Below are 57,671 nucleotides of genomic sequence, written 5' to 3'. Positions count from 1 at the left end.
TCCGGGCAGCCAGGGAGCGGGCTTGAGCTCTCCGACGGTCTTGCCGAGGATCGCCTGCACGGCGGCGAGCAGCCGGGGTTCGACGATGACCTGCGGATTGTCGCCGAGCCTGTCGTAGCGCCAGTCGTCCAACCCTCTGACCAGCACCGAGAAGTTCGGCAGGTCGACGATGGAGCCGACGCCGGAGGTGAACATCAGGTGGCTGGGACGCACGGCCCCCACCCGGCGCAGGTACGGTGCGGAGTCGGCCATTACTTGCCCTTCCCGTTCAGCTGGGACACGCCCATCTCGTCCCCCTCGGGGACCTCCACGCCCGTGCCGTCAGCGTCCGATGGCTGGAACGTCCAGGCCGGTGCCCCGTACGGCACGGCGAAGATGTCACTGCTGCCCGGCAACAGCAGGTTGAGCTCGTTCTCCGTCTCGCGCATCGAGTTGCCGACGGTCAACGCGTCCCACCGGCCGTTGCCGGCCCGGTTCAGCAGGCCGAGCACGATCTCCTGCTTGGTGCTCTTGCGCTGTTCGTAGCCGAGCCGGGCCGCGCTGCCCTTGGCCTGCTCCCAGGCATCGGTCACCACTTTGATCCGTTCGGCCAGGTAGTCGCGGGCGCGGACGTCACCCGCCGCCTCGGCCCGGGTCAGCAGCCGGTCGACGATCCGGCCGACGAGCGGCCCGGACAGCGGCACCTCCTCGGCGTCCCGGTTGCGCGAGTACGACTCCTCGGCGTTGCGCACCGCGGCGACGAACATGGCCGCGGTGCCCCGGTCCAGCGCCCGGCGGGTGTACGGGGTGACCGACAGCGCCTCGACCTGGCGGTAGAACGTGGCGTGGTAGTGCTCGAAGTCCTCGTAGTGCGCCAGGTCGCGGGGGCGCGACCAGTTGTAGAGCGTGATCACCAGACCAGGACGTTCGGCGTCTCGGCCGACGCGAGAGGACGCCTGGATGTACTCGGCGGTGTTCTTGGGCTGCCCGGTGACCACCATCAGCCCGAACCGGGAGACGTCCACGCCGACCTGGAGCATGGAGGTGGCGAGCACCGCGTCCACCGGCTGGCGGCCCGTGCCACGCCGCCGCTGACGCTCGGCCAGCGGATGGGCGTTCCGGCGTTTCTCCCTGTTCTTCTCCTTCAGCACGTCGGCCCACTCCGCGCGGATCGCGTACCGGCGCCCCGAGGTGTCCGTCTCCTGGTCGAAGCCGACCTCCAGTTGCTTGAGCACCTCACTGATGTCACCCGAGGAGATCCGGGAGGTCAGCTCCACCACGGTGAGCAGGTCCGCCGGGGAGGAGAGCCGGTTGGCGAGCCCCTTGCGCCTGCCGTGCGTCCGGATCCGCGTGGTCACGTCGTCGTCCAAATAGCGGCGCATACCGGCCAGCTCTCGGGTGGCGTTGAAGTAGCTGACGACGGTCATGTACGGGTCGGCGGGCTCGCCGTACCGGTCGAACATGGTCTGCCCGGCCAGGAACAGGATCTCGGCCAACCTGATCTCGGCGGACTTGAGCCGCGTCCCGTGCGCGCAGACCCCGAGGTAGCGACGACCCGGCGTCTTCTCGGTGAGCGGCACCTGCCGGGAGAAGAAGGTGTCGGCAACATCGATGACCTGCGGCGGGAACACCGCGAGCCGGCGGCCGAAGATCCCGAGCACCTGGCGTTCGGCCCGCTTGGTGGTCGCGGTGGAAGCGATGATCTTCGGCCCGGTCAGGTTCCCAGGGCGGGGACTCCACGTGCAGAGCTCGTCCACCGCCGCCTCGAACAGACCGACCGTGGTACCGAGCGCGCCGGAGATCAGGTGCAGCTCGTCCTGGATGATCAGGTCCGGCGGGCGGAGCCGGAGGACCGGGCGGCTGACCACCTTGGGCAGCTTCCCCTTGGCGTGGTGCTTGCCGCCGCAGCCGATCTGCTCGTCCAGGTCGGTGTGGCGGTAGCCGTGCCGGGGGCAGCGCTGGCTGACCCGGCCGAACAGGTGACCGGCGAACCCCCGCCAGGGCAGTTGCGCCAGCTTGTCGACGGTGGCGATGACCAGGCTGGGCACCAGCCGGTAGATCTCCTCGTCGACGGTGAGGATCGGCAGCCCGTCCCGGCGCGCGGCGATCTCCTCCATGTCGTCGAACTGGGCGGCGAGCATCAGATCCTCGCCGATCCGGGAGAACGGGCAGGGGTCGGCCTCGCCCTCGCGACCCCTGCCACAGTAGAGCAGCACCCTCCTGCGGTCCTCGTCGGTGAAGAGGTTGCGATCCCCGGTCAGCTTCTCCCCGCACCACGGGCAGGTCAGCGTCTGCAGCACGTTCGTCTTACGACCGGCCGGTGCCTCCCTGGCCTCGTGGATCTGGTCGGCTGCCTCCTTGAACCAGTTCGGCGAGACCGCGCCGCCCACCCACAGGCCGATCCGGAACGGCTCCTCACCCCAGGTCGCCGGATCCTCCCGGCGCTGCACCTCGGCGGCGCAGACCAGGGCGGCGGCCCGCTGGAACTGCTGCGCGGTGAGCAGCCGCAGGGTGTAACGCATCAGCACCGACACCCCGGACCGACCGTCGCGGGCGTCGGCACCGGAGCCGAGCGTGCCCTGCAGGCGGCGGATCGCGAAGGTGTAGGCGGTCAGGCCGAGGTACGCCTCGGTCTTGCCGCCACCGGTCGGGAAGAACAGCAGGTCGACGGTGGCCGAGGCGTCGGCGGCCCGCTCGGCGTGCTCGGGGTCGGTCAGCGACGGCAGGTTGAGCAGCACGAACGCGAGCTGGAACGGCCGCCACGACGCGGCGTCTTTCCCCTGCTCCGCCACCTTGGCCATGGCCTGCGGGTAGCTCAGCCCCAGCTCGTCGCGGAGCTTGCCGACCGTGGTACGGCGGCGCTGCGCGGCCATCGCGGTGTTGGCGAACCGGAACGCGGCCAGCGCCTGGTGGTGGCGTTTCCGGTCGGGGTCGGTGAGCAGTTCGATGCCGTCGCGGATCCGTTTCGCGGCCTGCTCCGCCTTGTACACCGCGTCCTTGGCGGCCTCGCGGAGCGGCTCGGGCAGATCCGGGATCCGGTTCTTCTGCCCGTCCAGCCAGGTGGCGTATCCGTCGGCGAGCGGGCGCAGCCCGGCCGCGAGCTCCTCGGGCGAGGCCGTGGCCAGGGCGTCCATGGACAGTTCGACCTCGGCCAGCGCCGTCCCCTTGCCGACCGGCGCGACGGTGGCGGGCACGTCGTAGGCGGGCAACCAGGTGGTACGCAACTCCCGCGCGCACCGCTCCCCCTCGGGGACGTCGGCGTGTACGGCGACGTTGCGGCCGGAGGCGTAGCGGCGCTCGTGCCGGTAGAGCAGCCGCAGGTGCCGCTCCTCCAGGTCGTCGCCGACCGCCTCCAGGTCGTCCACCGGGTCGTCGATCGGCAGAAAGACGCAGGCGGCGGTGGGATCAACGTCGTTGGCGCCTGTGGCGGCGGTGCTTGTGGCGGCGAGGACACCGGCGCCGGGGGCGGTCACGGTCAGCTCGACCTGGAACAGCCAGGCGACGTCGGCGGCGCGCTCCGGCTCGATCTGCTGGTTGATCAGCGTCAGTTCGACGACCCGGCGGCCGTCGCCCTGCGGCCGGACCGCCACCGCCAGCAGCACACCCGGATCTTCGGCACGTTCCATGGTGAGCGCGATCCGCTGCGACGGCTCCCCGTCCAGCCGAACCGTTCTGGCGTGGTCGACCTGCTTGCGCGTCCAGGTCGAGGCGGTGCGCTCCCTGCCCTTGGCATCCTCGACCATCGTCTCGGCCTTGGTGTAACGCCCCCAGGAGGCGGTGACGGCGAGCGCGTCGATGTCGTCGGGTACCGCAAAGGACAGTCCCATGGACGAGGCCCAGATGCGGCCAAGGTTCTGCGGGGTGAGCACCTCCGGCAGCTCCCCCTCGGCGCCGTCGCCGCCGACCCCGATCTCGGTCTCCGGCTGCTCCCCGGCGTCCTCCCGGGCCGACCGGTGCGAGGGTTTCGGACCGAGCATGCCGACGAGGTAGCGCTCCCGCGGCCCGGACGTCCCGCGCGGCAGTTCCTCGGTCTCGCCGCCCCACGGCCCGAGTAGGTCCAGCCGGACGAGCTTTTCGAACGCGTCACGCACCTGGAAGGACGTGCCCTGCTCGAACGCCTGCGGGGTGTCCAGACCAGGAGGCACCTGTTCCTTTTGGGCCGGTTTATCCGCGTTTCCGACTGCAAGATCGAGCCCTTGCTGTTTGTCGCCTAAATCCGGAAAAAGGTCTTCCTGGTCGTTTATCACGCCCGCCGACACCTCTCGCAGAGCTCATTCTTTAGCCGTTCATTAGAACAGATTTGACTTGCCCTTTGGCGTGGCTCCCACAAAAAGCAGACAGAAATTGTGATAACGGACAACTAGTGACACTCTCCAGGGGTCGCCGTCACGTGCATATCTCGGTTTCGGCACAGAACTCTGCGTTTCGCCACCACATCCCCACCGCCGAGGGCGGGGTTGACGGGCTCTTCCCCGGTGAAGATCCTGGGTTCGGCGGCTTTCATCGCTCGACCACTACGCGAGAGACGAGGCCTGTGACATGACAGGACGGCACCGTACGCTGACCTGGACGGTGGCTTTCGCAGTCGGCCTGGTCGTTGCCGGGCTCGGCGGCTATTTCGCGGTGGTCGGGCTTGACGAGGCGGACAAGCTGGCCAGCGTGGTGGGCAGCCTGGCCGGCGTCATCGGTGTCGGGCTTTCCGTCTACGCGCTCACACTCGCCCGGCGTGTTCCCGAAACGTCGTCGGAGAACGCCGACTCGGTATCCACTCCGAGCGGTGACACCGTGACGAACAACGTCAGCGGCACCGTGCACGGCCCCGTCTTCCAGGGGCTCGACTTCACCGGACCCATCACCCTTGGCTCCTCGCCGACCGATGCCACGGAAGGGACATACCGGAAACCGGCCGGGGAACCACCAAGCGATCAGACCTGACGAAAGATATACAACCGGCGGAAAAACCGGACAAGCTTAGTCGGTCGCCAGATCAAGGCGGTAGATATCCCAGAACGGCGGCACAACCCCTGGTATCGGACCTTTTCTGCCGATCAGCTGCCAGCCCGAAGCCGCATAGAAAGCGTGCGCCTGGGTCGCGTCCGGCTGCACCGAAAGCACCGCGCGGGATTCCTGTCTGGGGCCGAGCAGCGAGTCGACCAGGCGACGGCCGACGCCTCTCCCCCGCCACCGTTCGCTCACCCCGATGTCGATCAGCGCGAAGGTCCGCCCGTCCCACTCCTGCGTGACCTCGGAGGGCACCGGAGTCGTGAAGCTCTCCCACCACCGGTGATCTGTCGGCAGACGATGTCCGTATGTGAAACCCACGACATCCGCACCGGACAGCGCGATGGAGATCCCGAAGGTGAGGTCTTCCCGGATCGTGGTCAGCATGTCCTCGTGCTCCTGCGACGCCCGCTCCCCGAAGACGAAAGGTGGCCGGAGGAAGATCTCATCATGCAGCCTTCGGATGGAGGCGTGACAGGAAACAGCCAGTTCTCTGCCGCCGGCGCGGAGGGAGACAGCCGGCCCTGTCATGAGCCGGAGTCGTTCAGCGGGCCGATCCTCGCCCAGAGGTCAGCGGCATCCGAATCGCCCAGATTCTCCAGGAGTGCAGCCGCTCTTCTGAAATAAGCTCGGGCCTCTCCCCGCTGCCCCATGCCCTGGTACGCCTCTCCGATACCGATCAGGGCCCGTGACTCGTTGAGCCCGTCCTCGAAGGTGCCGAACGTTGCCAGCGCGAGCTGATAACTGTCCCGCGACTCCTCGTACGAGCCCGACTCCTTCAGGGCCAGCCCGAAAGCACACCTGCCCCAGGCGAGGCTCCATCCGTCCTCGATCTCTGTGAACAGACCGAGCGCCACACGACAGTAGTCGGCCGCTTCGGTATGCATTCCGAGTGACCCGTAACATTTTCCAAGGCTGAGCCAGGCCATCCCCTCCCCTCTTTTCTCCCCGATCGCCTGAAAAACGTTGATCGCCTCCTGGGTCACCTCTATCGCCCGGTCCAGTTGCCGGGTCTCCTGGAGAACGGCCCCTATCTGCCGCAGTGAGAAGCCCTCAACCCAGCCGTCTCCCACCTCACGTCCTGCCTCAGCGCTGTTCTGGTAGCACACGAGTGCTTCATCGAGGCGTCGGAGCAACCAGTTCGCATCACCAAGCCCCAAATAGTTACAGGCCTCTCCATATCGGTCACCGATCGACCTGGCGGCCTCCACCCCGACAGTGTGGATCTCACGCCAGTCCGACCAATACGAACGGAGCTCGAAGAAGCCGTACATCACTGCCGGAAATCTCCACGCTATGTCGAACTGTTCGGTCTTCACGGCCATAGCCAGGGCGTCGAGCAGGTTACCTCTCTCCCGCTCGAACCACTGCATGGCTCTGTCGACGTCATCGAACAGGAGATGGGTGATCGGCACGCCGTCAATATCGATGGGAACGCTGTGAAATCCCGGCAGAATGACCCTGTGCCCGTTGTAGACACTCACGAGATACCAGAGAAGGCATCTTCTTACGGCTGCGATACGCACCGAAACGGTCTCTTCAGCATTCACCCGCTCAACGGCGTAAACCCGTAACAGATCATGTAGAAGATACCTTTCCGGCGCCACGGGTTGCACCAGGTTACTGCTCGTAAGCGCGTCTATCAGCCGTCGCGTGGTCCTCTGGTCCGCTCCGATCAGGGCTGCTGCGGCCGCAACGCTGAATTCGGAACCCGGGTGCAGACCAAGGAACCTGAACATTCGCGCCAGGTCCGGATTGAGCGCCTTGTACGACCACGAGAACACTGCCCGCACATCACTTAGCTCGTCATCCTCGATCCCCAGTGCGTCGAGCCTGGCGTGCTCGTCCGCGAGTTCCATCGCGAATTCCGCCATACTGGTGTATGGATGACTTGTTATGCGTTCGGCTATTATGCGCAACGCCAATGGAAGATAGGCGCACTGTGCTGCCAGCTTCTCCGCGGCACCCCGCTCCGCATCTATCCGTTCTGCTCCCACTATGTTCCTGAGCAGTTCCAGCGATTCAGCCGGCGAGAGAGCATCTATGACCATACGTACCGCACCCTCTCGAACAACAAGTCCTTGTAGCGTGTTGCGACTGGTCACGAGTGTTGTACACGTCGGAGAGCCGGGCAGGAGATTCCTCACCTGCTCGACGGACAACGCGTTGTCGATGACCACCAGAACACGCTTGCCGTTCAACACGGAGCGGTATGTCGCCGCCCGCTCCTCGGAGTCCGCGGGGATCCGGTCCGGAGTGACGTTCAGCGCACGCAGAAAGGAGTCGAGGGCCTGGCCGACGCTCACCGCGGGACCCGGACCGTATCCCCTCATGTTGATGTAGAGGTCTCCGTCCGGGTAGTGGTGGCGCACGCGGTGGGCCCAGTGGACCGCCAGGGCGGTCTTACCGATCCCCGGTGTCCCCGCGATCGCCGAGATGACGGCCGACGCGCCCGCCCGCCGGCCGTTCTCCGGTGAGTCGCATGGCAGGAGGGCGTCCAACCTGGCCATCTGTTCTTCTCGGTTGACGAACTGGGTGACATCCATGGGCAGTTGGCGAGGCCCGGGGAATATCCCCCGCACCGCCGGACCAACATGGATGCCACCGTGTACGGTCCCCGCCTGTACTGCCGCCCCCGACTCACCGCTGATCTCGTTGTGCGTGGTGCCTAGCGCCTGCCCGTCCTTCAACCCGACTCCCACTGTCCGAAGACGACCAGCCACGGATCTCCGGCATACGGTGTGCGCCGCCCGTGGAGTGAAGGAAAAATCATCCCGGTCGAGAGCACTCACATTTCCGTCGCCCGAGCATCAGGTCGTCGTAACCTGCCGCATATTCCAAGAACGGAACGGACAGTCCGACGGCCTGGTCACGCCAGTAGTTCGCCTCCACGATCCTTCGTGGATCCTCGACCAACTCAGCGGAGAGAAAGGTCCCCTCCGGGGTGTAGTTCATGATTAGCAGCCGGACGGAGTCGAAGAGCCAGTAGTCGACTCTGGGCAGGCCCTCCGGCCATTCATGCTCATCGACCGGGATGACCCTGACGTCCTCGCCGGCCGCGACCGTATACCGATAGGACCACGCGCATTCGAAGCGAATGTAATCCGACAGCGGTTCCATCAACACATGAACGCGATGGAATCGCTTTCCTTCCTCGACCCCTGCCCTGACCATGTCAACCCAGTCTTCGATTCCCGAGAACCGGCCACGCGGCCCGCCGACGAGAAAGCGATCGAACGCCTCCTGCTCGTACGAGACGTCATATGCCTGCAGGGTTTCCAGGCGATAGGCAGTGTGGCGAAATTCAACAAAAAGGCTATTGAATCGGGGATCGCTCAGTGATAGAAATTTTGTGGCCGACACGAGTCCGCCGTCACCGGTCGGCCTGGTAGCGCCGAATCGCACCGAGGATGACTTCGGGGTCGATTCGTACAGCGGTCTCACCGGGCAGCAGGTTCGCCAACTCCCCCATTGTTGCCTCGTCCACCTGAACACCCTGAACGACCATCTCGCCGCTGTCCGCCAGGTAGACGCTTGGGCAACCCTGCCCTCCGGAATTAGAATCTTTGCAGAGCATGGTCAGTTTCACGACCACTCCTCTTCTCGCCACTCCCGTGGCAGCTATATGCAAATTGAACATAAAATAACATAGCAATCACGAGAGGTCAATAGTAAAGACAAAGTTCGCGTGGCGCATTTAAACGCAACCCTAACGTATCATTACGGCTATTCGCGCCAGGATCTTCCACTCAACGGAATCGCCGATCGCCAAATTTTGCCCCGGTTACATATTCAATGTCCTGGTTGAGTGCGCCGACAACGCTGGTTGAGTATGCGGTGTCTCCATCCTTGGCGAGCGCTCGGACAACGCCTCCATACAGACCGGAACACACCCGATACTCCATCGAAAATCAATTCGATGGAGGGGGGACACAACTTCACAAAGGCGCGACCCGGGCGATGTCGACTACTGACGGTACGAACGAGCGCAGAACAAGCGCTGCTGACTCACGGTGAGGTAGGAAACCCTGCCGTGCGCTGTTCTGGTCCCGCCCCGGTGACCTCTGTACGGTCCTGGCATCGAGAGCGACCCTCCCCCGGAGCCTGTGGAGAACGAGATCCCTCCAGAACCGACGGGTACCGGCTGGCCATAGACCGACCGCCGACCCGCCAGGGAGGCCGACGCTTCCAGGAATGTGACACGGTCTTCGAACAGCGGCCGCGACCTTCAGGCGGCGTGGCCCAGGAGGATGCGGGTGGTGGTTCTGACCTTGTCAAGGGTGACTCCGAGCTCACCGGCGATCACCTCCGGCTCCTCGCCGGCCTTCGTCATGGACTCGATCACCGATAGCGATTGACGAGAGTGACGACGCAACTACGATAGGTAATACGCGGTCGGGTACGAACCGCGAAGTGAGGCCGGGTTTCCCGCCGCATGACGGGCACCCGGCCATCGCGTTTTAATTGCCCCCTTCGGGCCTGTCGACACTCACCGACCTCAGCACCTCTCCCCGCATCTCCACGTAGACGGAAGTGCGGCCCAATACCTGGGCTGCCGCCGCTCCCATCACGATGTCCGCCGGCCAGAGCAGCGGTTCATCGGCCGAACTCCGATGCTCCAGGGTGAATCGGGGCGGTCGCCCTGCCAGTCCGCCAAGAACCCGCCTGTCCACCGCGTTCTGCGCCTCCTGGCGGCGATCGAGAGTCAGGTGACGGACTCCGGTGTCCAACTCCAGAGCCATCCAGCTGAGCGCCCTGGCACGCGCCGCCTCTTTGCGGCCGGGAGCGTCGAACATGCAGGCGTAAACCCTCGCGCTTACCGGCATCGTAGAGACGGTCTTCACCAGACCGGTACGGGTCAGATCATCCTCGGCATGCCAGTGCACCCGGCGTGCCGCCGGAATCAGCGCCGAGAGCTCACGACCCACCTGCGCGGAGGCATCAGGCTTGGCAAGCACCACCGCCAGAAGGTACAGACCGGGCCGATCATGGATCGACTCATCAACGTAGCCAACGCGGTCGGCAAGCACAGGGGGCACGACACCCCATGATTTCTAACCTTCCGAGTTGGCATGATTACATTTCGTTATTTGATGGGAGTGCGACGATCACTCAATCCGCTCCCCGGGCGGTGGTGGGGGTGCCAGGGTGCACCAGACGATCTTGCCGCCGGGGGTGGGGCGGTAGTAGCCCCAGTCGGCGGCGAGGAGGTCGACGAGGTGGAGGCCGCGGCCGTTCTCGTCGTCGGGGGTGGGGTCGCGGACGACCGGGGTGAGGGGACTGGCGTCCCAGACGCGGAGTACGACGGCCTCGCCCATCCGGTAGAGGTCCATCCAGATCTGGTCCGGGTCGGCGTACGGGATCGCCTTGGCGGCGTCGGGGCACGCGGTGTGCGCGGTGATGGCGTTGGAGACCAGCTCGGAGGCGATGAGCTGGGCGGTCTCGATCAGGTCGTCCCGGTGCCAGCTCTCCAGTACGCGCCGGACGTGGACCCGGGCGTAGTAGGGCGAGGTCGGGAAGACGGAGAGTTTGAGGTACTGCGTGCTGCTGATGGCACCGGTCATTTCACCCGCTCCTGGTCGGTACGTCGGGCATAGGACCGGCACCGTTCGCAGCCGGGGACGCCGCTCACCCCACGGGGGGCGGGGACACGGTGCCGGTCCTATGGGAGTACGGCCGGGGAGCGTCGCAGATGTATCGCCGGTCGTACCGCTGGGGCCGGACGGACACCCGATACAGGGTGGGCCGCCTCGGGAGGAAAGATTGTCCGCCCGGCCGTCTAGGGAAATCATGCGTTTCGCCTTCCACCGGGGATGCCGCCTGGAAGGCTTACGGAGAGAGCATGCACCATCACCATAAGTAAATGCAATGCAGGCTCTTACACTGCCCGCATAGTCCAGAGAGGTGCCAAAGATGCAGGAGAAGGATGAGTTGGGGGCAGTTACACCCCTGCCACGTATCAAGCGCCAACCGCCAACGGTGCGTCTGCGGCGTCTGGCAGCCGAACTGCGCCGCCTCCGCCAGGAGGCCGGACTGTCCCAGGCCGAGGTGACCGAGAAGACCGACGTCAACCTCGCTACGCTCCACCGGATCGAAACGGCCAAGACCAAGCCGCAACTCCGGACACTCAACGCCCTGCTCGACGCCTACGGTGTCACCGGCAGCCAGCGCACCGACCTGGTGACGCTGCAGAAGGAGGCCAAGCAGCGCGGGTGGTTGCATGGCCTCGAAGCAGACCTCCCCGACAAGTACAGCGCCTATATCAGCCTGGAAGCCGAAGCCCAGCAGGCCATCAACTACGAGTCGCTGTTCATCCCCGGTCTGCTGCAGACCGAGGACTATGCGCGGGCGGTGATCCCGGGCGTACTGCCAACCGCCACCGCCGCAGAGGTTGACAGCTTCGTCGCCGCCAGGATGCAGCGCCAGGCTCTCCTGGAGCACGAGACTCCCCTGCGACTGTGGGCAATCATCGACCAAGCCGCTCTACACCGAACGGTCGGCAGCGACGCCATCATGCGCGCCCAGCTCACGCATCTCATTCAGCAGGCTCGACGTCCGCACATCACCGTCCAGGTCATCCCGTTCTCCGCCGGAGCCCATCCTGGGATGCCCGGTAGCTTCATCGTCCTGAAGTTCGCCACGGAGGGCTCCGACGTAATTCACATTGACAGCATGGCTGGCGATCTGTTCTTTGAAAAAGAGGCAGATATTCAGCAGTACAACCACATTTGTGAGCATCTTCGCGCGATAGCGCTCAGTCCTACCGACACGGCCTCGCTACTCGCATCTCTACGCGAAGATCGATAGAGGAAGGAAGCAGGGCATGCAGCAGCCCGATCTGTCCGATGCACACTGGCGCAAGAGCAGCCTCAGCGGCAGCGGCCCAAGCTGCGTCGAGATGGCGTTCGTCGGCAACGACGTCGCCGTCCGCGACACCAAGAACCGCGACGGCGGCACCCTCATCTTCCACCGCACCGAGTGGACCACCTTCATCAACGGCATCAAAAACGGCGACTTCGACCCTCTCCCCTGACCGCCCCGAAGAACTCCAAAACCGACAGGACCGAGTCCCGCGAGGAGAAGATCCAAGACCGCCGGCCTGTCGCAAAAAGCGAGGTCCCGCCCAGTGGGCGGGACCTTCGACCAACGGCGCGTGTCCGATGGCGTGGTCGAGGTCGGCGAACAGGCCCGTTTCCGTGCCCGTCAACTCGCTTGGAGTAACAGGCGTACCCACGCGGCCGTCGACTCGAGGCCGGACAGCGCGAAGGCCGGACGCCCGATTCCATCGGGAGGCCCGGCCTCACTTCCGCACCCCAGAGAGTGCGGCACAGCCCGTCTCACCAAGAATGACCAGGCAAGCATGTTGAGCCATAAAAGGCGCGAGAGCCGGGTGCCCGATTCCATCGGTGGTCCCGGCCTCACTTCCAACGCCCACCGGGGGCGCGGCACTCCCCAGCGTGCCTCGCCAACGGTGATCAGGCAAGCACTTTAAGCCATATTCGGAAGCATGGAGGCCCGGCACCTGCTCTCCGAGAGGAGCGCCGAGGCCCCCTCGCCCTGCCCCGGTCAGAACAGGTCTTCCTGGTCGGTGTTCGCCTTGGCCTTGGGCTTGCCCCGCGGGCTCTTCTTGGCACCCTTGTCGTGCAGGCCCTGGGCGACCTCTTCTGCGTAGCGGGCATGGTTGAGCTCCAGCAGCCGGTCCACCAACTCCCGCTGCGCGAAGGGGCCGACCGTGTAGCGGGTCTCTCGGGCCACGGGGTGGTGACCGTGGTCAAGCTGATCGATCAGGTCGTCCCAGCCGTAGGCGCGGCAGACCGACTCGTCGATGTCCCGGTGGATACGGCGAAGCTCGACGATGTCCTCGTCTTCGCTCTTGGGGTCGTTGACCAGGTTGTAGGTGGCGGTGAGACCGGCTTGGCGGGAGAGCATGAAGTTTCCACGGAAAGCGTCGAGTTGTTTGCCGAGAGTTCGCATCTCTTGGGTGAGTTCAGGAGTGGGAAGAGTTACAAAAACATCCGAAGGAGAATAACTGAGGTCAGCCTTCATTGTTGCGCTGTACCTAATCGCCCACCAGTAATGATGAGCACTCGACAATAGCGAAAGAAATGCCTCATCGCTCGTAGCAAACACCACAAGCTTCTGATCAAACACTTGCCCAGATTTCACCATTACAGGCATTACGGTTCTGCTTACCTGAGCCATAACTAGAACTCGATCTAGTGTAGCGATAGCCCGCAACATTGCAGGCCGCTTTTCTGCATAGTGCCACCAATAGTCGCCGTAGATCTTCCTCTTATTCCGCTCTCGCTCTGGTTTAACTAGGCGAACTATTCGCTTGTAGCACTCTGGATAACCTTTAGCCCTTTCCTCAGGCCAGTCGTGGAAGTTAATCACCCAGCGACTTCCGGAAAAGTCGGGTCGCGAGTTGAGGTCTTGCCCGTTCATATACGGGAACAGCACATCTGCGTTCCTCGGGTCTCTCTCGATCATCGCTCGGGCCGCATCGGGTTCCATGGTGAAACCAAGTCCCAGAACATACGACCCAATAAACGATATGCCGCTACTCGAAACGAGTCGATACGGGTTTCCGCTGACCCGGGATTCGGGGTCGAGTGAAGGGGTGATCGCGGAAACCACGACCCCGTCCGCGTAACGTCTGGCTTCGGCGCCAGGCTGGACCTGGCTGCCCCACACCGCGCAGTACTCCAGCACCGCGCTCCTCGACGGCCACGGCCTGCTCTTCACCGCCTGGCGGATCGTCACGCCGCCCTTCACGAGCTGGTCGAGACCCACCTCTCGCGTGTCGCCCTGCGCCAGGGTGTTCGTCGCGATCAGCCCGGTCTGGCCGCCGCCGTTCAGCAGGTCATGGGCTCGGAGCAGGAAATAGGCAACCAGGTCGGCGCTTCCCCGGGCTCCACAGCCTATTGCCTCGACCAGGTACTCCCGGTAGGCGACACCCATCGCCCCGGTGAGCTTCTTGCCGCCCAGGAACGGCGGGTTCCCGATGATCGCGTCGAAGCCGGGACCGGCCGACCTCGGTCGGACTAGGGTTTCCCCGCTCTCGGGAAGCTCGGTGACCTGGCTCGCGAAGACCTCGGGGAAGGCCAATGGCCAGTGGATCGGATGACGGTCGAAGGAGCCGTCAACCTGGTCGGTGGCCAGCCATCTGCGACGCTGTTCCCAGGCGACCAGCTCGGCCCGCTCCGCTCTCCTGCTCACCGCGTCGGCAAGCTCGGCAGCCCGGAGCGAGGCGACATCGGCGCTTATCTTTCTGCTCTTCTCGGTCGAGCCGGATCGACCGTGGTCGCCCTCCAGGTCCCGATCCGGGCTGTTGACATCATAGATCTCCCGCGCCAGCGCCGCTCCCACCGTCAGGTCCGCGAACAACCGAAGCTGCGCCGAAGCGGCCTCTATTTCCCCTAGCCGTGCCCGCTTCTTAGCCAATGCAGCCAGCGGGTCGTCCCCCAGCTCGATCTCTGCAATCCCCCGGCGGCTCTCGGCCAGCTCCGCGACCCGCGAGCGCACCCCGTCCGTCCAGCCAAAAAGATCCTCGTGGATCTTCCGGCCCTTCTCCACGTTCATGTGCATGACCTCAAGCTGGTCGATCGAGGTGATGCCCAGCAGCGAGTCCCCCGCCACCAACCGGTCGTCCACGAAAGTGAACGGCCGGGCCGGGTCCATCGAGACCAGCCACAGCGACAGCTTCGCCATCTCCACGGCCATCGGGTTGATGTCCGCGCCGTACAGGCAGTGCTCGATGATCTGGCGCCTGGCCTCGATGACCAGCGGGTCCGCCTCGGCGTCGACGGTGCGTACCTGGTCGGCCTCGCGGCCGTCAAGGTAGGCGACCGCGCGCTCGTCGCCCTCGCGGGACCAGGATTCGACCAAAGCCTCGCCCAGGTAGCGGGCCGCGGCGACCAGGAAGGCGGCCGAGCCCATCGCGATGTCGGCGACCTTGAGCTTCAGGATCTCGGCAGACGTCTTCGGCTTCCACTGCGACCGGTCGGCGGTCTGCAGTGGGCCGACCATGTAGATCAGCGGCTCCAGGGCTCCCTCGACGACCTCCTCGGCGAGCTTCCTCGGCGTGTAGTGGGTGCCGGTGTTCTTCCGCAGCGCCGACTCGGTGACGTACAGCGTGCCGGGCAGGATGACCAGCGGCAGGCCGCGCAGGTCGTCGCGGATGACCCCGGCGAACGGCAGCAGCCGCCGGGCCAGCTCGGCGTCCCCGTCGGTGGCCGCGAGCAGTCTCCGGGTCGCCTCCAGCTCACCGGCCGCGTCCAGGGGGGTCAGTTTTCGAGCGACGGCACCGGCCGTGCCGAGCCCGGTGTCCTTGTGCAGCTCGGCCAGCTTGGCGGCGAAGCCCTCGCCCGTCGTACCGCCGAATCCCTCGGCGAGGTTTTCGAGGTGGGTCAGCTCGACCTCGGCCTCCTTGCCGGCCTTGCCGATCAGGCCGACGACGGTGTCCGCCGCGCGGAAGCCCTCGAAGGAGAGCAGTCCCTCGTAGACGTAGCCGATCTGCTCGACGTCCAGGGAGCGGAAGCTGAGCCTGCGGCGCTCGCGGTTCTTCCCGGTGCCGACCTCGACGTACTGCACCGCCTTGAGCATGTGCAGGACGGTCCGGTCGTCGATGTTCAGCGGCATCCAGGAGAAGGTGTCCGGGTCGAAGAGCGAGCCGTCGTGCGGGTGCATGCTGAGCCGGGGGTGGTCGACGCCCCGGTAGACGGCCGCGAAGACGGCGAGCAGCCGGTGCCAGGCGGCGTTGCTGTTCTCCAGCTCGGTCTCGGAGCCGTCGATGGCGAGCTGCTCCAGCTCGGCGCAGAGCCGGCCCGCGGAGTAGGCGGTGGCGTAGACCTCGTTGTCGGCGGGGAGCAGGCCGCGTTCCTCGGCGAAGAGCAGGAAGACGATCCGCATCATCACGGTCACCGAGCCCCGGTAGACCTCGTGCGCCGTGATGTCGTCGCGGACGCCGGCCCGGCCGATCGCGGTGACGAGCAGCTCGACGGCCTGGCGGACCTGGACGCCGAGGGCCTCGGTGATCTCCTCCTGGTTGTCCAGGCTGGCGGCGAGCAGCGCGGGAAGCCGCTCGGCCTGGGGTACCGAGAAGAAGCGGTCCGCGTTGAGCAGCGAGACGAAGGCGCGGAGGACGTCGCGCTCGGCGGCCTCCGGCCAGGGGATCGCGTCGAAGACGGCGGTGGTGGTGACGCCGCCCCGGGGCGCCCAGACCAGGGTCCACCAGCGGCCGTCGGTGACCAGGCCGAGCTCGACGCCGTGGTGGCGGCAGAGCTGGGCCATCCGGTCGACGGGGGTGGCGGCCCAGCTGGAGGTGCGCATCCGGACCATCGGGTGGTCGTTGCTGATCATGCCGAGCAGCCGTACGTCCCCGGCCGCGACCGGGCGCGGCGCGATCCTGGTCGTGTCCGAGACCGGCGCGGTCCCGGCCGCGCCCGAGTCCGGTGCGACCTCGATCACGCCCGAGTCCGGCATGGTCCCGATCGCACCCGGGTTCGGCCCGGCGGAGGACGAGCCCGGGACGGTCAGCGCGAAGTGCGGGGTGAGGGTGGTGTCGTGCTCGGGGACCTGGACGGTCAGCTCGTCGAGGCCGCCGATCCGTACCGCGTCGCCCCAGCCGAGCAGCTCACGCAGCACGTGGCCGATCCAGGCCCGGCGAACGGCGGCCCGGTCCCTGGAGTCGCGGCCGGCCAGCCAGGTGGCGTGCGCGAGACGGAGCCGGTCGAGCTCCGCCCTGTTCAGCGAGTCGAGCTCCGGCCAGGCCGAGCGGAGCACCGGCACGCTGAGGAACGGGCCCGACACCTCGACGAGGCTCAGCCACTCCTGGTGGGTGCGTACCGCGTCCCGCTCCCGGCCGAACGTCCTGCCCCGGCTCATCGGGTGGCCTCCCGCTTCGGCACGACGAAGACCACGGCCACCGGGAACCGGTGCGGCTGCGGGTCGCGGTAGCGGGCCGCGATGGTGGCGAGCTCGCGGTCGCGCTCCTCGGCAAGGCGGGACAAGCGGTCCTCCCAGGATCTGCGGTCTCTGCGGTACTGGTCGAGCTCTTCCTTGTTCCGGCTCGCCTCGATCCGGCTGAACAGCGCGTCCTCGTCGCTGTTCTCGGCGAGCTTGGCGCGGAGCGTGCCCTCGAAGCGGGCCAGGTTGGCGGTCAGCCGGGCCTGCTCGGCCTCCATCCGCTGGACGAGCTTGCGCTCCAGCTGGTCGCGTTTCTGGTCCTTGCCGTTGACCCGCCAGTCGATCGACTGCAGGACGGCCTCGCCGACCTTCGGCCAGAGCGCGGCCACCCGGTGCCGTACCGGGGCGGAGGCGGGGGTGCCATCGGCGAGGGCCCGGCCCAGGAGGGTGCCGAGCGCGGTCACGCTGTCCAGCCGCCGGAACCGGCCGCTCTCCGGGATCCAGCCTCCGGCGTGCAGCACCTCCTCGTGCAGCCGGACACCGTCGCCGCCGACCAGCACGAACCGGAAGAACGCGCCGACCAGCGTGGTCTCCAGCGCGGGATCGTCGCTGACCACCGCGGTCACCCGGTGCAGGTCGATCTCCGGGTTGGAGACGGCGGCGCGGAGCAGCCGGGTGGACATCGCGACGAGTGGGTGGTTCAGGTGGGCGAGGACCACGTCGTCACGTACCCGGCCCTGCGGATCGAAGGTGGCCTGCTCGTCGAAGGTGACCGGGCGCTGCCTGGGCACCTCGTCCTTCCTGCGGAGTTTCTCGGCGAGCCCGGCGGTGGCGCGCTCCCAGGAGCCGGTGAGCGGCGGCACGTCGTACAGCCCCTCGGCGAGGTGCTTGTCGTCGACGTGCCTACGGAGCGGCTGCTGGCGGGCCAGGCCGAGCGCGGTGTCGACCACCCGTTTCACCTTGACCGGGTTGAGGTCCAGCTCGCGTTTCGTGTCGTCGATATTGGCGCGGAGCCTGCGCACCTGCTCGCCGACGTCGGTCTCGGCCTGCACGGTCTGCGACTGCGGTGCCTGTTCCACGTCGTAGTCGGGGATGCCGCCCAGCATCCGCCTCTGTACGGCGTCGGCCAGCACCGCGTTGACCGAGCCGAGGTCCTCCTCCATCCGGGCGACCTTCTGCGCGACCCGGGAGAGGAACTCCAGGTCGGCCTCGAAGGAGTCGACGGCCCGCTCCCAGCCGGTGCCGACGAAGTGGCGGATGTCGGGGTTGTGCTGCTGGCCCCACCGGTCGACCCGGCCGATCCGCTGCTCCAGCTTGTTGGGGTTGAACGGGATGTCGTAGTTGATCAGCCGGTGGCAGTGGTTCTGCAGGTCGATGCCCTCGCTGGCGGCGTCGGTGGCCAGCAGGATCCGTACCGGGTGCTCGGCCGGGTCGGTCTGGAAGGCGACCCTGAGCTGCTCGCGCTCGTCGGCGGCGATGCCGCCGTGCAGGATGGCGAGCCGGTCCCCGGCCAGGTCCTCCTGGCGGAGCAGCTCGGTCAGCCACCGCTGGGTGTCGCGGTACTCGGTGAAGACGACGACCCGCTCGTTGGTCCAGTGCCGGTCCGGGCGGCAGACCGCCTTGAGGTAGGTGATCAGCTCGCGGGCCTTGGCGTCGGGGGCGGCGGCGTAGTCGAGCGCCCAGGTACGCATCCGGTTGAGCAGCTCGACCTCGGCCTCGGTGGCGGCGCCCTGGAGCGGCGCGGCCATGCCGATGGCGTCGTCCTCGGCCTCGGCCAGCGGCTCGTCGTCGAGGACGGCCGTCTCCTCCCAGAAGTCCTGCACCCACTCGGGGGCGTCATCGTCATCGTCCGTCTCGACCGGCCGGGTGGTGACGGTGCTGAGGTAGACGCCGACAGTGTGGGCGAAGGCGGCCGGGCTGGAGAAGAGCCGCTTCTTGAGCAGCAGCGTCACCAGGTCGGCGGCCTTGCGGCCCTTCCGGCTCCGGTTGAGCCGCGACCGGCGGAGTTCCGCGAACACCTTGAGCAGTTCGTGGGCCTCGCGCTCGTCCTCCGGGTAGTGCACCGGGATGGCCTGCGCGGCGCGCTCCAGGAAGCGCTTGCTGCCGTCGCCGTTGACGATGTGCCGCTTGAGGCGGCGTACCACCGTCTCCTTGACCGCGGCCTGGTCGGGGTCGACGCCCCGGGCGAAGCGCTGGTCGTCGAGGATCTCCAGCAGCGCGGTGAAGCTCGCCTGGTAGCCGTTGTGCGGGGTGGCCGAGAGGAAGAGCCGGTGGGTGAAGTGCGGGGCGAGGTGGCGGATCAGCTTGGTCTGCTGGGAGTCGACCGCGTAGACCTGCTTGGGGGCGGCCGGGGCGACGTGGTGTGCCTCGTCCAGGATGAGCAGGTCGAAGCGGCGCTCCAGTCCCGAGGAGTCGAGCACCTCGTTCAGCAGGCGCTGCGCCTTGGGGCCGCGTAGCCAGGGCAGGCTGACGATGGTCAGCGGGTAGACCTTGAACGGGTTGGCGGCGCTGCCGTGGGTGCGGCGGACCGTCGCGCAGCGCTCGGTGTCGACGATGGTGAAGTCCAGGCCGAACTTCTCCGCCATCTCGTCGCGCCACTTGAGGGTCAGCCCCGCCGGGCAGACGATCATGACGCTACGGGCGCGGTTGCGGAGCAGCAGTTCCTGGGCGACGAGCCCGGCCTCAATGGTCTTGCCGAGGCCGACGTCGTCGGCGAGCAGCAGGTTGACCCGGGGCGCGTCCAGGGCGCGGGCCACCGGCTCCAGCTGGTAGTTCTCGATGGCGACACCGGAGCGGAACGGCGCCTGGAGCGTCTTGACGTCGGCACTGGCCACCGCGGACCAGCGGATCGCGTCAAGAAAGGCGGCCAGCCGCTCGGGCGGGTCGAAGCCCTCGGGGGTCACATCGGGCAGCGAGCCGCTGGGCAGCACCCGGCGGCCGGGCTCGATCTCCCAGACGACGTCGAGCCGGTCGCCGTACCGGCCGTCCTCGACGCTCTGCAGGCCGACCAGGGTGCTGGGCTCGCCGGCGTCGACCTCGCTGACCACCCAGCGCTGCCCTCGGATCTCCACCAGGGCTCCGATGCCCGGTCGTTGCTGGGTCGCGCTCAGGGGGGTCGCGCTGGTCACCATTCACTCCTCGCCGACGGCTCCCCGCCGCTCCCGCGCTCGGGCCGTCGTTCCGTGATCGAGGGGATGTGATCATCGGGGGGAAGGTTTACCGGGCGGGGGCCAACGGGGGTAAAGGACCTGCAAAGTCGATCGCCCAGGAGCCGTTCCGTCAAGGGCGCGAACTGGACTGTACGCCATATATGTGTCCTATGTCCACAGAAAAAATATTCGTGCGCTTAGTTCACATATAATCAGGAACGATCTAGTATCTCTCAGTGTGACGCGGCACACCCCCGATCGGGTTACCCGCTTCCCGCCCCCAAGCCCAGGCCGTACGAGCACAGGCGTGTGGCTGCCCCCGGAGAGTTCGATGACGCCACATCAACGGCGAACCCGACCAGGGCCACCGGACGACAGAGGTGACCCGCCCCCACGACAGGGCGACCGTCACCGGGCGGATCGACCTGGCCATCGACTCGTCAGACAGGCGTCCTGGTTCCGTCCGCCGGTCGCGGGCCACGCGCACACCGAATCACGTTCCGCCCCTTACGATCCAACCCTCTCTCCCAGATGACCGCATTTTATTGCTAAACACGGAATTCAACGGCACACGACCATACGATATGGGCCAGCAATACGGAAGGTGGGGGTGCCGACAGTGCAGCACTGCACCAAGAAAGGTCCACATAACCACCACACCGCACCTCTAGGTTATGGCGGGGAACAAAAAGCGTTTACGGATATCGATCTGGTCGTAGCGGAGGTGGCGGCCAGGGTCACCGTGGATGACCTCCTGTCCAGCGTCGCCGGGTACCCCCCGAGTTTACGCAAGGAAATACTGCGACATGTGGGGCTGTCTGATATGCGGTCGATCAGCAAATCAGCGGCGACCAATCTTGTGCACACGCTCCGGGGAAGCGACAGGAAGCGGAGTTCGTCGCTCATCAACGTTCTCAGCCTGCCCTTTCTCTCTGGATTCGGAAATCACGACGAGCTCACCACGGACGCCTGCACGAGGTTGCTACGGCCAGGTTCTGCCGCCGAGGTGATGTCCTCGGCGCCCGTCTTCGCCGAGACACTGGCGAACACGAGGCACCTCACCGACAACTTCGCCGATCTCGTCATCGCACACATCTGCCGGTGTGACGTTCCGCTGTCTCCGGTGGCACTCGCCCTGCTCGTCCCCTCCGCCGAGCGCATGGGCTCGAATGCCGCCGAAGAGGTTCGCACCGCCTGGCAGGGGTTGCGCACCCTGCATCCCGATCTCCCGGAAACACCGATCTCGCTGTCCGAACTCCGCGAGGCCCTCTGGTCTCTCCCCTCGGCGACAGCCGAGGATTCGGATCCCGACACGATCGAAGCGCCCGACCACTACGAGCCCGAAGAGTTCGAGTTGACGACAGAGCCAGAAGAATCCGCGACGAGTGAGACGCCCCCTGCCGCCGTGGACTCCATCGAGGCGTTACGAGAAGAGATGAGCCGTCTGCGCCAGACGCTGTTGAAGGCCGCCGAGGCCGCCGGAAACGTGCAGCGAGCATGCGCGGACGCACGCCGGCCCCTTGACCGCGATCTCGAAGTGATCGCGCGGAGCGTCACCGGCTTCGACGGACTGCGGGACCGGCTCGCATCGGCGGCCAACTCCACGATCACCGACGGCACGGTGGCCGCCCTTCAGCAGACTCTCGACCATGTCGTGGCGGCGAGTTCCCAACGTCGCCGGATACTCGCGCTGGCTCACCTTGAGGGTCCACCCGTCCTGGAAACACTGCTGGAAGAGGTCCGTGCCGCCGCCCGCAGGGAGTCTCCGATCCTGGAGACGCTCGCCGAGCTCATCCGCCTCACCGATGACGGCGATGACCAGGACGCCTTCCTCCGAACATCCGAGTTGCAGGAGCAGTTCAGGCGGGAAGCGCCGGACAGCTGGGCCGCCGTGGCCGTAGCCGCGGTGCGAGGTCGGCTGACGGTTCCCGAGCGACCGGACATCGCCTCGCCCACCCCCGCGGACAGCGGATTCTCCGAGGAGGATCAGCCTGGCGAGGACGAGCGAGACGACGGAGGAACGGCCCCCGCGACGGACGAGCCGGAAACGCCGTCACCGGCTCAGGGCTCCGCTCTCCCTCCCCCCACGGAGAATCAGGATGAGCTGGCCGACCTGGACGCCTTCCTGGAGGAAGGGCTGACGCGGCCGGCGGAGACGTCCGTTCGGGAGCCCGCGAAGTCGGAGCGGACTCCCCCGGGCGAACCTGCCATAGCGGTGACCGGCGGTCCCACCTCCCCCGATTTCCCCGCCGACCCCGCGGCCGGGATCACGCCGGTGAACGAGGACTCTGAGGAACCGGCGCGCCCTGAGATAACAGCGATCGACCATGTTTCTCCCTCTCCGTCGTCCACGGACCATCCGGCGAGACTTCCCTCGGAGGCGGCCGAGGCCGAGGCGGAGGCGATCCGTACCGGACAACTGGGTCTGGCCGCCTGGCTTCGCGTGGCAGCGGGCCGCCCCAGCGCCGAGGTCAACGCACGACGGTGTGCTGCCATGGCCGCCGAGATGAGTGAGTTCGCCGGACGGCTGTCAGCCGTGTTCAACGAATCGGCCGCGAACGTGACGTCGAAGGCCCTCGCCGAGGACACGGCCGGGCAGCTGCTCGGCTGGGCCGCGGCGATACGAGCCGGTCTGATCCATCCCACCCCGGAGACCGCCCCGCTGATTGAGGACCTCTCCCCCGTGGTCTCCGACTTCCCGGCGCTGACCGCGTACGGAAAGGCCTTCGCCAAGGTCGCCAAGGACGGCGCCTATCTCGTGCCGGGTCTGTCGGGGAGGTTGCAGAACGCCTCGCAGGCGGAGAACAACCGGAAAGACGCCTCCTTGGCCGCGTTGAGGTTTCTTGAGGAGGCCCCCTCTCAGACGATCAAGTTTCAACGGGCCACCGAGGTATGGAAATTCCTGCTCCAGGAGAACGCCCCTCTGGGTGCTCTGCTCGCAGTCGCGGCTCGCGACGACGAGTCCGAGATGCGGAACGCGAGGGCGAAGCTCAAGGAGCTCCGTGCCGGTCACATGATCGACCGGACGATCGACGCCGCGGCCAAGGAGCGGACGTCGAACCGCGGCAGCAGCCGGATCCACTCCAGCGCGCGGATCAAGCTGGTGGAGAAGGTCAACCGAGCTCTGGACATCGTGGCGACCTGGGTGACGGCCGTCCACGAGGTGGAGGCGCTGCGTACCGACAGCTTCGGCGTTCCCTCGGTTGTCGGGGCGCTGAACGACCTTCGTACGGTAGTCAACAACAACAGGGTTCAGGCGGAGGAGGAGCTCGTACGGCTCGCCGACTCTGCGGAGCCCCTGGCCGCTGCCGCGTTGGCCGCCTCAACGCTGATCCGCGACACCCTCAGGTTGCTGGACGGAGGTCCCCCGCCGGAGTCCGAGCCCCCGATCGCCCATGTGCTCAACGGCGATCTCCTGTTCTCTCCCGCGATCAGAGTCGATGCCGACACCCTGGTCCCGTACGAGACCCCTGTCCTGAGCCTGCTCACGCCCCTGTGTGGTGAAAGTGGCCGAGACTGGCACACCGCCTTTCTCGCACGCGCCGATCTCGGCGATCACGAGGGCACTCGAGCTGTCATCGCCGTCCTGTCCGCTCAGGACCAGGAACTCGCAGCCGAGCTCCGAAGCCGCCGGGAGAAACTCGTCTCCGCCGCGAGGCATGAGCGCGGCGATCGGATCGAGGACATCCGTGACCAGATCGCGGAGTGGCGCCGGGACGGTGTGCTCCCCGAGATCGCCTCGACCCGCTTCTCCGCGACGCTCCAGACACTGGCCGGTGACGAGCGGGATGACTTCGGCATCATTTTCCACGCTTTAGAGGAGTTGAAGCGGGAAGCGGAAAAAATCCGTGATGACAGGATCGCCGTGGAGCATGAGCGGCTGGACGTCCTTAGCGCCGAGAACTCCAACGTCGCCGAGGTTCAGGAGCGGATCAAGGGCTTCATCGACGTAGGCGACCTGACCACGGCTCACGAGTTCATCGCGCAGGCACAGGCTGGCAAGCCGCTTCCCGAACGCTCCGACGCCGTCGACCATCTCAGCAGGTTCTTCCCTCACTTCCCCAGGGCCTTCGAGGGCATGTCCTCCCGCTCATCGAGACGGCAGCGGCCAGAGAGCGACGACTGGCTCCAGAAGCTCAAGGACGCCCTCAAGTTCAAGAACGACGTCACCGATCCCGAGTTGGGCGACGTCCTGACACAGGCGGGGCTGTCGGTCTCCGGTATCCCCAGAGGCCGGTCCGGAGTGTCGGAATACGGTCTGCGCTTCTGGCAGACCATGTCCCAGGGCCCCAAGGCCGCGGGCAACCTGAAAAGCGCCATCGCGGCGGTGTTACAGATGATCGGCCTTGAGGCCGACCAGGAGGCCGGCCACAACGAGGCGCAGAACCGAACCTGGGTCGCCCTCAGCAATGTCAGCACGATAGGCGAGGCCCTGCTGCCGGCGTTCGGATCCAGGATGAGCCCGTCGGGTGGCCGCCTCAAGCTGCTGCTCGTGTGGAAATCCCCGGGACCGCAGCAGGTCGTCGAATGGCTGAAGGAACAGCCGGAGGGCCAGACCGTCCTGGTCTTCTACTTCGGTGTTCTCACCGTGGAGCAGCGGCGCCAGCTGATCGCGGTCAGCCGCAAACGCCCCATTCCGGTGACGGCCGTCATCGACGACGCCGCGGTCAGCTATCTCGCGTTACTGCCCGAGGCCAGTTGGACCTCCACGGTGAGCCTGCTCGCGCCGTTCAGCTCCGCCAACCCGTACGCGCCCACCGGAGATGTGCCGGAGGAGATGTTCTACGGACGTTCGGACCAACTGCAGGAGGTCATGAGCAGGACGGGCTCCTCGTTCGTCTACGGCGGCAGGCAGCTCGGCAAGTCCGCCCTGCTCCGCAAGGCCGAGCGGCAGATCCGGAGGTCCGATCCGGACCGGAAGATCATCTTCGAGATCATTCAGGACATCGGCCGGATGGTCCCCGTGGAGTCGCTCTGGCCCATGCTCGCCGGCAAACTCGCCGCCGCCGAGATCCTTCCGCAGTCGGCGAGGACACTCTCCGACCCGAAGGAGATCTGCCACGGTGTGAAGGGGTGGATCGAGGAGGATCCGGCGCGGCAGTTGCTGATCCTGCTGGACGAGGCCGACGAGTTCCTCAACGAGGACGCTCGGCGCGCGTTCAGCAACGTCATCGCCCTGCGCAACCTGATGAACGAGACCGACCACAGGGTGAAGGTCGTCTTCGCCGGGCTGCACAAGACCGCCCGCTTCGACAGCCTGTCGAACCAGCCACTGGCACATCTCGGAGCACACATCGCCATCGGGCCGCTCGACCCGCAGGACGCGTTCAACCTGCTGACCAGGCCACTGGCCGCGCTCGGCCTGCGCTTCCCCGCCACCCTCGCCTCACGGGTGATCGCGGAGGCCAACAACGCCCCCGCCCTGATCCAGCTCTTCGCGGAGTCCTTGCTGACCCGCCTGCGACGGCTTCCCGCCCCGCAGGCGGCGTTGCCCTACGAGATCACCCGCGAGGATGTGGACGCCGTCTGGCGGGACAACAAACTGGCCCGCGGGTTCCGTGACCGCTTCGAGCTGACGCTCAACCTGGACAAACGGTACAAGGTCATCGCCTACGTGGTGGCGTTCCACTCTCTCGACGCGGGCGCGGACGCCACGATGACGGCCGGCGAGTTGCGGACCTCCTGTCAGGGATGGTGGCCCCAAGGGTTCAAGGACTCCTCCAGTGACGGTTTCCGCGGGCTCCTGGAGGAGTGCGTCAACCTCGGCGTTCTCGCCGCCGATCGGGAACGTTACCGGCTGCGCACCCCACATATCCTCAACCTGCTCGGCGGCGCCGACGAGGTCGAGGCCGTCCTCGAACAGGCCGAGAGTTTCGAGCAGGCCGACTCCTTCGACGCACAGTCCTACCGTGCCGCCTACCTGGGACACCGAGAGCGTTCCCCGCTGACCGGCAGTCAGGTCTCCTGGCTGCTGCGCCGGCAGAACGTGCTTCACCTGATCGCCGGCTCGAAGGCGCTGCAGCTCGACCGGGTGGCGTCCGCGCTTCAGGACGAGGCCAGGAGGCACGGCCAGGCGCAGACATGGCGGGTCGGCGAGAACGGCCTCACCTTCGACGGAGCAATACAGCGGGCCGGCAACAGCTCGGGACACAACCTCGTCATCGTCGATCTTTCCGGCCTCTCGCACATCAAGGGGACCGGCATCATGCGCTCGGCCTCTCGCGCGGTCTCGCTGTCCAGCGGCGGCACTCTCGCCATCGCCGTGATCGCCCCACCGGAACACGCCCTGCAGTGGCTGACGGTCGGCCGTGGGGCGGACATGGCCACAGACGAGATCGACGATCTGACCAGCACGGCCAACCTCGTGGAGCTGCAGCCGTTCAACCGGCCAGGAGTTCGGCAGTGGATGCACGAGGAAGGGCTGGGATTCCAGGACGAGACCAGTCAGGGGGCACTGTTGCGGGTCACCGGCGGGTGGCCGGTTCTGATCAGCAAGGTGATCCAGGACCTGAGCAGGCCCGACATCGACCGCGAACACGCCTTGGAGACCTGCCGGACATATCTCCACCAAAGACCAGATGATTTCGTCAGGTCCACCGGGGTTCTCTCCGGTACGGCTCTGGGGTCCGCCTGGCGTGAGCTTGTGCGGCTGACCGAGATCGCCGACGACTCGGAGACGATCGCGGACCTGCTGGCTCTGGCCGGAGCGGAGGAGGAGGGACATCCGCTTTCCGAATCCCGTCTGCGGGAGGAAGGCTACATCTCCACCGCGGACCTGGTCGAGGTGCTCCGTACGCTGGGCGCGCTCGTACCCCGCACCGACGGAAAGCTCGAACGCGAATCCGTCCTCATGAACGCGACCCGGCGGATGGAGCAGTCTCGGTGACACCGGATCCGCTGCTGCCGATACTCCGCGCGGTGGCCGAGGTGTTCCTGTCCCGGCCCGCCCTGGCCGGACGGGAACACGACGTCGATCAGTTCGTCACCGCCCAGCGGGAAACGCTCATCGAGGCACTGGTCAGGTTCCAAGGACTTCGGGATCTTCTTCGAAGAGATCTCCGGATTCCCGACCAGCCGGAGTCACGGGCCCTCGCGACGCTACTGCTCTCCGCTGACCACGATGTCCGCCAGGCGGGACTCCGGCTGGCGGAACAGCTGAACAGAGTGAATCGCCTCCAGCAGACCCGGCTACGGAGACACCAGAGAAAAGTCGACGACCTACGTGCCCGGTTGGAGCGGGTCATCGGCCGGAACGAGCACACCGCCACGGAGCTTCGAAGTACCAGGGCCGCTCTTGAGGACGCCGAAAAGCGCGCCGAGGAGCTGGGAATCCAGGTGTCGACCCTCCAGCGGCGTCTCGGTGATCCGCATGCGACCGCCGCCGGTCTCCTCAGCACCCTGCGGCATTCACCCGGCACACCCGACGGCGACGCCGAAAGCCTAGATCCACTCAACCGGCCGCCCTCTGCCGTCACTCCGCTTCTCGCGCTCGCGGCGAAGACCGCGGGCATCGAGCCCGAGACGCTCGTCGCGGCGCTCCAGGCGATCGTGTCTCCTCCGGACGTCAGGCCGGAGCCTCGGGTGAGCGTCGCCCGGGAACTCCAGCTACGCGTCCTGCCCCTGGGGGGCGCCACCGAGATCGGCGGCTCCTGCGTACTCGTCGAAGCCGGAGGCACCCGGCTGCTCGTCGATGCCGGACTGCGCCCAGGTGATCCGGCCCAGCCGCCGCGCGATATCGACCAGGCCCTGAGCGGACCGATCGACGCCGTGGTGGTCACCCACGCTCACACGGACCACTGCGGATATGTTCCCGCACTGGTCGAGTGGATTCCGCAACTGCGAGTGATCGCGACCCCGGCGACCGTGCGGTTGATGCCCACCATGTGGGCCGACTCCGCGAAGCTGATGGACCGGCGACAACACACCTACAACAGTTGGGGAGCGAGCGGCGAGACCCTCTACCAGCAATATGCCGTCAAGGCCGCGGCCCAGCGCTGCGAGGAGGTCCCATACGGCGTGCGGCGCCGGATCGGGGACATCACGCTCGAACTCTTCCCCGCAGGCCACATCCTCGGAGCCGCCGGAGTCGTCGTCCAGGCCGGTGACCAGCGCGTCGTCATCACCGGCGATATTTCCGGATTCCGCCAGGAGACCGTGGACGGCTACCGGATCCCGGACGTGGCACACGAGGCGGACCTGCTCGTGATGGAGTCCACCTGCTGCGGCGAAATCCACGATGCGCGGGAGACTCGCGTCAACGACCTGATCCAAGCCGTCGAAGACGTCCACTCGGCCGGTGGGCGTGTTCTCATTCCCGCCTTCGCGCTCGGTCGCGCTCAAGAACTCGCGCTGATCATGCGAGGCAGGCTGCCCCACGTACCGGTGCTGCTCGACGGAATGGCCGCGGACATCACCGCATCGTTTGAAACCATCACCGCCGACCATGACTCCCCGCTGCGCATCGTCGGCGGGAATGTGACACGGGCCAACCGCCCCGACGATCTCGACCGGTTCACCTCCGGAGTGGTGATCACCACGTCGGGCATGCTCACCGGAGGGCCCGCCGTGCAGTGGGCGGCACGCATCCTGCCGGAGGCGAACAGCGCGCTCTTTCTCTCCGGGTACCAGGACGAGGAGTCCGGCGGCGCCAGGCTGCTCAGACTCTCCGAGGAGGGCGCCTCGTATCTGCCCATCGACGACCACGGCGTGGAGAGAAGGATTCCCCTCAGAGCCCGTATCGAGAAGATGCGACTCTCGGCACACGCCGACAAGCGGGGGCTGCTCGAAATCGCCGACGAGATCTCGGCCCGGCAGGTGATGTTGGTGCACGGTGTCCCGTCGCGCCAGCGGGACTTCGCCAGAATCCTACAAATACGCCACCACCGCGTGGCGCCGACCGGCCCCTGGCACGGAGGGGCATCGGTCTGACCATGGGGTCGTGCTTCTACGGCCGGGTCGACTCCTAGGTGAACTAAGTCAACGGATAGGCTGCCGGGAGACCTCCATAGGGAAGCCACGATGCCTTCCTACCTGGGCAATCGTGCCTTCCCATGGTGGGGATCGTCACTGTCCTGTCCCCTATTCGGAGACACAATGCCTCATTCTGTCGACCCGTCCGTCTCCGTCACCCTGGCGGAGATAGCCAGGATCGCCGGTGTCGGGCGCGCGGCCGTCAGTAACTGGCGCCGTCGCCACGACAGCTTTCCCGCGCCGGTCGGCGGCACGGACACCAGCCCGCAGTTCGCGCTGTCCCAGGTGGAGGAGTGGCTGAGGCGGCAGGGGAAGCTTGATGAGGTCGGCGACAGGGAACGGCTGTGGCCGGAGTTCGAGGCACTCGGGGACCGCGACGCGATGGGAACGGCGATCGCCGTGGCCGGTGCCCGGCTCGTCCGGGAGGAGACGGGCTCCTCAGGCACCGTTTCCCCTACCCGGCCCGGCTCGGCGGAGGAGTTCCCGGACAGCACCGGCCTCTCCGAGGCTCAACGGTCCCTGGTGGAACGCGCGGTCGGCCTGGCGAGGAAACACGGGGCACGGGAGACCTTCGACTTCCTGCTCGGCCGCTGGCTCGACACCCACGTCCGGCAGATCGGCGTCACACCACGCCCGCTGGCGACCCTGATGGCCAAGGTCGCCGAGCTGTCGCGCGACGACGAGGTCGGTGACGTCGGCACCGTGCTCGACCCCGCGTGCGGCACCGGCGGTCTGCTGCTCGCCGCCGCCCGGCAGTGGGCCGGCAAGGGGGGCGCGCACACCCCGGGCATCCCGCTGAAACTACTCGGCCAGGACGTCGACCCGACCCAGGCGGCGCTGGCCGCCGTACGAATCCTGCTCGCCGGGCATCCGTCGGGGCATGAGACCGGGCGGGAGGTGGACATCCGAGCCGGGAACACGCTGCGCGCCGACCCCCATCCCGGTGTCCGTGCCCACGTGGTGCTGTGCAACCCACCGTTCAACGAGCGCGACTGGGGATACGAGGAACTCGCCACCGATGCCCGCTGGACGTACGGCCTGCCTCCCCGCACCGAACCGGAGCTGGCCTGGGCACAGCACGCACTTAGCCGCCTGGCGCCCGGCGGGACGGCGGTGCTGCTGTTGCCGCCCGGCGTCGCCTCCCGCAGGGCGGGGCGCCGAATCAGGGCAGGACTGCTCCGTACCGGCGTACTGCGCGCGGTGATCGCCTTGCCACCGGGGGCCGCACCCCCGCACAGCGTCGCGCTGCACCTGTGGGTCCTGCGAGCACCGGCCGAAGACGGAACGAGGCCGGGTGCCGGGGTACTCCTGGTCGATGCGGCCGATATGCAGCCGGAGCTGTCAGGAGGGACTCAGAGGACCGGCAGGGCGGCTATCGACTGGCCTCTCCTGCACAGGCGCGTGGTTTCGGCCATCCGAGCGGAAGACGGGGGTAGGGACCTGCCGGCCGGTCACACCGTGGTTCCGGTGATCGACCTTCTGGACGACGAGGTGGACCTCACCCCGGCGCGGCACATCCCGAAGGCGGTGGCCTCCGCGGACCTGGGCCTGCGGCGCTCGTGGAACCGGTTCGGCACCCTGCTCCACGAACTGCGGGATCTGACCGCGGCCCTGTCCGCGCTCGAACTGAGCGGCGAGGAACCGGCGGGTCAGGGCACGGTGACCGTGGGGGACCTGGTCAGGGCGGGTGCGATGACGCTGCGGGCCGGGCAGCAACCGGCGGACGGCGCGGTGCGCACCGGTGACGCCCCCGATGACGCCGTGCCCTTGCTGACCGTCACCGACGTGCTGGTCGGAGGAAGACCGTCCGGCTGGCTACCTGGGCGCGAGGCCTGGGCGGGTGAGACGGCGGGCACCCTCACCGTGACCGTCCCGGAGGAGGTGGTGGTCGTCGGGGCCTACCGGGCGTTCGGCGCCTGGGTCGACACCGATGCCCCCACGGTGCTGGGCTCGCAACTGTTCGCCCTTCGGGTGGATCCGGCACTGCTCGACCCGTGGTTCCTGGCCGGTTGCCTGCGGGCCCCGGCCAACGCGAGGCAGGCGGGAACCCACGCCTCGACATCCTCCCGCATCGATGTCCGCAGGCTGCAGGTACTACGGCTTCCTCTCGAGGAGCAGCGCCGCTACGGCGAGGCCTTCCGGCGACTCACCGTCTTTGAAAGGTCGTTGCGGGAGGCAGGGACGATCGGCAGGGAACTGGTCAACGGGCTGACCGACGGTATCGCCGCCGGAAGGCTTCCGGGAATCCTGGCATGATCTCCACCGGAAACTTCCCGGAACAGGACGCGAGCGATCGCCCGGCCGGTCTTGGCGTCGCGTGATCGGAGGCGGGTGACACCCGTACCCACGCACTTCCCCGGGTGACCGCTCATCTGACGAGGATCACGCTCCGCGGCGCCTGATCGGCGCGAGGATCTCGTTCACCTCCGTCTCCCGGCGCAGCTCGGACAGCTCGACACCGAGATCCTCGCAGAGGACGACGACCGGCTCGGCGAGTTCGGTGGGCAGCGCGACGACCTCGCCCACCACGTCGCGCAGGCCGTCCAGCGCGGCGTCGATCTCTCCGGACGGGATGCGGCACTCGGCGACCCTGAGCAGGGCGACGAGCCTCTCGGCCCGGGCCGCCGGATCGGACGCCCGGCCGAGGTCGTCGGCCTGCTGCCGGTAGAGGTCACCGGCTCGGCCGCAGTCTCCCGCGATACGCAGGCTGTCGGCGCACGCCCTCCGCGCCCTCCGGACCAGCGGGTCGGCACCGAAATCACGCCGCGCGGCGGGAAGTATCTCGGCGAGGCGCTCGGTGGCGGGTCCGGCCCGCCCCTCGGCCAACTCCTCACCGACCTCGGCCAGGACCTCCTCGACGTTGCGACGACTCACCCAGGTGGCCGCGCGGCGTGAGCGAGCGGCCCGCGGTGTTGCCGGGGGCTGGCGTACGGCAGCGGCGGGAGATCCGTCCGGCGCCCTGAACCCGAGCGTCGGGTCGGGGTCGACCCGGGGGTCGGGAGCCGCCTCTCCCGGGACGGGAAGGTAGGGCTTCAGCACCTTCAGCACGGCATGGATATCAGAGGGCCGGTCGCCGGGGTTCTTGGCCAGAAGCCGCAGGATGATCTCGGCAATGTCGTCCGGTACCCAGGGGGCGAACTCGTGGACCGACGGCGGGGCGCTCTCCAGGTGCTGGCTGACGATGCTCAGCCCTGTCTCGGTCCCGAACGGCTGCCGACCGGTGAACAGCTCGTGGATCACGCACCCATAGGCGTACAGGTCGGTGTGCAGGGTGAGTCTTTCCTCCCTGATCTGCTCGGGCGCCATGTATCCCTTGCTGCCGACCGTCGTTCCCTGTGCCGTGTAGCGGGTGACACCGGGGCGCAAGGGCAGGGCGATCCCGAAGTCGATGAGAACGACGGTGCCGTCGCGGTCGATGACCACGTTGTGCGGCTTGAGATCGCGGTGGACCAACTGGGCGGCGTGCGCGCAGGCGAGGGCGTCGGCGATCTGGTAGGCGATCGCGATCACCACGGACCGCGCGAACGGCCACTGGGTCTCCAGGAACCGGTGGAGCGACTTGCCCTTCACCAGCCGCATCGCGATGTAGGGGCGGTCTCCGTGGGTGCCTCTGCCGTACAACTCCGGGATGCCCCGGTGTCTCAGGCCGGCCAGCACCTCCCCCTCCCGCCGGAATCGACCGTGTAGTTCCGTCCGGCCCTGGTGCATGTTCTCGGTGTCGAACCAGTGGCCAACGAGGTCCCGGACGGGGCGGACGACCTTGACGGCGACCTCGTGGCCGTCCTGCGTGTCGTAGGCCTCCCAGACCTCGGCCATACCGCCCTGGCCAAGAAGCCTCTCCAGCCGATAGCGGCTGTCCAGCATGTCCCCAGGCTCCATGTCCACCTTCCGACCGGCGTTCACACCCGTCTCGCAAATCGCCCATGTCGCCTTCTGTAACGACGGAAGCAGTGTAGCGTGAACTTTAGAGGCGAGAGTTCATCACTTGACTTAGTTCACAGTAGATGCTCTCCTGAGACCACTCACTGCCGCTCCGCCACAGGAGCCCCACTCATATGCCGCGATCGAACAGAGGGGTTCAGATGACCGCCTGGGTTCCCCCCTTGGGCACCGCCGGCGATGGCTCACTCGTGCGCACCGGGCTGCCCTCGGCACGGGAAGACACCCGGGACTGCCCCGTCGCCGTAGCGGTCAAGGCCCGTCCCTGGATCCGGGCCGCTCCCGGGTCGCCACGCCGCTACGAGCGGCTGCAGGGCTTCACCCTGAAACCGCTGATGGACATGCTCGACCTCATTGAACATCAGGGAGTGACGGTCACGCAGGCGATGGAGGACCTTCGCCGAACCCGTGGCACCTTCGACCGGAAAGGCCGCCCTCCCGCCCATCCCGGACTGGTCGAGTGGACCGCCGTCGCGGCGTCCCGCTATCTGGCCGCCCGCGCGGCCGAGGAGGCCGAAGGGGCCGCGCGCACCCACCCCGTCCGGGACGAGTGGGTGACAGGGCAGGTTCTCAGGTCACCCGACCATCGCGGCGCGACGCGCTACGAGCAGACCGCCTGGGGACGCCGGTACGCCTCCTCCGACGGAAGTGTCCGCGAACTGTGGCTGCTGTCCTTCGGCACCGTCAACGAGGAACGTTCCAAGGCGGAGCTGGCGGCCGCGGCCCACACCGTCGCCTTCGGCGTCCCGAGCACGGCGGAATACGGCGAGCCCTACAGACCGACGGAAGGGCTGCCCGCCGCTCGTACGACCCGTCCCCGGCGAGTTCGGGTCGTGGGCGTCGGCTGTGGCGACGGCAGCAGCGCCGTCTTGATCGACTGGGACGTGGAGGAGGTCCGCGAACGCTATGCCGAGCATGCCGTACCCGCCCTGGGCCGGGCGGTGGACGGCGCCGAGCACGTTCCCGGCTCCAGCTGTGTCGGGTGCAAGGCGCTGAACGGATGTACGGCGCTGCACAGGGCTCCCGGCGTGCTGGCCCTCTCTCCCGGCAGACCGCGCCCACGGCGCAGCGTGTCCGCCAGCGACCTGCGAGCCCACCACGAGTGCCCGGCCCGCTTCCATCTCACCCGGCAGCTGAAGCTGAGGTCCCCGCGTCCGGAGAGTGCCGCAATCCTGAGAGGGCGTGCCGTAGACGCCTGGTTGAACGAGCGGCATGCCGCCCTTCCCGCCCAGGGATGCCGGCACGTGACGTGCCCCGAGGACCCGGGCGACTGGTCCGCCGGAGGACACGTCCTCAGCGGCGACGAGGCCAGAGCGGGGGCGCGCATGATCGCCGAGCACGCGGCCCTGTGCCCGCTCGACGGGCTCGGCCCCGGCGAGCAGGTGCGCGTACAGCCGCAGCTGACCTGCTACGACCCCGAACTCGACGTCGTCGTCATCGCCACCCCCGACCTCCTGCACACACGCGGAGGCGGGTGGATCTGGCGGGAGACGAAGACTGCGGGCAACCATCTGTGGGAGGGAAGGCCCCTGATGCGCACCTACCCCCAGCTCGCCCTCGCCGTTCTCATGATGGCCTCCGGGGTGCTCGGCGGGGACATGCGCCGGTCCCGGATCGAACTGGAAATGCTCTACCCGGACGACGGGGGCCTGGAGGAACTGGACCCCGGACTCCCCTCCGTCGTCGACGAGGCTCGCGCGGTTGTCGCTGAGATGGCCGGTCCCTGGCTGCGGGACACCTCCTACCCCCCGAACCCCGGTCGGCACTGCGTCGGCTGCGAGGCCCTCGACTGGTGCCGCCCCGGTCGCGAGCACCTCGGCACGCCGCCTGCTTTCTCCCGCTGAGAACACCGGCCCCAGACAGGCCTTCACCCGATCCGCCGAACGCCCTTCTCCGAGGAACCCCATCAGGAGGCCGTCCCATGCCATCGTCCCAGCCTTCCGCCTCCCTCGCGGACTGGTCCACGCACTCCGGTGTCACGCTTCTGCACACGATCGCGACGGCCGTGGTCCAGCTCGCGGAGATCACCGACCTCGAGGCGTTCGCTCTTCCCTATCCCGCTGAGGCGCAACGCGCCCTGGACCGTACGGTGCTCGCCTGCCTCTTGAAGGAAGCCCGCCCACCCCGGAGCCTGCCGGAACTCCTCGCCTGGTGTCGCACCCGCCCGATCGAGGACTGGCCGCTGGACCTGCCCCAGGACGCCTTCGGCCCTGACGACCTCCTCATCGATCCCGACTCCGCCAAGCCCACCCAGCTGTGCCACGAGTGGTGGATCCGCGCCCGTGACAGCGCGGCGGGGCAGTACGACCGCACGGTGATCCACACCGCGATGCGGCTCTGCCGCGAGAGTGAGGCCCCCGAGTCCTACACCGCCTTCCGCCGACTGCTGGTGGAACGTCCCGTCCTCACCGGCAACGACATGTTCGAGGTCGCCACGGATCTCTACCTGGATCCGGTCAGGGAGCTCGTCGAGCAGATATATCACCGCGTCCCCGACAGTTTCTGCAGCGACGAAGCGTACGTCACGTGTGCCCGCTGCCTGACCCTGCTCGTCCCCCTCACCGACGGCGGCTGGTGGTGCGAGCGCGACCGCTGCCGGCGGCAGGGGCAGCCCCCGCCGGGACGGACACTGCGCGCCGACGAGATCGGCACGCTGTGGCAACTCAGCCGGCCGCTGCGGCAGTTCGTCACCGGCCCCGGCCGGGCGGAGGCCGACCTGGAAAGGGAACTGCGGGCCCTGCGCCTCCCGGTCGAGATGTGGCCCGGTTTCGACGCCTACGACCTGCGGATCACCTTCCCCGACGGCTGGGTCTGGGCGGTCGACGTCAAGGACTGGGCCCACCCGGGCCTTCTCGGGCAGGCCGCGACCGAGGTCCGGCAGCAGCCGCCGTACGACGAGGCGTGCTGGGTGGTCCCCCGGTACCGCGTCGATGCCCGCCCGGACTATCTGGAGGTGTACGCCCGCAACCGCGCGCACGCGGCGGGCGGCCTCCCCCTGCTCACCGATCGGCGGCTGGTCGCGGCCGCGCGTGCCCGGCTGCGCGGCGACACCGGCCCCGCCGCCCGCCTCGTGCAGGAGAACGGCGACACACCCACGAACGGAGCCTTCGATGCGTGACACGGATAGCTGGTACCAACCCCTCGTCTCCGACATCTCGGGATTTCTGCCCCGGGAGCAGGGCGGGATCAAAGCGTCCCTGCTGTTCCAGGTGGAGCTCGGCCTCCGGCTCATGGAACGCCTCGATCCCAAGCGGCCCGCCAACGGCGTATGGGTGCTCCTCGGCGGGTACCCGTTCGCCCGCGCCGGCGGCCTCGCCACCACCGAGGACGAGGAAAGGCTGCTCGTCTCCGCCCGCCACCTGCTGTGGACCCTGCGCCGCCGCCGGATGTGGCTGCAGTCCCTGGAGGCGTATCAGGAAGTGCCGGAGCGGCTGCGCGGTTACCGCCTGCCGTCGGCGGACGCTCCCGCCCGGCGAGTGGAGCCCTCCGTCGCAGCCGGTCGCTTCGCAACGTATGACGCCGTATTGGAGGGTACGCCCGGTTTCGCCCGGCGCAAGCTGACCCTCGCGAGTCCCGGCTCGCACCGTTTCGTCGAGCGCCGTCGGCACACATCCGTCACCCTGCCCGAGTCACCACGCCCGGCGCCCGCTCCGGGCCACGACCTCACCGCGAAGGTGACCTGGGAAGAGCGGCCTCTGCATGTGCCTCTTGCGGAACTCGCGGACACCGCACGCTGGATGGACGACAGCGAACGACAACTCGGCCGACGTCCCGGTGACTGGGAGCGGCGCCTCACCGTCTTGGAGCTGGACACGCGCACCGACGACGGCCTGAGGTTCGCCCCCGCCGAGGTGCTCAGCCTCGACGGGATACTGCACCTGGTCGGCATGGTCGGAGCGGGCAAGAGCACCTTGATGTCGCTGATCGCGGTCTGGGCCGCGAGACAGGGAATGCGGACCACCCTGGTGGTCGGCGACGTCGCCGAGCAGCTCACGCTGACCGCCCTCTTCCGCGATCTCGGCCTGGACGCGGCCCCCGTGCTGGGCACCACCACCCGGGAGACCCACGTGCAGCGGCTGCACCGTCGCCTCGCCGCCCGCACTCCCGGATCCCTGTTGACCCACGACGACCCGGGATTCGACGACCTGAGCACCGTCTGCGTCGTGGACGCTCTGCGCGGCAACGAGGCCGTCGAACCGCTCCGTTACGCAGACGCCCCGTGCACCCGTCTCCATCCCGCCCGCAAGACACCGGAGCCCGCCGCCAGCCGGATACTGCCTGACCTCTACCCGATCGGCGAGCCGATCCGGAGCGAGGAGCCTCCGGACGCGCTCGGCCCGGTACACGGCTGCCCGATCTGGAGTGCCTGCCCCCGGCACAGCGCCGCCCGGGAACTGGTCGACGCGCTGATCTGGGTGGCGAACCCCGCCAGCCTGGTGCAGAGTCCCGTGCCGAACCACCTCAACGAGGAACGGCTGCGTTATCTGGAGCTGGCCTGTCTGCGCAGCGACATCGTGATCGTGGACGAGGCCGACCGGGTGCAGATGCAGTTGGACACCATGTTCGCCCCGTCGGCGACCCTGGTGACCAGGGGGCCGGAGTCCTGGCTCGACAAGTTGCACACCCACAAGATCGACGAGTTGGCCCGGCAAGGGAGACTGCCGCTGTCCGAGCGTGACGTCGAACGCTGGGCCGTCTCGCTCGACGTGGTGAGCGCCGCCACCAACCGGCTGTACGCCATGCTGATGAGTGACGAGGACCTGCGTACCTGGGCCGACATCGAGTACTTCAGCGCCTGGACCCTGCAGGAGAAACTGATCGCCGCCTGGTATCCGACTCCCGGCGAGACCTCCGGAACCACACTCCTCGCCGACGACGTGCCCGACGAGGCGATCCTCTACGAGGACGAAGAAAAACTCGCGCGAGCCGAAGCAGAACAACGGCCGGCCCCGCAGGAAACCTTCCCCTGGGCCGACCGTAGGCAGGAGGTGACCTCCGTCTTCGACACCTTCCGCGACGACCCGCTCGGCGACCGAGGCCCCTACGGAACGGACACCGACCGCCTCATCCAGGCCACCCACGACCTGCTGCACACCTTGAACGAGAAGGGCACGCGGCAGCGGGTGCGCGGGGTCCTGGACCTACTCCTCAAAGGCTCCCCGCTACTCGACGGCTCCGTGCCGCCGCCTGTCCGCCGGCACAACGGCGAACCCGACCCGGCCGACATCCCCGGCAGCCCCCCCTGGTACGACCGCACCACCAAGCGGCTGGAATTCACCCTCCTGCTCGCCGCGCTGCACCAGCGTCTCGACCGGCTCACCTTCCTGTGGCCGCAGGTGGAGGCCGCGCTCAACCTCGACTTGACCGACAACGAACTCTCCAGGCGTCCACCGCTCGACTATGCCCCCATCGTCCCCGAAGCCCCGATGGGCAATGTCATCGGTTTCCAATATCTCCCCGAGGAGCAGGATCACGACCCCGAGGGCCGCCGCAGCGGCACCCTGCGGTTCTTCCGCTGCGCCGGGGTCGGCCGGGAGCTGCTGCTGTCGCTGCCCAGCCTGGGCGCCGTCCCCTCCACCGGGCGCCCGGGGCCCCACGTGCTGCTGATGTCGGGCACCAGTTGGGCGGGCACGTCCACGCGCGCCCACATTCTGGCCCCCGTCAAGGCGGTGCTCAAGCCGGATCCCCGTGCTCTCGATGCCATCCGGGACACCGTCTTTCGCACGCACTTCCTCTACGACGACGACAACACTCCGCTGAGCTTGTCCGGTCAGAACCAGACCGTGCGACCGGCGGTGCTGCGCCGGATGATCGCGTGCCTGGGCCGTCCCGGCCGGGGTGGGGTGCCCAGCCCGCTCGAACAGGAGCTCTCCCTGATCGGCGACGACGGCCGTCGCAGGGCCCTGCTGTTGGTCGGCAGTTACCGGGAGGCGAACGCCGCCGCCGACGCCCTGCAGGAAACGGAGCGCTGGCGCGGCCGGGTCCGGGTGCTCGCCGCCGACGACGCCGACCTGGAACAGGCCGTGCGAGACGGGGGGCTCGGCTCCGACGGTCGCACCCACGCCGCCGCCATACGCCGTGGAGACCTGGCATCCTTCGCCGAGGACCCGGACGCCGAGCTTCTGGTCGCCCCACTGATGGCGATCGAACGCGGCCACAACATCCTCAACGCGCAGCGCACCGCCGCCTTCGGGACCGTGCTGTTCCTCGCCCGTCCGCATCCGCGCCCCGACGACCTGTCCCTGGCCATCTTCGCGATCAACGACTGGGTGACCCGCTTCGTCCGTGACCATCCCGACCTTAAAGGGGCCACCTTCGGCGAGCTGATGGCCAGGGCCGATGGCCTCGACGCGGCAGGCCTCGCGTTCCGCCACGAGGCCCGTCGTGAGTGGCGACGGCTGCTCTCCCGCCGTTACGTCTACTCCCGGCTCGGCCCCGAGGAGAGGCGGTCCTTCGCCTGGGACCAGCTAGTGGCGATCTGGCAGGTCATTGGGCGCCTGGTGCGCGGCGGCGTCCCGGCCAGGGTGGTCTTCGTGGACGCCAGGTTCGCCCCGCGGTACGCGGCGGCGACCGCACCGGGAGTCGGCACGGCGCGAACCGCTCGTCTCAGCGGCCCTGGCGACGGCCTGCTGGCCGAGCTGCGGGCCGTTCTCGCCCCCTATTTCGCCACCGATGCCGACCCCGGCCTCTTCGCCGACCCGGCGGACCCCGCCCTCGTCCAGATGCTCTACCGACCGCTCTACGACGCGCTCCGCGGCATGACCGCCGGGCCGGCACGTCCCTGACAAGCCCTCACCCCCAGGAGCCCCGATGGGATTCACCTACAACGAGATTCGCCGCGCCGCCTACCTCCTCGCCCCCGGCGCCGCCCCGCTGACCGCCCGGTACCGTGCCCTGCCCTTCCCCGAGCAGTGGCGCGACAGCCTGCTCGCGCTGTGCGACGCCGGCCGGGACGCCGAGGCGGAACCGTACCGTACCGTTCCCACCTACCGTATGGACGGCGTGCTGCAGAGCCTCGCCCCCGACCTGGTGGTGCGGGGGCGAGGCTCGGAGAAGCACGGCGAAGAGAAGGATTTCTGGCTGTACGCCCCCGCCGACATCCCCCACCCGCTGCCGGACGCGGCGTTCGAGCGGCTGCTCACCGCCTGGGTGCGTAATCTGCGCCCGGAACCGGAACACCGCGGGCGGGTCGTCGAGACCCTCGCCGAACTACGCGCCGACCCGCCGCGCTGGGGTGAGGTGGATGTGGACCTGCTCGGCTGCGACACCACCGACGGAGGCACCGCGCTCCCGTTCGGCAGGCAGTTCCAGCTCGCCACCGACCATCTGGCGCGCCGCGTCCTCTCCCTGGAGCCCTACGACACGGGAGCCGGCTTGCTGAGGTTCAGGGCCGTTCCGCGCGGCCCTCGGCAGCAGGGTGCGGAGCTGATGTCGCAACCTCTGCCGCACGAGGTCAAGAACCGCACCTGGTGGTTCTCAGTCGTCATCAACATCTCGCTGCACACCGCCCCGTTCTCGCCGCACCTCCGGCTGCACGTCCACACAGGCCTGAGGCGGTGGGCCACCCACCCCGCCGCGAACGGCCGCCTCCACCTGCCCTTCCGCCGCGACACCTCGGTCTACTTGCGCCCGACCGTGCCCTGGCTTCCCGGAACACCCACCAGTGAGCGTTACGCCGTGGCCCGGCTCACCTGGGACCGCACCGAGCGAGCCCATGACTGGCGCGAGACGAGCCCCGCCGGAATCCTGCGGGGCATCGCCCTCGGGCAGCCCTTCCCCGACCCCGCAGAGCTGCTCACCGAACCCGAACGGTGGATCGGCGAGGGGCCCGGCGTGCGCGCCGCCGTGGTGCACAGCAACCACATGGGCCAGCACGGCGTCAAAGCCGGCCTGATGTCCCATCAGCGCTCACAGATCGTCGAGTGGGCCGAACAGGCGCTTCCCGAAGGGCTGACGCGCGCCCCCGACCTGAGGCGCAGCAGGATCTCCCCCAACACGCCCGCCAACCCGCGGCCCAAGCCGCAGGGGAACGCCAAAAAGGCCGAGGAGGTGCGGACCGCCCATGCCCGCCGCGCCGCACTCGCGGTCGCCGTACGAGCCATCTCGGACGAGGAAACGGCGTCCACCGGCGTCCCGGTCATGGAGGCCCGTCTCCTGTGGCAGACCGCCACCATGCGCGACACGGCCATCGCGGCCCTCGCCGAGGTGCTCGCCCTGGACGGGGACGGCGGCGCTCCCGTGGCCGAGGCCTTCGACACGGCCAAGCCCGGAGTCCCGGTTCTCCTCCGCTGGGAAACTCCCGAACTCGCCATCCTGCTGCGGTGCCTGCCGTTGTCGGGAGGTCTCGCCGACTCCCTCGACATCGACCCGACGCCCCGCGGCAGAAGGCGGGCTCTCGCCGCGGCCATCACCGCCCGCCGCGCCGCCGTCACCAACTTCCTGATTGCCGACGGCGCCGACCCGGAAGCCGCCGCCCTCGCCCTGGTCGAGATCGACCGGCGGATCGACTTCCGGACGCCTCTCCACGATCCCAAGTTCGCGCTGCGGCTGGGTTGCGCCGACGCCGGGGTGGTCACCCAGTTCACCGCCGTCCCTCGAAAGGCCAGGGGCTACAACTCCGAGAAGAACGCGGCGTACCGCGCCCGTTCGGCCTGGCTGGACGGACTCCGCCAGCTCGGCGTGCGGGTCGTACCCGAGCACACGCTGGGGGATCGGCTGCCCGCCGACCTCCACTACGCGGCCGTGTGGATGGTGAAGCGCCGTGCCGACGGCCCCACCCGGGTGGCCAGGCACACCCCCGTCACCGTCCTGGTCGGTCCTTCGGATCCGGGATCGGGCCAGACCGTGATCCGCGGCTGGGACCCGGAACAGCGCGTCTGGATCCCCTATCCGAAGTTCCTGCTACGACTGACCAGGATCGCCGAGCTCCCCGACGCGCTGGACGAGATCGACGAGGGCTACGCGCCCGGCATGGAGACACCCCTGTCGCCGCCGTCCACCGACGGGCAACCGTACCCCCGCGTCACCTTTCAGGAGCGACAGCACAAGAGAGAGGAACAGCGCGCGAAGACCGCCCGCTACCTGCAGAAGATGCTCCGCTCCCTGCACGGGCGTCCCACACTGTTGCTCGCCCACTCCCAGAACGGCAGGGCGCACTGGCCCTGGCTCCAGGACGGTCAGGTCATAGCGGACCTGATCAGAACGGGCCACGCGTCGGCTGGCCGGCTCGACCCCGATCTGCGGCTGGTCAGGGTACGTGACGCGAGCGGGCGCGAAACGCCCCAGTGGTGGGGGATCGGCAACCCCTCCGGGGTCAACGGCCTTGCCGCGGGTCTGTGGACCGAGACCTCTAATTCGCGGGTCTTCTACAGCACCACCGACAAGGCCGGAACCTTCCGCGCCTCCGCAGTGGAGGCCGACAAGCTCGCCCCTCGTGCCCTGCGGATGGGAAAGCGCAAGGGTGAGCTGACCATCGACACCGAGATCCCCGCTTGGAACCCCGCTCTCATGGAGGTCGCCGTTCTGGGCTGCCACCCGGCCTCCCTCGGTGAGGAAGGAGACACTCCCGAGGCCCTGGCCATGACCGTCCATCAATTGCGCCAGGCGGCCGACTATCTCGACGCCCTGTCCCTACCGCTTCCTTTGCATCTGGCTGCACTCGCCCAGGAGTACGTGCTTCCCACCATCGCGGAGGAAGATGACGGATCCGACGACCCCGTCACCACTGACGATCTGGGGTAGGGAACGTGTTTCCCGGTCGCGGGCGGCGCGCGCTGGCGCTGCCCGACCGGCGGTCCTGGCCCACGCTTTCGATCCGGCGGCGGCCATGGAGTCGCTCTGGGCCGAACTCGACCGCCGAGGCATCTCACCGGGCCTGACCGTCGACGCCGAGAACGGCGCGTCTCTGTCGTGGAATGCTCTGGCTCTGTCGGAGGACAACGGCTGGGCTGGGCTCGAAGGCGGAGACGCCGGTGAAGTGGACGAATCGCCGGCACCCGCAGGTGGACGACAGGGCGCTGAACGGGCTCAAGTTCAACACCGCGCTACCGCGTGAGCTCGCCGTCGAGACGCTGACCTCCCGCCTGGCCGACTTCTCCGCCGCGGCCTCCCTACTCACCGAACCAACTCGTCTTCCGGTTCGGTGACCAGGGCGGTCGTCCTGGCTGCTTGAACCTGCCTGCACCGGGGTGCGGCAACACACGCGCTCCGGGGTATCTGCCGCGACTTAAGTGCAATCCAATCAGACACGAACGAGATACATCAATTAGTGATGATATGCATATATGCGACAGCCACAAGCTTTAATCTTGTGCATCGTATTCACAATATGATTCACTGGCGTCGCACGATCGCCCCCACCCCCTGGAAAAGCGAGGTCCCGCCATGCACGGAAACCCGCAACCCTCGCAGCACGGCCACCCCCAACCCCCTCCACAGGCGGTGATCGTGCAGCGGAAGCGAGGCGGCTGCCTGCGCGCGACCCTCATCGGCGCCGCCGTACTGATCGGCCTGGTGGTGATCGGCGCCCTCCTCAGCGGAGGCGACAAGGACGGCGGGAACTCAGCGAGCTCGGACGACACCGCGGCCACCGACACCTCCACCCCCGCGAAGAAGACCGAACCCAAGTCGGCGGGAATCGGCGACACCGTCAGGGACGGCAAGTTCGCCTTCAAGGTCACCAAGGTCGAGAAGGGCGTCGCGCGGGTCGGCGACGAGTACGTCGGATCCGATGCCCAGGGGCAGTACGTCCTGGTGCACGTCACCGTGAAGAACATCGGCGACGAGTCCCAGCTGTTCAGCGACTCCTCGCAGAAGCTCATCGACACCAAGGGCAGACAGTACGACCCCGACTCCGGTGCCGCCGCCCTCGGGCTGAAGAATTCCAACGCCTTCCTCAACACCATCAACCCCGGCAACGCGGTCAACGGGATCCTGCTCTTCGACGTCCCGAAGAACTTCAGGATCAAGGCGATCGAACTACACGACTCCCCCTTCTCCGGCGGCGTCACCGTCGCCCTGAACGACTGACCACGCACCCCTTTTCGGACCGAACCACCGGTAAGATCCGGATCCGGCTATCCCCAACGGGCGCCCGATGCCCAACCTCTGACAAGAGGAGTCCCATGTTGGTCGCGCAGCGCTACGAGCTACGGCAGCCGATCGGCCGGGGCGGCATGGGGGAGATCTGGGAGGGCGTCGACACCCACCTGAACCGCAAGGTGGCCGTCAAACGTGTCCGGCGCGACCGGCTCACCGAGGAGACCGTCCGGCGGTTCAGGCGCGAGGCCCGGATCATGGCCTTGCTCCGCCATCCCGGGGTGCCCGCCGTCCACGACTTCGGGCAGGACGACTACGGGTTCTTCCTGGTGATGGAGTTCGTCGACGGCTGGCCCGTAACGCACGTGCTCGACGCGCACGAGAGCCTCCCCGTCTCCTGGGCCGCGCTGATCGGCGCACAACTCTGTGCCGTGCTGTCGGCGGCGCACGCTCGCTCGCTCGTGCATCGGGATCTGAAGCCGGGCAATCTCATGCTCTGCCGCGACGCGACCCTCGTCGTGCTGGATTTCGGAGTCGCGACGGTTCAGGGTTCACCTGACTTCTCAGTGATCACCGGAACGATGGGGGCGCCGGGCACCGAGCTGTACATGGCTCCCGAGCAGTTCCACGAGGGCAGGACCAGCGCGCTGACCGACCTGTACTCGGTGGGCTGCGTCCTCTACGAGATGCTCACCGGCCGGCGTGCCTTCCATCCGACGGGCTTCGTCACCGGGGTGGACGGACATTTCCGCCGCCCCTCGGCGCCGCTGGGAGCCGCAGTGCCCAAGGAGCTCGACGCGCTGGTGACGGCCCTGCTGGAGCGGGAACCCGGCCGACGTCCGCAACGCGCCGACGAGGTCTTTCACCGCCTCCTGCCGTTCGTACGGGACCTGCCTCCGCTGCCCGGCGTGGTCGATCGGGTGATGAGGCCGATCCACCTGTATGCCGGAGCGCTGTCCCGGGTCAGCTGGTGACCCGCATCATCACCTCGGCGGCCGTCGGCCGGCCACCCGGGTCCTTGGCGAGGCAGGCGGCCAGTGGAGCCTGGAGCGCTGCCGGCAGCACGGACAGATCCGGATGATGGGTGACGATCTTCCGGTAGACGAGGGGTGTGGAACCGGCGTCGAAGGCGTGTCTGCCCGTGGCGCCGAAGAGCATGGTCGCGGCCCAGCTGAAGACGTCGGAGGCCGGGCCGACCCGCTCACCGGAGATCTGCTCGGGAGACATGTAGGCCATGGTGCCCTTGAGGACGCCCGAGGTCATCGTGACCTGGTCCAGCGCCCTGGCGATCCCGAAGTCGATCACTCGGGGACCATCTGGACCGAGCAGGACGTTGGCCGGCTTGAAATCCCGGTGCACGATGCCCGCAGCGTGAATGCCCGCCAGCGCCGCCGCCGTCCCGATGGCCAGCCGGGTCAGACTGTCGCCGTCCCTCGGCCCCTCCTCCCTGACCAGCCGTTCCAGTGACGGACCGGGCACGTACTCGCTGATGATGTAGGCCACGTCCCCGACGACGCCGACGTCGATCACCCTGGCCGTGGCGAAGGGACGCACCCGCTGGGCCATGGCGGCCTCCCTGATGAAGCTCTCGCGTTCGGCCACACCGCCGATGATCCGGCTGTGCAGCACCTTGACCGCCACCGACTGCCCGCCAGGACCGTACGCGAGATAGACCGCGCCCTGGCCTCCTTCGCCGATCTTCTGGTCCAGCCGGTACGGCCCGATGCTGTCGAAGGGACGAGAGCCGGACGCGGTGTCCGCCGGGTACCACGGAGACGGGGAGGACGGCGGGGTCGGGGTCGCCTGGTAAGGCTGAGGCGTGGATGCTTGATAAGGCCGGGATGCTGGTGGCGGACCGTCGCCATCTCGGAAGGCCCGAGTTCCAGGGTGAGGCGCGGGTGCGTGGTAAGGCCCGGTCGGGGGCATCGGAGTCCGGTGGTGGTGCGGCGGCACGGGGGTGTACCGCCAGGTCCCCGAAGGGAAGTGAACCGTCGGCCGAGTCCGGAAGACGGATGATCGAAGAATGAACGCGTGCACCGTTGCGCCCAGCCAGTTCACAAGGATGAAGACCCCCACGATCACGTCGACCTCTGGCTCCTTGGTCGTGGGGTCATTGTCGCTATAAATTCCGGAAATGATGACGAACGCAAGCAGGAGAATGCTGTAGATACCGGTCGCGAATCCGGCGATTCGGCTTTTCAGCCGCACCGCTGCGTGTCCGATGATGAGGGGGGTCGCGAATCCGGCGGTGCCCAGTGGGACCAGCGCCCAGATCACGCTGAGCGGGAGGTTCCACCAGGGAGGCTTGCCGGGAACGCGCCCGTCGGCGCCGTAGTGATGGTGGAAGGCAGGGCCACCGGCTGGGAACACAGCGCACATGATACGGACCCACCACTGCCTACGGGGCGGGGCAGACGACGCCCCAGGCGACCGCCGGTGCGATCCGGCGGTCGCGGCGGGTCGTCGCGGCCGGTGACTCCGCGCGGCTCGAACCGGTCGTCACCTTGCCGTTCACCCCGCATTCCACACGTGACCCGATCGACCCGGGATGATTATCCACAGTGCTGAGCCAGATATAGCCGATGACCTGAAACGACCTGGTAAGTATGGAAAACAGGTGAGAGCGGTCAGGCGGAGCCGATGGCCCGAAACCGCAGCGGACGAGCGTTTCGCTCCGAGCCAGGAAATCGGCGTCCGTACCGCGCGGAGCCGCGGAGTCATCTCATTACGGGAACGATCCATTCCTTCACCGCCCGGCGACCACTAAAATCTCGTCCACTCGGAATCGTCCCTCCGAGGAGAAGCCTTGCTCGCGCCCGACCGCTGACATCGCTCCTATTCCCAGGCGCCCATCACCTCGACTCAGACCCCCACGACTCGAAGGAGAAGGGAACCACGTGAGCGTGCAGCAGTCCCGGGCCCGCGATCCCCAGCTGATCGACTCCAGCACGCGCCTGGTGGAGTTTCTCCGCCACCTCGCGTCGGCCCGCCGGGCCCCGATCCGGGATCTCCGCCACCACGATCAGGTGCTCTGGCTGGCAGACCTGCCGAACGAGGTCAAACCGGATCGCGAGGCGGGGCTGGGCGAGGTCTTCCTCTCCATCGATCCCGTCCGAAGCGCGCCACACCCGGCTCCGCCGGACAGGCTCTACGGCTGGCTGCGCCACGAGGAGCTCATCGACGCCGAACTGGACGCTCCGGAGCTGTCCGAGACCGGTCCGCGCCGCATCCAGGAGACGGACGAGAACGGGGAGACGACGTCCCGCTGGGAGACCCGGCAGGACCGGCCCGAGGTGGTCAGGGCCTATGGCGACTGGCTGCCTTCCTGGCAGGCCTGGGCGGAGGCGGAACGGGAGCGGCAACGGCAGCAGCACTGGTACCGCGACCTCTACTCGATCTCCAACCAACTGGACCAGGTCGAGGACCAGTTGGAACTGGTGCTGGCGACCGGCCTGCTCTCCTGGGAGGTGCCTGGCGGCCCGCGCGTCCGTAACCATCTACTCGCCACCCGCCTCCATCTCCAGGTCGACCGGCACACTCAGCGGGTGGACGTCCTGCTGGGCGAGACGGCGACCGTACTCCAGGACCGTGAACTGCTGGCCGACCTGGATGGGTTCGCCCCGCAGCGGACCGACCACCTCCGCCGGCGTGTCCGGGAGGGCGAAGGCGTCGGCCTGCGGGATTCGATGGCAGAGATCCTGGAGTCCTGGTGTGACCGGGGCCTGGACACCAACCCCGGCCCTCGATACCGGCACGACTGGTCTCCGGGCGACATGTCCGCCAGAGACGCCGAGGTACGGCCGGCGCCCGCGCTCGTGCTCCGGAAACGGGACCACGGTTCCCTGATCTCCTACTACGACCAGATGATCTCCACGCTGACCGGACCGGCACCCCAGACGCCCCTTGGGCTGGCGCAACTCGTCAGCCCTCTCGAACCGGCGGAGCGGATGGCCTTTATGCGGGACGGAGGGACCGCCTCAGCGGATACTCTCGGCCAGGATCCGCTCTTCCCGCTGCCCGCCAACCCCGAGCAACGCACGATCATGACTCGGCTGCGCTCGGACAACGGCGTCGTCGTACAGGGTCCACCGGGAACCGGGAAGACCCACAGCATCGCCAACCTGCTGTCGGCGCTGCTCGCGCAGGGACAGCGAGTGCTGGTCACCAGCCAGAAGGCGCAGGCGCTGCGCGTCCTGCGGGATAAACTCCCGCCGGAGATCGCCGCGCTCTGCGTCTCCATGACCGACATCGGCCGTGGCGGCTCCGCGGAACTCGAAGGCGGCATCAAAGCGCTGTCGAGCCGTTTCTCCTCCTTCGACCCTGCCCGGCAGGCCAGGGCCATCACCGAGAAACGGCACCAACTCGACTCCGCTCGTCGTACGACCGTCGAACTGACCGAGAAGATCCGGGCGCTGCGCGAGTCCGAGACTTACCAGCATGCCGAGATCGCGGCCGGCTACTCCGGCACTCTCGCCTCCGTGATCCGGCGCCTGCGGCAGGAGGAGCCGGAGTGTTGCTGGATCCCGACCCCTCTTCCCGCCTCGGCGACGGCCATGCCACCCATCTCAACCGGTGAAGCCGCGGAACTCATCACCCTGCTCGCCGGAGAGACCCCCAGGCGCGGCGCGAGGCTCTCCCAGCGCCTCCCCGACGTGGCCGCACTGCCCGGCACGGAGACGCTCAAGGCCCTGATCGCGGCGGAGAGCAGCGCGCACAGTATGGCCCGGCACGCCCAGACGAGCATCTCCGCACGCCTTGAACACCTTGGCCTCGATCTGCTCTCCCGGCTTGAGGCGGTGGCAACCGATGTCACCCTCCGGCTGCGACAGCTCGGCATGCCCGAGGAGCCGTCGGTTTGGGATCCGGCCGACTGGACGGTCCGTGCGCTGGCCGATGGATTCGGCGGTCGTGAGACGGCCGTATGGAACCAACTGGCGGCGCACACCCACCGTCTTGACGCGGCCCGGGACGCGATCAGCCGCATCGGCTTCCGTGAAATCCGGTACCCGTCGCTGGACGCGCCGGGCGCGGCGGGTTCGTACCTCCAGTCCATTCAGGCATTGCGCGACTACCTCGCCGCGGGCAACCAGCTCAAACGCGGCCTGTTCAAGCCCGCCGTGCAGAAGCAGGCCGAGCCGTGGCTGGCCGGCACGTCGGTCGACGGAATCACACCGTCCAACGCGGAACTGCTGTCACTGGTCATCGCCGAATTCGAAGGCCAGGCCGCCGTCGGAGAACTCCTGCGCGGCTGGCGGCTGGTCGGAGTGGAATTCCCGCAGGACCAGCCCCTGCAGCGTACGGTCGCACAGCTCGCCGATGCCTTCGATCGGCTCGATCAGGTGCGTCAGATCGTGTCGGCGGTGACGGAGACGGCCCGCCTGCTCGCCTCGACTGGCGCGTACGTCGCCCTCGGCACTCCCGCGCAGTGGGCGTCGTACGTGGCGGCTTTGCACGCCGTACGGCTCCAGGTCGAAGCCGAACAGGCCACCTCGGAACTCCAGGGCCTGTACGAGAGGATCCAGCGGGAATCCCAGCTCGGCCCTCCGCCCCCGGAGCTGCTGGAGGCCGGACACGCGGTGAAATCACGTGACGGCATCACCTACCAGCTCTGTCTCGGCGTGCTTGCCGACGCGCACCGCGAGCAGGCCGAACAGCGACGCTGCGACGAGCTCGCCGGCCGGGTACGCGACGCGCACCCGGCGTTACTCGGCCTGCTCGCCGAAGCAGGAACCTGGCAACCACACTTCTCCACTTGGGACCGTGCCTGGGCATGGGCCAAGGCACGGACGTTCTTCACCGAGCAGCGTCGGCCAGGCCTCGAACAGCAGCTGGAGTCCGACCTCGAAGCCGCGACCGCCCGGGAGATGCGCCTAACCGCGGAACTCGCCGCCGAACAGGCCTGGCAGGCGGCGCTGAGCCGGATGAACTCCCGCCAGACGACGGCGCTGCGGGCCTACCAGGATCACATCGGCAAACTGGGCAAGGGCACCGGACGGTACGCCGACAGGTTCCAGTCCCGCGCACGCGAGGCCATGCACGACGCGCGCGACGCCGTCCCCGCCTGGATCATGCCCATCCAGCAGGTGCTGGAGACGATCCCGCCGACCCGCGACTCCTTTGACGTCGTCATCGTCGACGAGGCCAGCCAGGCCGGTATCGAGGCGCTCTTCCTGCTCTGGCTCGCGCCTCGGGTCATCGTCGTCGGCGATGACAAGCAGTGTGCGCCCTCGACCGTGACTCACGGCGAGCTGGAGCCGACCTTCGCGAAACTGGCGACCTATCTCCCGGACATGCCCGCCTACCTCCGGGACGCGTTCACCCCCAAGTCCAGCCTCTTCGACCTGCTGGCGACGAGGTTCGGCACGGTTCTGCGGCTCAAGGAGCACTTCCGCTGCATGCCGGAGATCATCGACTTCTCCTCCCGGCAGTTCTACGCGGACGAGCCGCTGGTGCCGCTCCGGCAGTTCGGCGCCGATCGGCTACCGCCGCTGCGGGTGGTGCGCGTCACCGGCGCGCTGAGCGAGGGAACGGCGACCCGGCTCCGTAACGTCGCGGAGGCCGAGGCGATCGTGGATCGGATTCTCACCTGCGCGGAGGATCCGGCGTACCACGACAAGACCTTCGGCGTCGTGGTCCTGCAGGGTACCTGGCAGACCCAGCTGATCCACAACATGCTGCTCGATCGGCTGGACACCAAGGAGTGGGAGCGCCGGCGCCTGCGGGTCGGCACACCCCCCGACTTCCAGGGCGACGAACGTGACGTGATGTTCCTGTCCATGGTGATCGCCGAGAGGCGTTCGGCGGTGACGAGCACCGAGTGGCAGCGCAGGTTCAACGTGGCCGCCTCCCGGGCCAAGGACCAGATGTGGCTCTTCCACTCTGTCAGCCCCGACCTGCTCTCCCCGATGTGCCTGCGCCGATCGCTCCTCGGCTACATGCTGAACCCGCCGACGACACCGCTCAGCAGCTCGTTGAGCGATGTGACCCCCGACAGCCGTCATCCGGAGTTCGACTCGCTCTTCGAGCAGCGGGTGTTCCTCCGTATCCAGGAGCGCGGGTACAACGTCGTTCCCCAGGTGGAGGTCAACGGCCGCCGGATCGACCTCGTGGTGAGCGGGGCCGAGGGGCGACTCGCGGTCGAATGCGACGGCGACTTCTGGCACGGCACGCCTGAACAACGCGAGGCGGACCTCGACCGGGAGCGCGAGCTCAAGCGCGCGGGGTGGCGGTTCTGGCGCATCCGCGAGAGCGAGTTCTACTTCGATCCGGCGACGGCCATGGAGTCGCTCTGGGCCGAACTCGACCGCCGAGGCATCTCACCGGGCACGACCGTCGACGAGGGGAACGGCTCGCCACTGTCCTGGAGCGCCCTGGCCCTGTCGGAGAAAATCGGCTGGGACGGGCTTGAAGACGGAGACTTCAATGAGATGGACGAATCACCGATCAGGATGGTGACGGCGGCCCGTCTCGGTAGCCCCTCCTCAACCGGGGTGCCCACCGCGCAGATACGCACCTGGGCCCGCAACCAGGGGTACTCCATCGGCGACCGCGGCCGCCTTCCCGTAGAGGTGATCGAGGCATACCGGCAGTCGATGAACCCGGAACGGGCTTTCCCCGTTTCAGAACATGGCTGACATTGAACGCATGTCGAGACGCACCCTGGTCCAGGGCCCCGGCGGTCCCGGGTTCTGAGTAACCAGACAGCTGACAGCGAGCCCGCCGCGCCGGTCATGGACCGGTTTCCGCACCCGGTTGCGGGCGCAAGAGGTCAGCCATCAGGAGCAGGGCGCGGCGGTTGAGGTCGTCGCGGGCCGCCTCCAGCGCCTCATACGGCTGCCCGTCAAGGTCGGGGATGTCCCAGCGCAGCACCTGCTGAGCTGGTGACCGGTCGCAGGACGGCAGTGGAATGCTCACCGGGCCGAGCAGGACGATCACGTCGGCGGCCTGGAGCGCGTCGTCGGTGACGGGCTTGGGGAACAGGCGGTCGCCGGTCAGGTCGTGGCGCACTGACGAAGCTGTCACCAGCGTCGCGCCGACGGCCACTGCCGCCGGCGCGATCACCCGGGGTTTAGGGAATGAGCAGGAAGAACGGTTCGTCGGCGGCGGTGCCGTCGTTGACGACAGGCCGTAGCACGGCGGCGCGCCCGCACCACGCGCGAGATGTCAGGGCCCGGATACCGCGGTATCCGGGCCCTGCCGCGTCACCGGCGCGGCGCCTGCCACCGGGTGTCGAGCCGACCGTGCCGCATGCGGCCTACCAAGCGGACCTGCAGCGTCTCCGGCGCGTTGTGGCCCGCGTCCCTGCTGATCGCCAGCCAGCTGTGCCGTACCGACAGCTCGTTGGCGTCCACCACCATGCCCGGCGCGAGGACCAACTCCACGTTGCCGCCGCTCACCCGCAGCTCGATGACCAGCTCGGGCGCGCTGCGCACCGCGCTGGTCAGGTCCAGCGTCACGTCACACCACGCGGTGCGCAGCGCGAGCCGATGCGGCAGCGTCCACCGGCCGTCACGGCGCACCGAGCCGTGCCGCTCCTTGATGGTGAGCAGTTCGGCGGCCGGCTCGGCCGGCGTCCCAGCGAACGGCAGCGTGAGTGCGCCGTCGCTGCCTGGAACCGCGACCAGATCGGTGATGAGCGGGGCCAGCGCGTCGATGGTGCGGGCGGCCAGCGCCGCGTCCAGCCGCTCGTCGAACTCGACCGGGTCGAGCCGGCCGTCGGCGACGGCGGCGCGCAGCAGTTCGATGACCCGGTCGCGGTCCGCGTCGGACGCGCGCAGGGCGGGTAAGTTGGACTTCTCAAGACCCTGCGCATGGATCGCCTGTGTCGTCATCGGGGTCTCCTTTTCGTTGGCCCGTGGCGGTGTCACTCGCAGAACACCTGCACCTTGGTGTCGGGCTCGTCGACGTCGACGATGGCCTCGCCAAGCTGCTTGATGAGCTCCTCGACGTGCTGTGCTGACGCTTACCAGCACGGCCGTTCGGCCCTGCTCGATCTCGACCCAGGAGCCGGGCAGCGCCCACAGCAGTTGCCCGGTGCCGCGCAGCTCACCCACCGGGCCCACCCGGATCGACCAGTTCGGCCAGCGCCTCCTATCTCCCCCCGCCGCAGGCGGTCAACGACGCCGACGCCGGGGATGCCGTGCCGGTCTGCCAGCTCCTGCGGCGTCTCCTGGAGTTCCGTCACGCGAGGGCTGTCGTCAACCGAGGCAGGACCGGACGGCCTTGGCCAGGTTCGACGCCCGCGGGTCGTCGGGCCGGAAGTTCCAGAGGTTGGTGACGTAGCCGAAGCCGACACCGGCATCGGGGTCGGCGAAGCCGATCGATCCGCCCGAGCCCGGGTGGCCGAACGACCCCGGCCCGACCATCGGCAGCGGCGGGCAGGCTCGCCAGAACCCCAGCGACATGTAGAAGGAGCGGTCAGCCGGGATGTTCAGCCCCGGCGGCAGCCCGTGCATCGGCGTCTTGTCGGTCTGGACGGCTGTCATCTTCTCGACTGTTGACGGATCGAGCAGCCGCACCCCGTCGACGTCGCTGACCGTGGCGGCGTACATCCGCGCCACCGATCGCGCGTCCGCGAGCATGTTCGCGGCCGGGAACTCGGCCGCGCGCCAGGCACGCGTGGTGTGATAGCCGGTCGTGTTGTCCAGGGCGCCGCCGAGCTCACCGGCGCGGGCTTGGACCGAGCCCGGGCCCCACACGGCGTTCACCCATGCGGTGACGGTGTCCGCGTCGAGTCCGGTGATCGCGATCAGCCCGGCCGTGAGCTCCTCCACGCTGAACGGTGCGGCGTAGTGGATCCGGGCCACCCGTCTCTCCTGTTTCTCAGGCAGCCCGATCCAGGCGCTCAGTCCGAGCGGGGCGGCCACCTCCTCGGCGAAGAACCTGCCCAATGACTTGCCGGAGATCCGGCGCACGACCTCCCCGACCAGGAACCCGAACGTGACGCTGTGGTAGACGTGCTCGGTGCCCGGCCGCCACAGCGGCTTCTGCGCCTCGAGTGCACGGATGACCGGGTGCCATGCGCAGGCCTGCTCGAATGTCAGCGGTCCGTCGACGATCGGCAGACCGGCCTGGTGTGACAGTAACCAGCGCACCGGGATCTGGCCCTTGCCGGCAGCGCCGAACTCCGGCCAGTACTGGGCCACCGGGGCGTCCAGATCCAGCTCACCGCGCTGTGCCGGCATGTGGGCACAGATCGCGGTGGCGCCTTTCGTGGTGGATGCGACCTGGACGATGGTGTTCTTGCGCCACGGTCGGTTCGCCTCGCGATCGGCGAGGCCGCCCCACAGGTTGACGACGGGGCGGCCGCCCACGTAGACGCTGCACGCCGCGCCGACCTCGCCGGGGTTGTCTTTGAAGTTCTTGCGGAACGCGTCGGCGACTTTTCCCCAGCCGTGCTCGACACCGTGCTCGACATCGTCACCGCTCACGGAGGCGTTGGCGCGGCCGGCGAGGGCGGCGTGCGTGCTGGCGAGCGCGCCGGCACCCAGCACGCCCTTCAACACGGTCCGGCGCCCGACGTGTCCCTGTTCGGGTGTCCCGCTTGTCGTTTCTTCCATGCTGTATTCCTTGCTAGAGATCTGAAATGTAGGGAGTCTGAGACTTCTGGAGCAGACGTACGTCGAATCGACCGGGACGGTCCGTGTTGCTGGATCGGTGCGGCAAGAGTGGTGTGCGAGGAGCACGAGCAGTTTTCGTCGAAGGCGGACACGGCCGGTCATCGGTTCCATGCCGTCGTGTCGCTCCGGCTCGCACTTGGTGGTCTTGTCGTGGAACGCGAGCCGCCCTCGTCAGGGGGCCACCGGAATACGGGCGCAAACGGGCCGCGGACGCGATCGCCGCAGGCGAGCAGCCACAGCGGTGGCGGGCGGCCCGTACGCGCTCTCGCCTGTCATTGGTTCGTGGTTACGCGTCCCAGGTGACCGGGAGGCTCTTGACCCCGTAGATGTCGGCGGTCTCCGGGCGCAGGGCGACCTCTTCGGCGGGTACGGCCAGGCGCAGCGTGGGGAAGCGGTTGAGGAGTGCGGGGAAGGCGACGCGCATCTCGACGCGGGCGAGCTGCTGGCCCAGGCACTGGTGGATGCCGTGGCTGAAGGCCAGGTGGCCGCCGTCCTGCCTGCGCAGGTCGAGCACGTGGGGGTTGGGGAAGCGCTCGGGGTCGCGGTCGGCGGTGTTGAGCGACAGGATGACCGTCGTACCGGCCGTGATGGTGTGGCCGCCCAGCTCGATGTCCTCCAGCGCGACCCGGTAAAACTGCTTGGCGACGCTCAGATACCGCAGCAGTTCTTCGACGGCCTGGTCGGTGAGCGTGGGCTCGGCGCGCAGCGCGGCGAGCTGGTCCGGGTTCTGCAGCAGCGCGAAGGTGCCCAGCGCCAGCATGTTCGCGGTGGTGTCGAACCCGGCCGACAGCAGGATCAGGGCGATCCCCTGCAGTTCCTCGTCGGTCAGGTCGCTGTCGAGCAGGTCGCTGAGCACGTCGTCGGTGGGGTTGGCGCGCTTGGCGGCCACCAACTCGGCGAGGTAGTTCTGGGTCGCGGTGTAGGCCGCGATCAGTTCCTCGTCGCCGACCTCTCCGCCGAGGAACTTGTCGATGTTCTCCTGGAAGAAGCCCCGGTCCTCGTACGGCACGCCCAGCAGCTCGCAGATCACGATGGCGGGGATGGGCTTGGCGAACGCGGTCACCAGGTCCACCTGCGGTCCGGCCTTCTCCATGGCGTCCAGGTGGTCGGCGGTGATCTGCTCGACGCGTTCGGTGAGCAGCCGCATCCGCCGGACGGTGAACTTACCGACCAGTGGTCTGCGGTAGCGGCCGTGCCGTGGCTCGTCCATGAGGAGGAACTCGCCGGGCGGCGCCGGGGGGACCTCGATGTCGCCGTAGTCGATCAGCGGGTGGTGGCGCATGAGCTCCTTGCGCGAGCTGAACCGAGGGTCGGCCAGGACCGCCCGGACCAGGTCGTAGCCGGTGACCAGCCAGCCCTGGTGCCCGTCGGGGAAGGGGAAGCGGCTGATCGGGCCGTGCTCACGGGCCTCGATCAGCTCCTTGGGCGGGTCGAAGGGACAGCCGGAGTGACGCGCCGTCGGCATCGTCGTGACGGTGTGGAGGGATTCAGTCATGATCTTCCTTGTCTCGCGATAGGACGTGTTGTGTGGAGCTCGAAGGGTGCGTTGCAAGGAATGGCAGCGAGCCACATGCTCTGGCGGGTATGCCGATCCGCGGCGGCGGCGGTGCGGGTCGCTCCAGTCCACGACATCGGGGCGACATCAGTACCTGGTGGGGGGATCGGCCCGCCCACGGTGGAGGCCGTTCGTCACTCGCACCGGCAAGGGTCAGCGGCTGCCGCACGTGTTCCGGGTGGTCCGCTCACAGCCCGGTGCTCATCTCGCGTAAATCTCCTGGAAGCCTCCGCCCGGCAGCGGAGACAAGCCGAGGAAGTGCTGTTCTTGTTCAGGGCAACCGCGCCGCGATCCGCCTGTCCGCCACGCTCGTCGGGATCAAGACGAGCCCGACCGATACGGTCTAGGAGATCTTGCGGCGGTAGGTGTTCATGGCGAAGACGTAGGCGACGATGAGGATGCCGGCACACCAGGCCAGGGCGATCCAGATGTCGGTGCCGACCGGCTGCTGGGTGAACAGGTCGCGGATGGCGTTGACGATGGAGGTCACCGGCTGGTGCTCGGCGAAGACGCGCAGCGGGCCGGGCATGGTGTCGGTGGGCACGAATGCCGAGCTGAGGAAGGGCAGGAAGATGAGCGGGTAGGAGAACGCGCTCGCGCCGTCCACGGACTTCGCGGACAGGCCGGCGATGACGGCGAGCCAGGTCAACGCCAGGGTGAACAGGATCAGGATGCCGGCGACCGAGAGCCACGCCGGCACTCCCGCCCCCGAGCGGAAACCCATGAGCAGGGCGACGAGCACGACGACCACGAGCGAGATCAGATTGGCGACCAGCGAGGTCAGCACGTGCGCCCACAGCACGGACGAGCGTGCGATCGGCATGGACTGGAAGCGCTCGAAGATGCCGCCCTTCATGTCCATAAACAGCCGGAAGGCGGTGTAGGCGATGCCCGAGGCGACCGTGATGAGCAGAATGCCGGGCAGCAGGTAGTTCACATACGAGACCGACCCTGTGTTGATCGCGCCGCCGAACACGTAGACGAACATCAGCAGCATGGCGATCGGCATTATCGCGGTCGTGACGATGGTGTCCACGCTGCGTGTGATGTGGCGCAGGGAGCGTCCCAGCAGGACGGCGGTGTCGCCGAAGAAATGCTTGCTCATCGTTGTTCCTTACTTGCGTACCGAGATGCGGTGTTTGCCGGCGTCGCCGTCTTGCCGTCGGCACCGACGAGGGTGAGGAAGACGTCCTCGAGGGTCGGTTGCTTCTCGACGTATTCGACCTTGGCGGGCGGGAGTAGCTGCTTGAGCTCGGCCAGGGTGCCGTTCACGATGATCCGGCCCTGGTGGAGGATCGCGATCCGGTCGGCGAGGTGTTCGGCCTCGTCCAGATACTGCGTGGTGAGCAGCACCGTCGTGCCTTGGGCGGCGAGTTCCTTGACCGCCTGCCATACCTCGATGCGCGCCTGGGGGTCGAGCCCGGTCGTCGGCTCGTCGAGGAAGATGACCGGCGGATTGCCGATGAGGCTCATCGCGATGTCCAGGCGGCGGCGCATGCCGCCCGAATACGTCGA

Annotated in this window: 32 protein-coding genes (1 of these 32 running past the window's edge); 14 read left to right on the top strand and 18 right to left on the bottom strand. The window is 67.9% G+C overall.

What is annotated here, in order from left to right; translation table 11 throughout:
* Positions 1 to 252: the 5' end (the start) of a DrmB family protein gene (gene drmB / locus ABT130_RS22145; protein WP_350957914.1), read on the bottom strand. The gene continues 1,680 nt to the left of window position 1, outside the view; 252 of the gene's 1,932 nt are visible here — the first part of the coding sequence; its start codon is at positions 250 to 252; the stop codon falls past the left edge of the window.
* Complete coding sequence (gene drmA, locus ABT130_RS22140) at positions 252 to 4,124, bottom strand: DISARM system helicase DrmA (RefSeq protein WP_350957911.1); 3,873 nt, start codon at positions 4,122 to 4,124, stop codon at positions 252 to 254. Before drmA ends, drmB begins: the two co-directional genes overlap by 1 nt.
* A 427-nt stretch (positions 4,125 to 4,551) precedes the next feature.
* On the opposite strand from drmA, the gene ABT130_RS22135 reads away from it, so the two are divergent.
* Positions 4,552 to 4,914, top strand: a complete 363-nt coding sequence (locus ABT130_RS22135) for a hypothetical protein (RefSeq protein WP_350957908.1) — start codon at positions 4,552 to 4,554, stop codon at positions 4,912 to 4,914.
* A gap of 36 nt (positions 4,915 to 4,950) precedes the next feature.
* On the opposite strand, the gene ABT130_RS22130 is transcribed toward ABT130_RS22135, so the two are convergent.
* The 6 genes from ABT130_RS22130 to ABT130_RS22105 all read right to left on the bottom strand — a co-directional run bounded on the left by ABT130_RS22130 (position 4,951) and on the right by ABT130_RS22105 (position 10,544).
* Positions 4,951 to 5,511, bottom strand: a complete 561-nt coding sequence (locus ABT130_RS22130; protein ID WP_350957905.1) for a GNAT family N-acetyltransferase — start codon at positions 5,509 to 5,511, stop codon at positions 4,951 to 4,953.
* Positions 5,508 to 7,526, bottom strand: coding sequence for an ATP-binding protein (locus ABT130_RS22125; protein WP_350957903.1), 2,019 nt, complete (start codon positions 7,524 to 7,526; stop codon positions 5,508 to 5,510). Before ABT130_RS22125 ends, ABT130_RS22130 begins: the two co-directional genes overlap by 4 nt.
* A gap of 223 nt (positions 7,527 to 7,749) precedes the next feature.
* Complete coding sequence (locus ABT130_RS22120; RefSeq protein WP_350957900.1) at positions 7,750 to 8,343, bottom strand: DUF6879 family protein; 594 nt, start codon at positions 8,341 to 8,343, stop codon at positions 7,750 to 7,752.
* A gap of 10 nt (positions 8,344 to 8,353) precedes the next feature.
* Positions 8,354 to 8,569, bottom strand: a complete 216-nt coding sequence (locus ABT130_RS22115; protein ID WP_326643550.1) for a hypothetical protein — start codon at positions 8,567 to 8,569, stop codon at positions 8,354 to 8,356.
* An 871-nt stretch (positions 8,570 to 9,440) separates the two neighbouring features.
* A complete protein-coding gene (locus tag ABT130_RS22110; RefSeq protein ID WP_350957898.1) occupies positions 9,441 to 10,010 on the bottom strand; it encodes a hypothetical protein in 570 nt (189 codons plus the stop codon).
* 78 nt (positions 10,011 to 10,088) lie between these two features.
* Positions 10,089 to 10,544: an ATP-binding protein gene (locus ABT130_RS22105; RefSeq protein ID WP_350957895.1), complete on the bottom strand. Its 456-nt coding sequence runs from the start codon at positions 10,542 to 10,544 to the stop codon at positions 10,089 to 10,091.
* A gap of 349 nt (positions 10,545 to 10,893) precedes the next feature.
* Between ABT130_RS22105 and ABT130_RS22100 the strand changes: the two genes are divergently transcribed.
* The gene (locus tag ABT130_RS22100) at positions 10,894 to 11,787 is read left to right on the top strand and encodes a helix-turn-helix domain-containing protein (RefSeq protein ID WP_350957892.1); all 894 of its coding nucleotides are present in this window, start codon (positions 10,894 to 10,896) and stop codon (positions 11,785 to 11,787) included.
* A 16-nt stretch (positions 11,788 to 11,803) separates the two neighbouring features.
* Positions 11,804 to 12,013, top strand: coding sequence for a DUF397 domain-containing protein (locus ABT130_RS22095; protein WP_350957890.1), 210 nt, complete (start codon positions 11,804 to 11,806; stop codon positions 12,011 to 12,013).
* Between the two features lie 533 nt (positions 12,014 to 12,546).
* Here ABT130_RS22095 and ABT130_RS22090 read toward each other — a convergent pair.
* Positions 12,547 to 16,866 carry an Eco57I restriction-modification methylase domain-containing protein gene (locus ABT130_RS22090; protein ID WP_350957887.1) on the bottom strand — a complete coding sequence of 1,440 codons (4,320 nt, stop codon included), beginning with the start codon at positions 16,864 to 16,866 and terminating at the stop codon, positions 12,547 to 12,549.
* The gene (gene drmD / locus ABT130_RS22085; protein WP_350957884.1) at positions 16,863 to 20,018 is read right to left on the bottom strand and encodes a DISARM system SNF2-like helicase DrmD; all 3,156 of its coding nucleotides are present in this window, start codon (positions 20,016 to 20,018) and stop codon (positions 16,863 to 16,865) included. The genes ABT130_RS22090 and drmD overlap by 4 nt, the downstream gene beginning before the upstream one ends.
* Positions 20,019 to 21,045: 1,027 nt before the next feature.
* Here drmD and ABT130_RS22080 point away from each other — a divergent pair.
* The 3 genes from ABT130_RS22080 to ABT130_RS22070 all read left to right on the top strand — a co-directional run bounded on the left by ABT130_RS22080 (position 21,046) and on the right by ABT130_RS22070 (position 31,262).
* Positions 21,046 to 26,922, top strand: a complete 5,877-nt coding sequence (locus ABT130_RS22080) for a hypothetical protein (RefSeq protein ID WP_350957881.1) — start codon at positions 21,046 to 21,048, stop codon at positions 26,920 to 26,922.
* Complete coding sequence (locus ABT130_RS22075) at positions 26,919 to 28,964, top strand: MBL fold metallo-hydrolase (protein ID WP_350957879.1); 2,046 nt, start codon at positions 26,919 to 26,921, stop codon at positions 28,962 to 28,964. The genes ABT130_RS22080 and ABT130_RS22075 overlap by 4 nt, the downstream gene beginning before the upstream one ends.
* A gap of 165 nt (positions 28,965 to 29,129) precedes the next feature.
* Positions 29,130 to 31,262: an N-6 DNA methylase gene (locus ABT130_RS22070; protein WP_350957876.1), complete on the top strand. Its 2,133-nt coding sequence runs from the start codon at positions 29,130 to 29,132 to the stop codon at positions 31,260 to 31,262.
* A 126-nt stretch (positions 31,263 to 31,388) separates the two neighbouring features.
* Here the strand turns inward: ABT130_RS22070 and ABT130_RS22065 are convergent, their stop codons facing one another.
* Positions 31,389 to 32,885, bottom strand: a complete 1,497-nt coding sequence (locus tag ABT130_RS22065) for a serine/threonine protein kinase (protein WP_350957874.1) — start codon at positions 32,883 to 32,885, stop codon at positions 31,389 to 31,391.
* A gap of 203 nt (positions 32,886 to 33,088) precedes the next feature.
* Between ABT130_RS22065 and ABT130_RS22060 the strand changes: the two genes are divergently transcribed.
* The 7 genes from ABT130_RS22060 (at position 33,089) to ABT130_RS22030 (ending at position 44,956) form a co-directional block, all read left to right on the top strand.
* Positions 33,089 to 34,789, top strand: coding sequence for a PD-(D/E)XK nuclease family protein (locus ABT130_RS22060; protein ID WP_350957872.1), 1,701 nt, complete (start codon positions 33,089 to 33,091; stop codon positions 34,787 to 34,789).
* A 77-nt stretch (positions 34,790 to 34,866) separates the two neighbouring features.
* Positions 34,867 to 36,063 carry a pPIWI_RE_Y domain-containing protein gene (locus tag ABT130_RS22055; protein WP_350957869.1) on the top strand — a complete coding sequence of 399 codons (1,197 nt, stop codon included), beginning with the start codon at positions 34,867 to 34,869 and terminating at the stop codon, positions 36,061 to 36,063.
* Complete coding sequence (locus tag ABT130_RS22050; protein WP_350957866.1) at positions 36,056 to 39,730, top strand: pPIWI_RE_Z domain-containing protein; 3,675 nt, start codon at positions 36,056 to 36,058, stop codon at positions 39,728 to 39,730. The genes ABT130_RS22055 and ABT130_RS22050 overlap by 8 nt, the downstream gene beginning before the upstream one ends.
* 25 nt (positions 39,731 to 39,755) lie before the next feature.
* Positions 39,756 to 42,686, top strand: a complete 2,931-nt coding sequence (locus ABT130_RS22045) for a pPIWI_RE module domain-containing protein (RefSeq protein WP_350957864.1) — start codon at positions 39,756 to 39,758, stop codon at positions 42,684 to 42,686.
* 230 nt (positions 42,687 to 42,916) lie between these two features.
* A complete protein-coding gene (locus tag ABT130_RS22040; RefSeq protein WP_343962691.1) occupies positions 42,917 to 43,090 on the top strand; it encodes a hypothetical protein in 174 nt (57 codons plus the stop codon).
* Between the two features lie 301 nt (positions 43,091 to 43,391).
* Complete coding sequence (locus ABT130_RS22035; protein ID WP_343962693.1) at positions 43,392 to 43,973, top strand: DUF4352 domain-containing protein; 582 nt, start codon at positions 43,392 to 43,394, stop codon at positions 43,971 to 43,973.
* A gap of 95 nt (positions 43,974 to 44,068) precedes the next feature.
* Positions 44,069 to 44,956 carry a serine/threonine-protein kinase gene (locus tag ABT130_RS22030; protein WP_343962694.1) on the top strand — a complete coding sequence of 296 codons (888 nt, stop codon included), beginning with the start codon at positions 44,069 to 44,071 and terminating at the stop codon, positions 44,954 to 44,956.
* Here ABT130_RS22030 and ABT130_RS22025 read toward each other — a convergent pair.
* Positions 44,946 to 45,908, bottom strand: a complete 963-nt coding sequence (locus ABT130_RS22025; RefSeq protein ID WP_350957927.1) for a serine/threonine-protein kinase — start codon at positions 45,906 to 45,908, stop codon at positions 44,946 to 44,948. The genes ABT130_RS22030 and ABT130_RS22025 overlap by 11 nt on opposite strands.
* A gap of 971 nt (positions 45,909 to 46,879) precedes the next feature.
* Between ABT130_RS22025 and ABT130_RS22020 the strand changes: the two genes are divergently transcribed.
* On the top strand, positions 46,880 to 51,616 hold the full coding sequence (locus tag ABT130_RS22020; RefSeq protein WP_350957859.1) for a PDDEXK-like endonuclease domain-containing protein: 4,737 nt from the start codon (positions 46,880 to 46,882) through the stop codon (positions 51,614 to 51,616).
* 94 nt (positions 51,617 to 51,710) lie between these two features.
* Here ABT130_RS22020 and ABT130_RS22015 read toward each other — a convergent pair whose 3' ends face one another.
* The 6 genes from ABT130_RS22015 to ABT130_RS21990 form a co-directional block, all read right to left on the bottom strand.
* A complete protein-coding gene (locus tag ABT130_RS22015; protein WP_350912445.1) occupies positions 51,711 to 52,004 on the bottom strand; it encodes a hypothetical protein in 294 nt (97 codons plus the stop codon).
* A gap of 179 nt (positions 52,005 to 52,183) precedes the next feature.
* The gene (locus ABT130_RS22010) at positions 52,184 to 52,813 is read right to left on the bottom strand and encodes a DUF1707 SHOCT-like domain-containing protein (protein WP_350957857.1); all 630 of its coding nucleotides are present in this window, start codon (positions 52,811 to 52,813) and stop codon (positions 52,184 to 52,186) included.
* Positions 52,814 to 53,179: 366 nt separating this feature from the next.
* Positions 53,180 to 54,541, bottom strand: a complete 1,362-nt coding sequence (locus ABT130_RS22005) for a serine hydrolase domain-containing protein (RefSeq protein WP_350957856.1) — start codon at positions 54,539 to 54,541, stop codon at positions 53,180 to 53,182.
* Between the two features lie 346 nt (positions 54,542 to 54,887).
* On the bottom strand, positions 54,888 to 56,096 hold the full coding sequence (locus ABT130_RS22000) for a cytochrome P450 (protein ID WP_350957853.1): 1,209 nt from the start codon (positions 56,094 to 56,096) through the stop codon (positions 54,888 to 54,890).
* A gap of 403 nt (positions 56,097 to 56,499) precedes the next feature.
* Positions 56,500 to 57,261, bottom strand: a complete 762-nt coding sequence (locus ABT130_RS21995; RefSeq protein WP_350957850.1) for an ABC transporter permease — start codon at positions 57,259 to 57,261, stop codon at positions 56,500 to 56,502.
* Positions 57,258 to 57,671, bottom strand: a 414-nt coding sequence (locus tag ABT130_RS21990; RefSeq protein WP_350957847.1) for an ATP-binding cassette domain-containing protein, incomplete at its 5' end; no start/stop codon positions are given. The genes ABT130_RS21995 and ABT130_RS21990, both read right to left, overlap by 4 nt.

The sequence above is a fragment of the Streptosporangium sp. NPDC001681 genome (genome assembly GCF_040298085.1).
Lineage (GTDB): Bacteria > Actinomycetota > Actinomycetes > Streptosporangiales > Streptosporangiaceae > Streptosporangium.
The sequence above is the reverse complement of the archived record's forward strand: the minus strand, read 5'-3'. Positions and strand labels throughout refer to the sequence as shown.

Excerpts from the sequence above, each read along its gene's own strand:
- ABT130_RS22130 (WP_350957905.1), bottom strand. The coding sequence starts at position 5,511 with ATGACAGGGCCGGCTGTCTCCCTCCGCGCCGGCGGCAGAGAACTGGCT.
- ABT130_RS22125 (WP_350957903.1), bottom strand. The coding sequence starts at position 7,526 with ATGGATGTCACCCAGTTCGTCAACCGAGAAGAACAGATGGCCAGGTTG.
- ABT130_RS22105 (WP_350957895.1), bottom strand. The coding sequence starts at position 10,544 with ATGACCGGTGCCATCAGCAGCACGCAGTACCTCAAACTCTCCGTCTTC.
- ABT130_RS22100 (WP_350957892.1), top strand. The coding sequence starts at position 10,894 with ATGCAGGAGAAGGATGAGTTGGGGGCAGTTACACCCCTGCCACGTATC.
- ABT130_RS22095 (WP_350957890.1), top strand. The coding sequence starts at position 11,804 with ATGCAGCAGCCCGATCTGTCCGATGCACACTGGCGCAAGAGCAGCCTC.
- ABT130_RS22090 (WP_350957887.1), bottom strand. The coding sequence starts at position 16,866 with ATGAGCCGGGGCAGGACGTTCGGCCGGGAGCGGGACGCGGTACGCACC.
- drmD (WP_350957884.1), bottom strand. The coding sequence starts at position 20,018 with ATGGTGACCAGCGCGACCCCCCTGAGCGCGACCCAGCAACGACCGGGC.
- ABT130_RS22080 (WP_350957881.1), top strand. The coding sequence starts at position 21,046 with ATGTCCTCGGCGCCCGTCTTCGCCGAGACACTGGCGAACACGAGGCAC.
- ABT130_RS22070 (WP_350957876.1), top strand. The coding sequence starts at position 29,130 with ATGCCTCATTCTGTCGACCCGTCCGTCTCCGTCACCCTGGCGGAGATA.
- ABT130_RS22065 (WP_350957874.1), bottom strand. The coding sequence starts at position 32,885 with ATGGAGCCTGGGGACATGCTGGACAGCCGCTATCGGCTGGAGAGGCTT.
- ABT130_RS22060 (WP_350957872.1), top strand. The coding sequence starts at position 33,089 with ATGACCGCCTGGGTTCCCCCCTTGGGCACCGCCGGCGATGGCTCACTC.
- ABT130_RS22055 (WP_350957869.1), top strand. The coding sequence starts at position 34,867 with ATGCCATCGTCCCAGCCTTCCGCCTCCCTCGCGGACTGGTCCACGCAC.
- ABT130_RS22050 (WP_350957866.1), top strand. The coding sequence starts at position 36,056 with ATGCGTGACACGGATAGCTGGTACCAACCCCTCGTCTCCGACATCTCG.
- ABT130_RS22045 (WP_350957864.1), top strand. The coding sequence starts at position 39,756 with ATGGGATTCACCTACAACGAGATTCGCCGCGCCGCCTACCTCCTCGCC.
- ABT130_RS22030 (WP_343962694.1), top strand. The coding sequence starts at position 44,069 with ATGTTGGTCGCGCAGCGCTACGAGCTACGGCAGCCGATCGGCCGGGGC.
- ABT130_RS22025 (WP_350957927.1), bottom strand. The coding sequence starts at position 45,908 with ATGCCCCCGACCGGGCCTTACCACGCACCCGCGCCTCACCCTGGAACT.
- ABT130_RS22010 (WP_350957857.1), bottom strand. The coding sequence starts at position 52,813 with ATGACGACACAGGCGATCCATGCGCAGGGTCTTGAGAAGTCCAACTTA.
- ABT130_RS22005 (WP_350957856.1), bottom strand. The coding sequence starts at position 54,541 with ATGGAAGAAACGACAAGCGGGACACCCGAACAGGGACACGTCGGGCGC.
- ABT130_RS22000 (WP_350957853.1), bottom strand. The coding sequence starts at position 56,096 with ATGACTGAATCCCTCCACACCGTCACGACGATGCCGACGGCGCGTCAC.
- ABT130_RS21995 (WP_350957850.1), bottom strand. The coding sequence starts at position 57,261 with ATGAGCAAGCATTTCTTCGGCGACACCGCCGTCCTGCTGGGACGCTCC.